At 33.1% G+C, this 57,671-nt stretch carries 50 protein-coding genes, 1 riboswitch and 2 other annotated features (2 of these 53 cut by a window edge); of the genes, 4 read left to right on the plus strand and 46 right to left on the minus strand.

Annotation, left to right across the window (positions count from 1 at the left end; translation table 11 throughout):
- The 20 genes from BS101_RS11385 to BS101_RS11480 all read right to left on the minus strand — a co-directional run.
- Positions 1–125, minus strand: the start of a protein-coding gene (locus tag BS101_RS11385; protein ID WP_073538927.1) for a hypothetical protein. 178 nt of this gene lie to the left of the window's left edge; only the first 125 of its 303 coding nucleotides appear in the window; the start codon lies at positions 123–125; the stop codon falls past the left edge of the window.
- A gap of 199 nt (positions 126–324) precedes the next feature.
- Positions 325–687: a flagellar protein FlaG gene (locus BS101_RS11390; protein WP_073538928.1), complete on the minus strand. Its 363-nt coding sequence runs from the start codon at positions 685–687 to the stop codon at positions 325–327.
- Positions 688–708: 21 nt separating this feature from the next.
- Positions 709–930: a carbon storage regulator CsrA gene (csrA, locus tag BS101_RS11395; RefSeq protein ID WP_073538929.1), complete on the minus strand. Its 222-nt coding sequence runs from the start codon at positions 928–930 to the stop codon at positions 709–711.
- On the minus strand, positions 924–1,361 hold the full coding sequence (fliW, locus tag BS101_RS11400) for a flagellar assembly protein FliW (RefSeq protein ID WP_073538930.1): 438 nt from the start codon (positions 1,359–1,361) through the stop codon (positions 924–926). The genes csrA and fliW overlap by 7 nt, the downstream gene beginning before the upstream one ends.
- A 29-nt stretch (positions 1,362–1,390) precedes the next feature.
- On the minus strand, positions 1,391–2,803 hold the full coding sequence (flgL, locus tag BS101_RS11405) for a flagellar hook-associated protein FlgL (RefSeq protein WP_073538931.1): 1,413 nt from the start codon (positions 2,801–2,803) through the stop codon (positions 1,391–1,393).
- Between the two features lie 146 nt (positions 2,804–2,949).
- Entirely contained in the window at positions 2,950–4,848 is a 1,899-nt protein-coding gene (gene flgK / locus BS101_RS11410) for a flagellar hook-associated protein FlgK (protein ID WP_073538932.1), read from the minus strand.
- Positions 4,849–4,988: 140 nt separating this feature from the next.
- Positions 4,989–5,396: a flagellar protein FlgN gene (locus BS101_RS11415; RefSeq protein ID WP_083585706.1), complete on the minus strand. Its 408-nt coding sequence runs from the start codon at positions 5,394–5,396 to the stop codon at positions 4,989–4,991.
- Positions 5,397–5,423: 27 nt separating this feature from the next.
- Entirely contained in the window at positions 5,424–5,696 is a 273-nt protein-coding gene (gene flgM, locus BS101_RS11420) for a flagellar biosynthesis anti-sigma factor FlgM (protein ID WP_073538933.1), read from the minus strand.
- 224 nt (positions 5,697–5,920) lie between these two features.
- On the minus strand, positions 5,921–7,099 hold the full coding sequence (fliY, locus tag BS101_RS11425) for a flagellar motor switch phosphatase FliY (protein WP_073538934.1): 1,179 nt from the start codon (positions 7,097–7,099) through the stop codon (positions 5,921–5,923).
- Complete coding sequence (fliM, locus tag BS101_RS11430) at positions 7,092–8,087, minus strand: flagellar motor switch protein FliM (RefSeq protein ID WP_073538935.1); 996 nt, start codon at positions 8,085–8,087, stop codon at positions 7,092–7,094. Before fliM ends, fliY begins: the two co-directional genes overlap by 8 nt.
- A gap of 62 nt (positions 8,088–8,149) precedes the next feature.
- The gene (locus tag BS101_RS11435; RefSeq protein WP_073538936.1) at positions 8,150–8,551 is read right to left on the minus strand and encodes a chemotaxis protein CheW; all 402 of its coding nucleotides are present in this window, start codon (positions 8,549–8,551) and stop codon (positions 8,150–8,152) included.
- Between the two features lie 219 nt (positions 8,552–8,770).
- Entirely contained in the window at positions 8,771–9,133 is a 363-nt protein-coding gene (locus tag BS101_RS11440) for a response regulator (protein ID WP_073538937.1), read from the minus strand.
- Between the two features lie 34 nt (positions 9,134–9,167).
- A complete protein-coding gene (locus tag BS101_RS11445; RefSeq protein WP_012102467.1) occupies positions 9,168–9,764 on the minus strand; it encodes a chemotaxis protein CheC in 597 nt (198 codons plus the stop codon).
- 11 nt (positions 9,765–9,775) lie between these two features.
- Entirely contained in the window at positions 9,776–11,854 is a 2,079-nt protein-coding gene (locus BS101_RS11450) for a chemotaxis protein CheA (RefSeq protein WP_073538938.1), read from the minus strand.
- 12 nt (positions 11,855–11,866) lie between these two features.
- Positions 11,867–12,634 (minus strand): CheR family methyltransferase, encoded by a 768-nt coding sequence (locus BS101_RS11455; RefSeq protein WP_073538939.1) that lies wholly within the window; start codon positions 12,632–12,634, stop codon positions 11,867–11,869.
- Between the two features lie 5 nt (positions 12,635–12,639).
- Positions 12,640–13,755: a protein-glutamate methylesterase/protein-glutamine glutaminase gene (locus BS101_RS11460; RefSeq protein ID WP_073538940.1), complete on the minus strand. Its 1,116-nt coding sequence runs from the start codon at positions 13,753–13,755 to the stop codon at positions 12,640–12,642.
- 23 nt (positions 13,756–13,778) lie between these two features.
- Entirely contained in the window at positions 13,779–14,267 is a 489-nt protein-coding gene (locus BS101_RS11465) for a chemotaxis protein CheD (protein WP_073538941.1), read from the minus strand.
- 25 nt (positions 14,268–14,292) lie between these two features.
- Positions 14,293–14,739 (minus strand): chemotaxis protein CheW, encoded by a 447-nt coding sequence (locus BS101_RS11470; protein ID WP_073538942.1) that lies wholly within the window; start codon positions 14,737–14,739, stop codon positions 14,293–14,295.
- A 92-nt stretch (positions 14,740–14,831) separates the two neighbouring features.
- The gene (locus BS101_RS11475; RefSeq protein WP_073538943.1) at positions 14,832–16,784 is read right to left on the minus strand and encodes a flagellar assembly protein A; all 1,953 of its coding nucleotides are present in this window, start codon (positions 16,782–16,784) and stop codon (positions 14,832–14,834) included.
- 11 nt (positions 16,785–16,795) lie between these two features.
- Positions 16,796–17,629 carry an aminotransferase class IV gene (locus tag BS101_RS11480; protein ID WP_073538944.1) on the minus strand — a complete coding sequence of 278 codons (834 nt, stop codon included), beginning with the start codon at positions 17,627–17,629 and terminating at the stop codon, positions 16,796–16,798.
- 207 nt (positions 17,630–17,836) lie between these two features.
- Between BS101_RS11480 and BS101_RS11485 the strand changes: the two genes are divergently transcribed.
- Positions 17,837–18,478 (plus strand): HAD-IB family hydrolase, encoded by a 642-nt coding sequence (locus BS101_RS11485; protein ID WP_073538945.1) that lies wholly within the window; start codon positions 17,837–17,839, stop codon positions 18,476–18,478.
- A 65-nt stretch (positions 18,479–18,543) separates the two neighbouring features.
- Here the strand turns inward: BS101_RS11485 and BS101_RS11490 are convergent, their stop codons facing one another.
- From BS101_RS11490 to BS101_RS11540, 11 genes are all read right to left on the minus strand, one after another.
- A complete protein-coding gene (locus tag BS101_RS11490; protein ID WP_073538946.1) occupies positions 18,544–18,891 on the minus strand; it encodes a DUF1292 domain-containing protein in 348 nt (115 codons plus the stop codon).
- Between the two features lie 330 nt (positions 18,892–19,221).
- Positions 19,222–22,731 carry a pyruvate:ferredoxin (flavodoxin) oxidoreductase gene (gene nifJ, locus BS101_RS11495; protein ID WP_073538947.1) on the minus strand — a complete coding sequence of 1,170 codons (3,510 nt, stop codon included), beginning with the start codon at positions 22,729–22,731 and terminating at the stop codon, positions 19,222–19,224.
- Between the two features lie 275 nt (positions 22,732–23,006).
- Positions 23,007–24,068, minus strand: coding sequence for an undecaprenyldiphospho-muramoylpentapeptide beta-N-acetylglucosaminyltransferase (locus BS101_RS11500; RefSeq protein ID WP_073538948.1), 1,062 nt, complete (start codon positions 24,066–24,068; stop codon positions 23,007–23,009).
- A 378-nt stretch (positions 24,069–24,446) separates the two neighbouring features.
- A complete protein-coding gene (gene recJ, locus BS101_RS11505; protein WP_073538949.1) occupies positions 24,447–26,234 on the minus strand; it encodes a single-stranded-DNA-specific exonuclease RecJ in 1,788 nt (595 codons plus the stop codon).
- Between the two features lie 43 nt (positions 26,235–26,277).
- Positions 26,278–27,513: a M16 family metallopeptidase gene (locus tag BS101_RS11510; RefSeq protein WP_073538950.1), complete on the minus strand. Its 1,236-nt coding sequence runs from the start codon at positions 27,511–27,513 to the stop codon at positions 26,278–26,280.
- Positions 27,514–27,571: 58 nt separating this feature from the next.
- Positions 27,572–28,132 carry a DJ-1 family glyoxalase III gene (locus BS101_RS11515; protein ID WP_073538951.1) on the minus strand — a complete coding sequence of 187 codons (561 nt, stop codon included), beginning with the start codon at positions 28,130–28,132 and terminating at the stop codon, positions 27,572–27,574.
- A gap of 16 nt (positions 28,133–28,148) precedes the next feature.
- On the minus strand, positions 28,149–31,010 hold the full coding sequence (locus BS101_RS11520; protein WP_073538952.1) for a DNA topoisomerase IV subunit A: 2,862 nt from the start codon (positions 31,008–31,010) through the stop codon (positions 28,149–28,151).
- 179 nt (positions 31,011–31,189) lie between these two features.
- Positions 31,190–33,139, minus strand: coding sequence for a DNA gyrase/topoisomerase IV subunit B (locus BS101_RS11525; RefSeq protein ID WP_073538953.1), 1,950 nt, complete (start codon positions 33,137–33,139; stop codon positions 31,190–31,192).
- 111 nt (positions 33,140–33,250) lie between these two features.
- Positions 33,251–34,216, minus strand: coding sequence for a sensor histidine kinase (locus BS101_RS11530; protein ID WP_322976903.1), 966 nt, complete (start codon positions 34,214–34,216; stop codon positions 33,251–33,253).
- Between the two features lie 205 nt (positions 34,217–34,421).
- The gene (locus BS101_RS11535; protein ID WP_073538955.1) at positions 34,422–35,108 is read right to left on the minus strand and encodes a response regulator transcription factor; all 687 of its coding nucleotides are present in this window, start codon (positions 35,106–35,108) and stop codon (positions 34,422–34,424) included.
- A gap of 260 nt (positions 35,109–35,368) precedes the next feature.
- Positions 35,369–35,830, minus strand: a complete 462-nt coding sequence (locus BS101_RS11540) for a DUF4342 domain-containing protein (protein WP_073538956.1) — start codon at positions 35,828–35,830, stop codon at positions 35,369–35,371.
- A gap of 309 nt (positions 35,831–36,139) precedes the next feature.
- Here BS101_RS11540 and cooS point away from each other — a divergent pair, with 309 nt between their 5' ends.
- The 3 genes from cooS to BS101_RS11555 are packed head-to-tail and all read left to right on the plus strand — an operon-like array spanning position 36,140 to position 39,754.
- Positions 36,140–38,020, plus strand: coding sequence for an anaerobic carbon-monoxide dehydrogenase catalytic subunit (gene cooS / locus BS101_RS11545; protein ID WP_073538957.1), 1,881 nt, complete (start codon positions 36,140–36,142; stop codon positions 38,018–38,020).
- A gap of 19 nt (positions 38,021–38,039) precedes the next feature.
- Positions 38,040–38,495 carry a 4Fe-4S dicluster domain-containing protein gene (locus BS101_RS11550; RefSeq protein WP_073538958.1) on the plus strand — a complete coding sequence of 152 codons (456 nt, stop codon included), beginning with the start codon at positions 38,040–38,042 and terminating at the stop codon, positions 38,493–38,495.
- Positions 38,492–39,754 carry an NAD(P)/FAD-dependent oxidoreductase gene (locus BS101_RS11555; protein ID WP_073538959.1) on the plus strand — a complete coding sequence of 421 codons (1,263 nt, stop codon included), beginning with the start codon at positions 38,492–38,494 and terminating at the stop codon, positions 39,752–39,754. The genes BS101_RS11550 and BS101_RS11555 overlap by 4 nt, the downstream gene beginning before the upstream one ends.
- A gap of 63 nt (positions 39,755–39,817) precedes the next feature.
- Here the strand turns inward: BS101_RS11555 and leuB are convergent, their stop codons facing one another.
- The 15 genes from leuB to BS101_RS11635 all read right to left on the minus strand — a co-directional run.
- Positions 39,818–40,882, minus strand: a complete 1,065-nt coding sequence (gene leuB / locus BS101_RS11560) for a 3-isopropylmalate dehydrogenase (RefSeq protein WP_073538960.1) — start codon at positions 40,880–40,882, stop codon at positions 39,818–39,820.
- The gene (leuD, locus tag BS101_RS11565) at positions 40,879–41,373 is read right to left on the minus strand and encodes a 3-isopropylmalate dehydratase small subunit (RefSeq protein ID WP_073538961.1); all 495 of its coding nucleotides are present in this window, start codon (positions 41,371–41,373) and stop codon (positions 40,879–40,881) included. The genes leuB and leuD overlap by 4 nt, the downstream gene beginning before the upstream one ends.
- 1 nt (position 41,374) lies before the next feature.
- Positions 41,375–42,637 carry a 3-isopropylmalate dehydratase large subunit gene (leuC, locus tag BS101_RS11570; RefSeq protein WP_073538962.1) on the minus strand — a complete coding sequence of 421 codons (1,263 nt, stop codon included), beginning with the start codon at positions 42,635–42,637 and terminating at the stop codon, positions 41,375–41,377.
- A gap of 43 nt (positions 42,638–42,680) precedes the next feature.
- The gene (locus tag BS101_RS11575) at positions 42,681–44,225 is read right to left on the minus strand and encodes a 2-isopropylmalate synthase (RefSeq protein ID WP_073538963.1); all 1,545 of its coding nucleotides are present in this window, start codon (positions 44,223–44,225) and stop codon (positions 42,681–42,683) included.
- 46 nt (positions 44,226–44,271) lie between these two features.
- Positions 44,272–44,468: a binding site (T-box leader), on the minus strand.
- Between the two features lie 70 nt (positions 44,469–44,538).
- Positions 44,539–44,735, minus strand: a binding site (T-box leader).
- 64 nt (positions 44,736–44,799) lie between these two features.
- On the minus strand, positions 44,800–46,581 hold the full coding sequence (locus BS101_RS11580) for a methyl-accepting chemotaxis protein (RefSeq protein ID WP_242951246.1): 1,782 nt from the start codon (positions 46,579–46,581) through the stop codon (positions 44,800–44,802).
- A gap of 285 nt (positions 46,582–46,866) precedes the next feature.
- Entirely contained in the window at positions 46,867–47,736 is an 870-nt protein-coding gene (locus tag BS101_RS11585; RefSeq protein ID WP_073538965.1) for a DUF1002 domain-containing protein, read from the minus strand.
- Positions 47,737–47,826: 90 nt separating this feature from the next.
- A complete protein-coding gene (locus BS101_RS11590; RefSeq protein ID WP_073538966.1) occupies positions 47,827–48,441 on the minus strand; it encodes a DUF3793 family protein in 615 nt (204 codons plus the stop codon).
- Positions 48,442–48,613: 172 nt separating this feature from the next.
- Positions 48,614–49,042 carry a flavodoxin gene (locus BS101_RS11595; protein ID WP_073538967.1) on the minus strand — a complete coding sequence of 143 codons (429 nt, stop codon included), beginning with the start codon at positions 49,040–49,042 and terminating at the stop codon, positions 48,614–48,616.
- Positions 49,043–49,213: 171 nt separating this feature from the next.
- Complete coding sequence (gene ribH, locus BS101_RS11600) at positions 49,214–49,678, minus strand: 6,7-dimethyl-8-ribityllumazine synthase (RefSeq protein WP_073538968.1); 465 nt, start codon at positions 49,676–49,678, stop codon at positions 49,214–49,216.
- A 22-nt stretch (positions 49,679–49,700) separates the two neighbouring features.
- On the minus strand, positions 49,701–50,903 hold the full coding sequence (locus tag BS101_RS11605) for a bifunctional 3,4-dihydroxy-2-butanone-4-phosphate synthase/GTP cyclohydrolase II (RefSeq protein ID WP_073538969.1): 1,203 nt from the start codon (positions 50,901–50,903) through the stop codon (positions 49,701–49,703).
- A 76-nt stretch (positions 50,904–50,979) separates the two neighbouring features.
- On the minus strand, positions 50,980–51,633 hold the full coding sequence (locus tag BS101_RS11610) for a riboflavin synthase (RefSeq protein WP_073538970.1): 654 nt from the start codon (positions 51,631–51,633) through the stop codon (positions 50,980–50,982).
- Between the two features lie 21 nt (positions 51,634–51,654).
- A complete protein-coding gene (ribD, locus tag BS101_RS11615; RefSeq protein WP_073538971.1) occupies positions 51,655–52,764 on the minus strand; it encodes a bifunctional diaminohydroxyphosphoribosylaminopyrimidine deaminase/5-amino-6-(5-phosphoribosylamino)uracil reductase RibD in 1,110 nt (369 codons plus the stop codon).
- Positions 52,765–53,039: 275 nt separating this feature from the next.
- A riboswitch (FMN riboswitch) is annotated at positions 53,040–53,156 on the minus strand.
- A gap of 145 nt (positions 53,157–53,301) precedes the next feature.
- Positions 53,302–54,726, minus strand: a complete 1,425-nt coding sequence (locus tag BS101_RS11625; RefSeq protein ID WP_073538973.1) for a transglutaminase domain-containing protein — start codon at positions 54,724–54,726, stop codon at positions 53,302–53,304.
- Between the two features lie 187 nt (positions 54,727–54,913).
- Entirely contained in the window at positions 54,914–56,758 is a 1,845-nt protein-coding gene (locus BS101_RS11630) for an ABC transporter ATP-binding protein (protein ID WP_073538974.1), read from the minus strand.
- 1 nt (position 56,759) lies between these two features.
- Positions 56,760–57,671: the 3' portion of an ABC transporter ATP-binding protein gene (locus tag BS101_RS11635; protein WP_073538975.1), read on the minus strand. Its footprint extends 807 nt past the window's final position; 912 of the gene's 1,719 nt are visible here — the last part of the coding sequence; its start codon lies off the right edge, out of view; its stop codon occupies positions 56,760–56,762.

Here is a 57,671-nt window from a genome sequence, read left to right on the forward strand (position 1 = left end):
TTTCCCCTATCTCTATAATCTTTATTTATAAAAATTCCTCTTTTATTATGAACTTTTCCTGCACTTGTAGTATGTTTAACTCTTTGACGAACTTCCGGGTCTACTTTATTCAATCTAAATTCCATTAAAATCACCCCGTTTTATTCAATTTACAATTCACCATGCACAGTTCACTATTTCAATTCACTATTTTTAATTCACAGTTTACATATAACCTATTATAGATTTTTCATAGAAAAATCATCCTAAAATTGTAATTTGTGAACTGTGCATTGTACATTAAATTGTGATTTGTGAACTATTAACTGTGAATTGAAAAAACTGTTAGACTTTTTTGTCCATAAAAAGTCCTGCCAGTTCACATAGTTTATCTACCATGTCCACTATCTTTTTGGGAGGTATTTCTTTTATAACTTCCTTGGTATTATCGTCTACTACTTTTATCATAATACCATTTAATTTCCCATAAACTTCATATTCTAAATGAGTAGGTGTATCCTCTAATAACTTATTTAACTTGTCTACAGCTTTTTTTGTATCTTTTGAGTCTATATTTTTATCTCCAGTACCAATATTAGCTGTATTATCGTTTACTGAAACTACATCAGTGGAAATTTCTGTACTTCCACCATTATTAGATGTATCAAAAGATACCTGTCTTCCCTGACCTATATCCTTAACTTCCATGCTAAAAACACCTCTTTAAATTTACTTTTTATCTTTTAATTTTTTTAATATACTTATATCTGAAGCAGCTGAATTCTTATTTTCCTCTTCTATTTCCCTGTAAAGTTCTTTTCTAAGTATGGTAACACTTCTAGGTGCAGATATGGAAAGCTTAACAGTACCCTCTTCTATTCTTGTAACTGTTATTTCTATATCTTCTCCTATGAGTACAGATTCTCCCTTTTTTCTGCTTATAACTAACAACTGACCTCCCCCTTAAAAAGTGGGTATTTTATAGGATATTCCACCTTATCCAGTATTAATTGTTCCCCAATATTCTCTTTTATATTTATTACTATGGGAGCTTTTAAATTAATAGTTATATTCTCTAATACAGAATTTAAAGTAACTGTATTTAATATGAAAATATCTTCCATACTTTCTATTTTTAATTCAGCTGCCTTATCTTCATTTAGTTCAAATTCATAGTTCCTTAATACATTAAAAGGGGATGCTGCTATAATTCCAATATTACTATCTTCAATGGAATGAAGTATATAAAATAAATTGTTTTCCTCAGTTGGAACCAATATGAACCTTTTTAGATGTTCAAAACCCGGAATACCTTTTTTAAAAACTATAATATCTTTTTCACTGTACTCTAATATACCATGGCATTTCGTATTTAACTTCATAGTCCTTCTCCTTTTTCAAAAGCTGCCATTTAATTGAGATAATCCATAAGAGTAGACTGCATTATTTTTGCACTGGTCTGAAGGCAGGCTATATATACTGTAATCATGGTGGAATACTCTACGGTTTTCTCCGTTACATCTATATCCTCTATTTTAGAAAGAGTTTCAGTTAAACTTATCTTTGCAGAATCATTTTGATCACTTAAATTTTCCATCCTTTTTTCTTTTGCTCCTATTTCAGAACGAACCTTAAGTACCTGTTTTGAAGCTGCGTCTATATCCACAAGATCTTCATTTGTAAGTTTTTCTTTTGCTTCGGTTGCATCATTTTTCCATACATAATACTTGCCATCTGAACCTAGTATTGCACCTGTTGTATTTTTATCTACAGGATCACCATTTGAATCTGTATCGGATTCTACCTGTCCAGCTAAATGATGTACTATTCTATCCATAAGTGCCCTTATATCATTTCCTTGTCCTTCTCCATACTGCATTACCTCTACTGCTGTGGCATTATAACTTAAAACTACTCCTTGGGATACTTCTATATTTTTATCTGAAGCTATATTGTCAACAGCCACACTCGAAAGTTGTTTGCCGGAACTAGATGCCATATCTGATATATCTGTGGTAATTTTTATGGTGTCACTTTCATCCACAGCTAAAATTTTTATATTTCCATCATTGGTTTTTACTACATTTATTTTATCTTTAAGGGCAGAATTGCTCTGTATCTTATCATTTAAATCCTTTATCACATCATCTATACTTTCATCTGAAGCATTTAAAGCTACAGAGTAATCCGTTCCATTTACATTAAAAGTTATAGATTTTCCAGTCCAGTTATTCACATTAAAATCATCTGATACCACCTGCGGAAGTGCTTCTATTACATTTCCATCCTTGTCTGCATATTTTAAAGAAATACACCCTTCATATTTATCAGTGATTGTATTGCCATCATCATCTGTTATTTCCCGGGTTATACTGTAGCTTTCTGTAGTTACAGGCTTTGAAAGTCCTTGGGTACCTCCAAATATATATTCTCCTCCTAGATTTGTATTGAAAAGCTGTGCCAATTGAGATATCTGTTGATTTACTTCATCATTGATTTTATCTTTGTCATCCTGTCCATAAGCTGCATCTCCTGCTTTTACTAAATTATTCCTTATATTAGTAAGTACTGTTCCTATTTGCCCTAGAGTAGTATCTGTAGCTTCCATCCAGGTCAGTGCTGTTTTTATGTTTGTACCATATTGACTGTTTACAGTTATGGAAGTATTAAGCTGCATTGACTTTTGCACGTTCAAGGGATCATCAGAGGGCTTGGAAAAATTTTTAGTAGATGAGAGCTGCCCTTGTATTTTATTTAAATTATTAAGATTTTTCTTCATATCTGAAAGAAAACTATTCGTAAGGTATTTATTTGTTATTCTCAAAACTTTACCTCCCTTTCTTGTTCAATTCACGATTCACAGTTCTCAATTCACAATTTTCAGTTCATAATTGATAAAGATCACCTAATTATAGATTTTTCTAAGAAAAATCCTCCTAAAACTGTGAACTGTGCTCTGTGAATTGTGAATTATCGTTTAAGTCCATTTATTACCACATCCAAAAGTTCATCTACAGTGGATATCATCTTTGCATTGGCTTGATAACAGTGCTGGAACTGTATGAGATTTGTCATTTCCTCATCCAGTGAAACCCCTGATGTGGATTCTCTGGACTGGGTAAAACTCTCAAGCTGAGTAGCTTCATAATCTACCTGCTTTTTAGCTTCTTCCTCATGCATACCCACTTTATTTACCAGATTATTAAAATAATTATCCAAAGTTGAACCGCCATTCACACTTCCTACAGCATACACGTTATTTAAAGTATCATTTGTAGCAAAAATATCTCCTATGAGCTCTTCTCTTGAGGAACCTTCTGTAACGCTTTGAATATTCATGAGACTGTTTGCCAGCTGCGCTATAGCCAGTGCCCTGTTGCTATCTGTATCGGTGCCCAGAGAATTTCCATTTGAATCATATTTGGTAGCTATTTTTATCTTGGATGGGTCGTTTAATATATCTATATTTACAGTTATGTTGCCTGCATTTATATTGTTTTCATCCTCTTCTGAGTTATTTCCATCAGTATCTCCATTTACAAAGAAATTATTAATTCCTCCCTCCGGGGAGCCGCTGTTATCTGCCACCCAGGTACTGCTCTGACTTACTATGGCATTTACTGAAACAGCCAGGGATTTCGCCAGCCTATTAAGTTCATCTTGATATTCTGCCACATTATTTTGAACAGATACATATCCTTTTAATTCTCCAGAAGGTGGTGTAAAAAGCGCCAGCTGGTTAAAACTTATAGGACTGTCAACCGTAGTACTATTATTATTTAAACTGCCGTCAATTACTTTGGCGTCTTTTCCAGAAGCATCTTTCCCATCTTTCACCTTGTAGGCAGTTCCTTCATTATTGGCCCAGAGCACCCTGCTTGTATCTAACTTGTCTGCTTCCTCTTCAGTCATGCTTACATACATGGTAACTTTATTATCATCTGAAAGTGTATCCCCCTTTTTATAGTAAGATACCTCATAGGTGGCTTTTCCAGTAGTTCCATCAGTATCTGTCTTTTTAGTTATGCTGGTGACGCAGGAAAAAGTGGCCACGTTTATGTTATCTGCATCATTTGCCTGGACTATATTAAGAGGGGATCCTCCCTCTGAAATCAAAGGTGCCGCACCATTGTCATCTGCATCTCCATATATGGAACTGTTGGAGGTGGTTACATCTATTCCTTCATATTTTCTAGGATCAATACTTATGCCAAATTTCTCACTTAGTTGATCCAGCAGCAAATCTCTACTGTCCATAAGATCATTTGGATTATTGCCGGACATCTTTACATCCTTTATTTGCTGATTCAGCTGTGAAATCTGAGTAAGCATACTGTTTATATCCACTACTGCACTTTTTATTTCACTTTTAGCATTGTCTTTTATACTTGTAAGCTGAGAATAAACACTGTTTAAATCATTGGTAAGCTGATATGCCTGTTGAGCTACCGTACTGGTGTTCTGGGGTGAGGATGAAAGATCCTGCCAGGAATTAAAAAATTCACTCATAAGAGAGGATATCCCACTATCTGTGGGCTCATTTAATACATTTTCCACCTGACTTAAATATTTATCCTTAGCAGTATAATGACCATTAACTCCATTTTCCACTCTTATCTGATAATCTAAAAAACTATCCCTTATTCTATCTATGGATGCTACTGTTACTCCCGTTCCCAGCTGACCTGCAATAGTTGCCGCATTCATGGAAGGCATGGTATAGGGAGTGGTAGTAACGAGTGTAGCTCTCTGCCTTGAATACCCTTCTGTCTCTGCATTTGCTATGTTATGTGAAGTAACATTTATTGAAGTCTGCTGGGCAAAGAGCCCGCTTTTTGAGGTGTTGAATATTGAAAACAACCCCGGCATTTAATCATCTCCTTTTTTTCAATTCACTATTTCAATTCACAATTGTCAATTCACAGTTTAGGAAGATTTTTCTACGAAAAATCTATAATTTAATTTTTATAAATTGTGAACTGTGAATCGTGCATCGTGAATTGTATTAATCATCTGCTCCTTCCAATGGAATTGTAGGTCTTTGCCTCCACATTTGGATTAAGAGCTCTTAACATCTGATGGGTAAAAATCATACCGTGCTTTATAAGTGCTTCATTGGTATCCTTTTGAAATTGCATTTTTTGAAGTACTTCTACTATGTCTTCATAAATCTTTTTCAAATTCTCATCCTTTGCTTCTTCTATTATTTCTCTCATGGGTCTGTTTTTAGTAAGTTTTCTTCTCTTCATTTCAAGAAGAGCTACGTTTTTGCTTCTCTCCTCCAGTATTTTTACTATTTTATCTAAATTAAAGGCTTCTCTTCTTACAAGATATCTGTTTTGTTCTCTTAAGGCTTCCAAGAGCTTTTTTAAAACTGTATATTCCTCTTCCATTATATGCTTTAATTCTAAAAGCAAACTGTTTCACCTCCCCTGTGGGGCATATTACAATTTTCCCTTCATAGCTTCTATAATTTTAGCCGCAACTAATTTCTTATCTACATTATAAGTGCCATTTTCCACAGCTTTTTTGATATTTTCTACTTTTTCCTTAGAATTTATGGTTTCATCCCCCTTGACATAAGAACTTAAACTTTTTCCAAGGGATGAAATTTCAATGGAATCCTTTTGTCCTGAAACCCTGGTTGTTTCATATTCCTTTTTACTTTTTTCATAGATATTCAATATTTTATTTAAACTGATTCCATTAACCTTCATATAAAATACACTCCTTAAACTTAACAGCTTTACATGTTCTTCTGTAATAATTACTAATATTATCGGGTATATAAATTTAATATTTATACTTTTATAAGAAGATAAATAGGTTAATTTTATGCCAAAATCCCTTTATCTTCCCACTTTAATGAAGCCATAAATTTAATAATATAAAAGATTAAAAGCAGAGAATTACCTCTGCTTAAATTAAGATCTGATGTCCTCTATTTAAGAGAACTAATTCTATCTTCACTACTTATAATGCTCTTTATTCTCACCCCGAAATTTTCATCTATTACAATTACTTCTCCATAAGCTACTTTTTTTCCATTTACCAATATTTCCACCGGTTCTTCTGTTAGTTTGTCCAACTCTACCAGAGAACCTGTACCAAGATTTAAAATATCTTTGATACTCTTTTTAGTCCTCCCAAGAACAACAGATATTTCAAGTGGTACATCCAGTATCAAATCTATATTTCTTGGTATATTACCTCTTGAAGGAGCAGAATCTAAAGACTGAAATACTGCCTTTTGCACCTCCACAGGCTGTTTGTTTATATTGGTTTCTATAGGTTTTTCATATATATTATTTGAAGCCTCCACCTGTGGCTGAGGACTTTGGGAAGGTAAGCTGGTATTTTCAGTTTTAACAGGTGCTTCCGGTTTAGAATCTTCTACCTTATCTTCTACTTTTTCTTCTTCCTCTTTTCCCATCATTATGGCAATTATTTTTTTAGCCGTATTCACCGGGAATAACTGCATTATATGGCTGTCCACCAATTCCCCAATCTTAAGAGAAAAGGATACTTTTATAATAGTTTCATCTTCCGATATCTCCTGGGACAAAGGTTCTGTACCATCATCCCATATATTGGATACAGGAGGAGAAATATTTATTTCTCTCATGAACATGGTTGCCATGGAAGTGGCTGCAGACCCTATCATCTGATTCATGGCCTCAGATACCGCACTGGTTTCTATCTCACCTAGTTCTTTCACTTCCCCTTCAATTTTCCCCTCTCCACCCATCATAAGATTTGCTATTACATAGGCATCTGTAACCTTCATAACCAGAAGATTTTCCCCGATTATCCCTGCTGTATATTTAACTTCCAGTGCCACATTTGGAATTTCAAATTCATCCTTTAATTTTCTCAGTGTGGTCAAAGTCACCACCGGAGTAGTTATATTTACCTGTTGGTTTATTATTGTAGAAAGTGCTGTGGATGCAGAACCCATGGATATATTGCCTATTTCCCCAAGTAAATCTTTCTCTACATCTGACAATTCTGACCCATCTTCACTTTCTATTGCTACTTCCGATGGAGAAGTATTTTCATCTTCTTGTCCCCCATTTAAAAGTGCATCTATTTCTTCTTGTGAAAGGAAGCCATTACTCATAATTTTCCACATCCTTATCTATAATATCCAATATTTCAACCCCCATATTTTTTCCTATTATGCCAGGTTTTCCATAGTAGTATATCTTATCCTCCAGCATAAGTTTCACAGGATCTGTAGTTTTCTCCTTCAATGTCAGTACATCTCCTATATTCAAATTCAAGAATTCATTTACCGTTACTTCTACAGTTCCAAGAACCGCCGTAAGGTGAATTCCTACTATGTTTAATCTCTCTCTAAGTTTTTCCCGGGATTCAGCTAACACTTCTTCATCTCCATCTTGAAACCAGTATTGAACCACTAGTTTATCAAGTACCTTTTCTATACTTAAATAAGGAATACATATATTTATGAAGGTAGTACTTTTACCAAGTTCCACTGAAAAACTTATAAGAGCAATGGGATCATTAGGTGCAAGGGTCTGATTCAGTGCAGGATTTGTCTCTATTCCCTCTACTTCCGTTTCCACTTCCATTACATCTTCCCAGGCCAATTTCAAGTTTGATATGAGTCCTTCATTTACCACTTTTATAATATTCTTATCTATATCTGTAAATTCCCTGGCCTTATATTTTCCTGTTCCACTTCCACCTAAAAGTAAATCTATAATCTCAAACACAAACTGAGGATTTATCTCAAACAATACAGTTCCACTTAAAGGCGGCATTTTAAATATGGTCAAAATAGTAGGGTTTGGCACAGAATGAATAAACTCTTCATAGGTTATTTGCTGCACGGATTCTACTTTTACTTTTACATTGCTTCTAACCTGTGCAGTTAAATAATTGGAAATTATTCTGGCATAGTTGTCATGAATAAGCTCCAGAGTTCTTATATGATCTTTGGAAAATTTCTGGGGACTCCTAAAATCATAAGGTTTTACCTTCTGCTGTTCCTCCTCCTGAGGTACCTCATCCGGGGTAAGTTCCCCTGTGGAAAGAGCCGCAAGAAGGGCGTCTATCTCATTCTGCGATAATACATCTGCCATTTTCTTCCCCCATTTCTTGAGAAAATTTCAAGTATATGAAACTAATAAATGCAAAGGTCAATTTAATCCGAAAGAAGCTTATCTATATCAATCAAGGTAATTATTCTGTCTTTTAAATTTATTATTCCCTTTATATAGGCCTGCTTTTTCTCATCATTTTCCTTTTCTACAATGCTATCTTCTAAATCTAAAACTTCATCTACTTGATCTACACTTATTCCTACCAGTTCATCTTCCATTTCAAGTATTATTACATTTCCTTCGCTCTTGTCATTTTTAGGAATATCCATTAAAAAATTTATATCTAAAAGGGATATCACATTTCCCCTTAAATTTATAAGACCTTTTATATAAGTTGGTGCCTTAGGAACTCTAGTTATTTCCATAGCATCATTTATACTTTGAACTTTGGCTGTTTCTACAGCAAATTGCTCATTGTTTAATCCGAATATGACAACCTGCATATTTACCCCTCCCTTTATAGAGATATACAAGACTATGTATATAAATAACATTTATACATAAAATAGCAGGTTTGACTCTTTTTAACTAAGTTATACAAATATTTATCTGCACTGCATTAAAGTTTAATAAAAATTTTATCCACTTTAATGTTTTCGTTATAAACCATGCTATCTTTATATAAATTCAAAAATTTAAATTTTAAAATTTCACTTTAATTTTTAAGATGCTACAACTTTATTTATAGCTTCCAGTACTCTGTCTGGCTGGAACGGTTTTACTATAAAATCTCTAGCCCCTGCTTTTATGGCATCCATAACCATAGTCTGTTGTCCCATGGCAGAACACATTATTATCTTTGCACTGGCATCAAAAGCTCTTATTTGTTTTACAGCTTCAATGCCATCCATATCAGGCATGGTTATATCCATGGTAACCACATCCGGTTTTTCCTTTTTATATAACTCCACAGCTTTTATACCATTATTTGCCTCCCCTACTACCTCAAAACCATTTTTTTCAAGTATATCCTTTATCATCATTCTCATAAATGCAGCATCATCCACAATTAATATTTTAGCCATTTTTTTCCCTCCAAACTATTTACTACTAATATCATCATATTCCTAAAGCATTAAAAATTTTCTCAAGTGAACCAGGCATAGGGACATAATAAAAATGTCCGCTTATCTTAGAATTATTTTGTATAAACAATGTTTCTATATCCAGCACATATTCATCAAACTGTCCAGACTCTATAAATGTAGTGGAAAGTATTGCTCCCAGCATATCACATGTAACCGCAGGCACTGAAGGTATCATGTACAGTCCCGTAAGTTTGGATATTGCATTCATATAAGAACTGGATGTTATATTACCTACCTCACAAAGCACTGAGTTTCCCATATCATTTAAATATTCTTCTTTATAACCCATTAACATGGAGATAAGCTCAAGGGCAGTTTCTTTTTCAAATATGAATAATATATTTCCTGGTGCATCTCCTAAAATTCTTACTATCACTCCTACAACTATTTCATCTCCTTCAATACTGGTAAAGATGTCGTCAAAGGGTACTATATTTACATCTGGCACTGTAATATCCACCTTTTTATTTATAAGCTGGGATAAGGCTGTAGCTGCATTTCCCGTGCCTATATTTACAACTTCTCTTAGTGCATCAAGCTGCATGGATGTAAGGCTTTTGTAGTCCATATATATCCTCCTTATACCAGAGCAGCAACATCCAATATCAATGTTACAAGGCCATCTCCAAGTATTGTTGCTCCCATGTATTCCTTCAGATTTTGCAATGTTTTTCCAAGAGGTTTTATAACAATTTCCCTTTGTCCAAGTAGTGAGTCTACCATAAGTCCCACAGTTTTTTCCCCTACTTTAACTATTACTATATAATTTTTATTGTTTTTAGATTTTTCAACCCTTAGTTTATCATATAACCTTACAAGAGATATTACATTTCCATTATATATTATGACCTCTTTATTGTTGGTCATTTTTATCAAGTCCTCTTTATAGTCTATAACTCTATCTACATAACTTAGGGATATTGCCATAGTCTCATTTCCTACTCCTACCAATAACACCTGTATTATCTGAAGTGTAAGAGGAAGTCTTATTACAAAGGCAGAACCTTCATTCTTTTCACTTACCACATCTACAGTTCCCCCCAGGGCGGATATCTTTGTCTTAACTACATCCATACCTACTCCCCTGCCTGAAATATCCGTTACTTCAGTATTGGTGCTGAATCCCTGCAAAAATATAAGGTTTTTCACATCATTGTCTGACATGCCCTCGGTGTTTATACCCATATTTTCAGCCTTTTGTCTTACCTTGTCCACAGGTATTCCACTTCCATCATCTACAACCTTTATTACTGCATTGGTACCCTCCTGATAGGCAATAAGACTTATTTTTCCAACAGGATCTTTGCCTTTTGATATTCTCTCCTCTTTTGATTCTATGCCATGATCTGCCGCATTTCTAATGAGATGAATCAAAGGTTCTCCTATTTCATCTATTACAGTTCTGTCAAGTTCCGTATCCGCTCCTTCAATTACAAGTTCCATTTCTTTGTCAAGTTCCACAGATAAATCTCTTATCATCCTTGGAAATCTGTTAAATACCGTATCAAGAGGCAGCATTCTAATTTTCATAACCAGATCTTGAAGATCTGAAGTGGTTCTGGCCACTTGCTCTAAAGTTTCATTTAATTCATTCAATTTATAATTACTGCTTATCTGTTCAAGTCTTGTTCTATTTATAACAAGCTCTGATACCATATTCATAAATTTATCCAGTCTCTCTAAATCCACTCTCACAGATTGATGCGCCTTTTTATGTGGTTCTTTTTTTGCCGCCTTTTTATTTCCTTTGTCTTTATCAGGTACAAGAGCAGGCTTTGGCTTTATATCTTCTACTTTGGATGAAGCCCCCCTTTGAATTATGGACTTTATTTGCTCACTTTGTGTATCTTTAGTCTGCATTTTTTTTATTTTTTCTGCTTCTATATCTATTTTTTCTATGGATACCTCTTCCACTTCAGATATATTCATCAAGTTTTCATACACTTTATTTTCATCACTTGTGGTAACAAAGGTAAGGTCTACTTCAAAATCAAAGTTTTCATTTTCCAGGTCTTCTGTATTTGGAACAGATTTAATTATCTCCCCCATTTCCTCCAGACTCTTGAATATGAGAAATACTCTGGCAGATTTCAGCAGGGTATTTTCACTAATGGTTACCCTTATCTGATAAGAATTAAATCCTTTATCTCGCGCCTGCTTAACTACGTTTATATCATATTCATTTAATTCTACCTGTATGTTTTTAGTACTCTTTGCACTGTCATTTTGTTTTTCTTCCTGTATATCTTCCTTTAATTCCTTCTCTTTATCATTATTTTGTAAATTAGCTATATTCTCCAATTCTTCTATAATACCCTTTATAGGAACTTCTTCTTCCACACCATCTTCTATATTTTTTATCATCTGCTCAAGGGTATCCAGACATTTAAATAAAACTGTCACCACATCTTGAGTAACCTTTAGTTTGCCATCTCTAAACCTGGACAATACATCTTCCATTTTATGGGTTAACTCTCCTACTTCATTAAATCCCATGGTAGCTGCCATTCCCTTTAATGTATGTGCAACTCTAAAAATTTCATTTACTTTGTCTATGTTGTGAGGCTCTTGTTCAAGTTGAAGTAGTGACTCATTTAAAATCTGCAGATTGTCCATTGCTTCTTCTAGGAACATAGACATATACTGTGATGTATCCATTTCTTTCCCTCCCTATAGCTTTCTATATATAAAGGTAGAAGCTTTCTCAAAGCCATAATCCTTAAAATTATATATACTTTCAGTAGCTCCAACAAACAATAACCCGCCTTTTTTCAAGGATTGGCTAAATTTTTTATATATGTTGTTTTTTATATCTTGATTAAAATATATTACCACATTCCTGCATACTATTAAATCAAAATTGCTTTCATAACTCTCTAATATTAAGTCGTGCTTTTTAAAATTAACTAAACTCTTTATTTCAGAATTTATAATATATTTATCATCCCGCAGAGTAAAATATTTGCTTAAATACTCCTTACTTACATTTTTCACTTCAGATATTGTGTATTCTCCTTTTTTAGCCCTCTCAATTATGGTATTATCTATATCTGTAGCCAGTATTTTATGCCTTGCCCCTCTAGATAATTCGTTCAAATATATAGCTATGGAATAAGGTTCTGCCCCGATTGAGCAAGCTGCACTCCATATCTTTAAAGAGCTGTTTTTAGAAAGCAATTCTTGTTTTAGCATAACTTTAAGTTCTTCAAATATATCTGGATTTCTAAAAAATTCAGATACATTTATTGTAATGAAATCTAAAAATTTTTGTCTTTGAGAACCATCTTTCTTTAGAAGCATTACATATTCATCTATACTGCTTACTCCTACCCTGGACATCAAACTATTTATCCTTCTATGCAGTTGATTTGATTTATAGGCTGACAGGTTTATATTAAATTCTTTTAAAACCCACTGCTCAAAATAAGCCATATCCATAAAGTCTACCTCCTACCAGATGTTATTATTTTCAACACTTCTTTTGCTATATCATTTAACGGTAAAACCAAATCTACTTTTCCCGTTTCATATGCAACCTTTGGCATACCATAAATGGTACAGGTAGACTCGTCTTGTGATATAGTGATACCTCCATTTTTTTTAATTTCCACAGTTCCTTCTGCACCATCTTTACCCATTCCCGTTAAAACTACACTAACTATATTTTCCTTATACACCTTTGAGGCAGATACAAATAGCTTATCCACCGCAGGTCTCACTCCCCATATTGCAGGTTCTTTATTTAGGTGTATTTTTTTATCATTCCATACCTCCATATGATACCCGCCTGGAGCTATGTATACAACATTTATTTCAGCAGTCATTCCTTCTTGTGCTTCTACTACTTTTACATGAGAACTTAAATTCAGTCTCTCTGCAAAAGCTTTGGTAAAGCCTACAGGCATATGCTGTACCACAAATACAGGTACTCCTATATCCTTTGGCAGTTCTGTTATAACTGAAGTAAGTGCCTTAGGTCCTCCTGTAGACGCCCCCATTACTACAGCATCTATTCTTCCCGGTCGAAATTTACTCTCTCTTACCTTTTTAGTATTTTCAGCTGCAATATGCACTGCGGCAATTTCTTTATAACTTTTATCTTCAGCTGCACTTATGGTTTTAATAGGGCTATTTTTATTGGATGTACCAAAATAAGCCACTTTAATTTTTTGTATCAATTCAACTTTTACTTTATCTATATCAAGGGATATGGTTCCAGAGGGTTTAGGTAAAAAATCAAAGGCTCCTGCTGCTAAACATTCCATAGTGAGCTTTGTACCTTCTTTTGAAATACTACTTAAAATTATTACAGGTATGTCTATATTTTTCTTTTTAAGTTCTCCAAGTGCAGTTATACCATCCATCTTTGGCATTTCTACATCCATGGTTATTACATCTGGCATAGTTTTATAAAAACTAGAAGAAAATTTATCCATAAGATCCTGTCCATTTCTGGCGGTGCCTATTACTTCTATGGAACTGTCCTCTTTTATCATGTCTGAGATAATTTTTCTCATAAGTGCTGAATCATCTACTACTAAAACTTTAATCTTTTTCAAACTATTATCACTCCATTAAATTTTTAAATTTCTTTTATTCCCATTCCTACAGTACGTATTTTTACCCCACCCTGGGAGGTATCAAATATCATAGTCCTTCCTTTATTACCTCCCAGATCCTCGGATAATATAGGAACAGAACATTTTTCCAATATTTTCTTCACAGCAGCACTATTTCTATTGCCTATATCCATAATCATGCTCTTATCTGAAAAATTAAACATAGATGCTCCACCTGCTATTTTGGCTTTTAAATTTCTCTTATTTACTCCTAATTTTTCTAAATCTTTTATTAAAAGAGGGACAGCTAAATCCGCAAATTTTACAGGGTTTTTTATGTTACTGAATTGTGTGCTGTCCGGCAGCATTATATGTGCTAGTCCACCTATACCTTTTATTTTATCATACAAAGCTATACCAACACAGGAACCAAGCCCTATAGTTATAAGTCTATGAGGGGAGCCGGCAGTATTCATATCTGCTATTCCTACCTTTATCTCTTTTATCTCCATAAATATTGCACCTTTCGATTTTAAATTATATAAGTTCCTTCTCTTGCTCTGTTAATATTTTAGAAAGATTTAAAAATATTATTATTTTATCATTTATTTTAATAAGTCCCTTAATATATCTTTTGGATATTCCAGCTACTATATCCGGTGGGGCTTCAATGCTGCTTACATTTACATCCCTTACTTCAGATACCACATCAACTATTATGCCTATCTTATTTCCATCTTGTTTTGTAACTATAATCTTAGACTCGTCCCTTTTCTCTTCTCCACTAAATCCAAATTTTCTGGTAAGGCATATTACAGGAAGTATATTTCCCTCATAATTTATAACTCCATCTACAAAATCAGGGGAATCCGGTAATTTTGTGGTTTCTTCATATCCCAGAATCCTCTCTATTTCCATGATATCTGTAGCATAATATTCTTCATTTATGCTAAATATTAATACTTTTATTTCTTCCTGGCTCATTTAAATATCCTCCTTAAATAATATTTAAAACTAGCATTTAATTCAATTTGTTACACAATTATAGCATAATTTGATGTATTTATAATAGGTTTTTAGAGAAGAAATTTGTCTACTACAATATTGCCCTCATTAAAATAAGCATGCAAATTTTTACTTGGAGAATCCAGCATAAGTTTTTTCTTTCCCACTTTGATTATAGTATTGTGATATGCAATATCCGCCCATATATGTCCTTCATCTTCTACATGAAGTACTGTAGACACTCCTGCCATACTACCTACAATTTTACATTTAATTTCTTTTTTCGCTTTTAATATTCCCCCTCTTGCTACACTTCTTTCCTGCAAAAATTCAATAGACTCATTTGCAGTAATTTCAGATATATACTCTCCTTTTCCCGTAATTACTACGCTGCCGGAACTTTCTATATGAGAATCCTGACAATAGGCTATAGTTAAATTTACAGGAAGAGCAAGGCATTCATTTAAATGTTCAATTTCAGCTTCAATTTTTTCTTTTAGATAATTTAACTCTGAGTAGTTTTTTATATTTATAGGCCCCATACCCATGAGACTTGTCCTTATAATTTTTACTATTTCCTTTCCCAAACTTTGTTCACATTCTTCAGGGTCCATATTCAAATCTGCAATTATATTTATTCCAAGCTTTAAAAGTCCTTTAAATTTATTTTCCAATAATACTTTTATTATCTCCCCATCTTTTTTATTCTTGCCAAGCAGATCATACATTTTTATTTCTTTTACGGCTTCAATCATCTCTTCCAGGTTAACATTAAATTCTGCAAGATGATCTATGGTTTTGATTTTATTTACACAATCTCCCCCACCATATATTTCCGAGCCTACAATACTTCCATTTATTAAGATATCCCCCACGGCTTTAATCTTAGCTCTTTCCACTTCTTTATATATACTAAGGTTTCCTCCACATTCAACTTCCATTCCTTCTCTTACGTTACCCTGTACTATTACATCTCCTGTAAACTTTATATTCCCCGTACTTAAATCCACATCTTTACTGATTTCATGAACCTGATGTACATAAAAAGTACCACTTTTTATAAAAGGCTTTCCCTCTATAACTGCTTCAACTTTATCCTCATCTTTAATCATACACCCTTGTCCTGCAGTAAGTTTTTTATGTTTAGCTTTTTTAAATTTTAAAGTTTTCCCATTTACATCAAATCCATTTTCTCCTTCAATTCCTTTGTGCCTTTCAGCAATAATATCACCTTTTTTTACAGTACTTACAATGCCTATACTTTTAAAATCTACATTACCTCCCACATCCTCTTTGAAGTCTACAGAATCTTGAAAGTTGATATTTATAACATCATCTTCCCCATCTACGGGTTTTTTACCTTTTGCTATTAATACTCTTTTTCCACTTTGTAGAACATCCTTAAAATTTTCTTCAATTACACCATAAACAATTTTATTACTTACAAGTTCATTTTTTATGTCATTTTCATTGTATTTAGGAGGTTCCACAGTTTCAACTATATGAACTTCCAAATTCAATTTATTGCTTTCTTTTGTATCTTTAAGCACATAAACACTTTTAGATGTGTAATTAACCTTTGCATAGGCTTCCATAGCATCTTGTGAAATATCTATTTTCAATTCCCTTTTGGGAACATTTTCTTCTAAAATCACTTCTATATTACTGCTGCTTAGAACTTCACATTCTCCTTTTATTTCAACTCCATCTACAAAAATGGACATATGTTCTCCCTTTACTATTACAGCCGGCTTTTCCCCATCTATGGGGTCTTTTACAATTATCTTACCTTCTACAACTTTTACAATACCTTGATCCTCATTTAATTTATTCTCTTCTTCCTCTCTAGAAATTCCTTCTCCTTTCTCCTCATCATAGGTCACCTCTATTACTACTTTTTTCCTAAAAAAAGATTTTTTGTTTTCAAGTACTTTATACTCCAATTTATCCTCTGGTATATTTAATTCATATCTTGCAAGCTGCAGACAATTTTCCAGTGAAGTGTCTTGAAATACTTTTTTCATATTTTCCCTCCTTAAATTTCAGAATATGTAAAGCTTTTTATATCCTTTTCCATCTCATGGTCATATGCATTCATTATACTCATAAGCACCTTGTTTTCAGGGGAATGGAAGTCTATATTTTCCACCCTTTTTATAGGCAGTACCTTAGGAGAAGTGCCTGATATAAAAAGAGCATCTAACTTTTCTATTTGTTTATAATTTATTTTTTCCTCCATGACTTCAAACCCCATATCTTTGCAAATTTTTATTATAACATCTCTTGTGACCCCTGGAAGTACATCTCCCACCGGAGCAGTTATTACCTTTTCACCTTTTATCATAAATATATTGGACTTACTTCCTTCTGTAATATTTCCCTTATTATCTACAAGTATTGCTTCAAACACATTATTTTCTTTAATTTTTTCATTCACTTTTTCCCTGAATGCAGCATTTATTACTTTAGCATTGGGATCTTCTCTTTCCCCATGAAAAAAGATAGTATCTACCCCTGTTTTATAATATTTTAGAGGTGGATAAAAATATTTTGAAAAGTATGCCATAAATACATTTTCACGAGAAAAATTAAAAATAATTTTTATATTTCCGATATAAGCCTTATTCACTTCCACCAGCTTTTTTATTCTATTTTTAATCTCATCTCCTGTAAGCCAGATCCTTAAACCAGTTATTTTACAAGAATTTTCCATACGTCTTAAATGAGGTTCTAAAAATAGAGGTTTGCCATCTATTATCCTTATAACTTCATAGATAGATTTTCCATTATATGATGTATCTTCTAGAGATTCTTCTTTATTTTTTATTTCATCATTATACAAAAAAAAATTATTTGAATATTGTTCCATTTTAATCCCTTCTTTTAAATAAATTTAATTAAATATTAACATTGTTTATAATTTATTTTATCATTATCTGAAAAAATTTCCTTATACTTTTCTATTTATTTTATCGATATTATTTATTTAAAATACACTCTATGCAAAAATATAAATTATATTTTTAAATTTTTTTAAATTTATGATATCATATTATAGTATGAAGGAGTGATTTACTTGGAAAAACTGGCTATATTTGATGTGGATTTTACTTTGACTAAAAGGGAGACTTTAATGGAATTTTACATATTTATGGTGAAAAAATATCCTAAGCTTATAATATATGCACCTTTTAGTATTTTTTCTGCTATTTTATATCTCATAAAACTATTTCCTGCGTCGAAGGCCAAGGAAAATTTCATTGCATTTATAAATGGAATAAGCGAAAATGATATGAAACTTCTAGTAAAAGAATTTTATGAAAAAAGATTAAGTAAAATAATTTATGAAGATGCCCTGAGTACTATAAAAAAACTAAAAAAGGAAGGGTGTAAAATATACCTTATATCTGCCTCTGCAGAGTTTTATTTAAATGAATTATACAGAATAAAAGAAGTAGATAAAATAATAGGCACCAGATTTACTATACTGAATGGGAATCACAGTAAAAAAATTTCAGGAGAAAACTGTAAAGGGGAAGAAAAAGTAAAAAGACTTATGAGCTCTTTAAAAGAAGATAATATAGAGGTGGATTTTAAAAACTCCTATATGTTTTCAGATTCACTATCTGACTTACCTCTTTTTAATATGGTTGGAAATCCCTATCTTATAAATTATAGAAAAGAACACCCCGATATAAAAATACTAAAATGGAGATAATAAAAGGCTGCAAACAACAAAATTGTCTGCAGTCTTTGATTTTAGATTAGTTATTTAAAAACGCCTTAATCCTCTGACTCTTCTATCAACTCTGCATAGTGGGCAGATGCTTCTTCAAATTCCTTATCCTCTGGTATAATAAGTTCTTCTCCATCGTCTCCCATCTCTGCTTTAAATAAATATACAGAATTATTTTCAGGATTTTGAACTAAAACATACTGATTATCTTTATATTCAAATTCATCAATTATTTCACAAGAAACTAAATTTCCATTTTCATCTTCTAAATCCACCACGAGATTTTCATGTTCTCCACAATCGCAGCCACAGTCACAATCATGTTCATGTGTATGCTCTCCACAATTTTCTTCTTTGGAATCGCAGCCGCAGCTATTTAAATTTTCATTATCCATAAAGTCTACCTGATTTACTTTTTAGCACAATTATGTTAAAAATTAGAATATTTTTTGCGCACAGTCTATCAGGAATCTTCACCTCCTTTTACTATTATGTTCTAATTTTAACCTTAATTGCACTATAATAAAAGTATTTTTAAAAAAATATTTTTTTAGTTAAAAATTAAAAGTGAAGAGTGAAGAGTTATGGAGAATTTTTCTCCACTTTGTTACAAAAAATTTTAGATTTTCTGAGGCTAAAACTTCAGAAAATCATCCTTAACTATTAACTCTTAATTCTTAACTTAAATAAAAGATACCAGGCCTTACCTGGTATCTTTTTATTTATTATATTTCATTTGCCAGTTTTTCATAACCTGCAATTCTGTCAAAGGCATCTTTTTTAGTCTTTTCAAATAATTGTTCTGCTGTTTCTGGGAATTGTTTAGCAAGGGAAGAATATCTAACTTCACCCATTAGGAATTCCTTAAAGTCTGCAGTTGGTTTTTTAGAATCCAAACTAAAGGATTTTTTACCCTGTTCCTTCAATTCTGGATTATATCTGTATAGTGCCCAATATCCAGACTCAACAGCTTTCTTAGATTCATTCTGACTCTTACCCATTCCATCTCTTAATCCATGGTTTATACATGGTGCATAAGCTACTATAAGTGATGGCCCCTTGTAAGCTTCTGCTTCCTGGATAGCTTTTAATGTTTGATTTTTATCTGCTCCCATGGCAATTTGTGCTACATAAACATAACCATAAGTCATAGCCATCATTCCAAGATCTTTCTTTTTAGTCTTCTTGCCGCTGGCAGCAAATTTAGCCACTGCAGCTGTAGGAGTTGCTTTTGAAGATTGTCCACCTGTATTTGAATAAACTTCTGTATCAAGTACAAGTACATTTACATCTTCTCCAGATGCCAGAACGTGATCCAATCCACCATAGCCTATATCATAAGCCCATCCGTCTCCGCCGAACATCCAGTGGGATCTCTTAATTAGAAAATCCTTATTTTCATATATTTCATTTAATAAAGCATCTTCTTTTTTCTGATTTTCCAGCAATTCTACCATTTTATCTGCTCTCTCTCTGGTACCTTTTCCATTATCCATGTTTTCCAGCCAATCTTCAAAGGCAGCCTTAAGTTCTGCACTTAAATTACCTTTTAATGCCTCTTTCATGTTTAATGCAATCTTATCTCTTACCTGTTTAACTGCAAGGAACATTCCAAGTCCATATTCAGCATTGTCTTCAAATAGAGAGTTGGCCCAAGATGGTCCATGTCCTCTGTGATTTGTTGTATATGGAGTAGCCGGAGCTGATGCACCCCAAATGGAAGAACATCCTGTAGCATTTGCTACCATCATTGTATCACCAAACAATTGAGTTACAAGCTTAACATATGGAGTTTCTCCACATCCTGCACAAGCTCCTGAGAACTCAAGAAGAGGTTTTTCAAATTGACTTCCTTTTACGCTAAATTTATTAAGAGGATTCTCCTTGTAAGACACAGACATAGCATAATCCCAGGCATCTGTTTTATTTAACTGTGTATCTATAGGTTTCATAACAAGAGCCTTTTCCTTTGCAGGACATATATCCGCACAGTTTCCACATCCTGTACAGTCAAGAGGTGAAACAGCTATGGTGAAGTTTAATCCCTTTGCTCCAGAAGCGGCCTTGGATTCAAAACCAGCTGGTGCTTTAGCTAATTCCTCTGCATTTGTAAGAACAGGCCTTATAGCTGCATGAGGACATACAAAGGAACATTGATTACATTGTATACATTTATCTGACTGCCATTCTGGAACACTTATAGCTATTCCTCTCTTTTCATAAGCTGCTGTACCCTGTGGGAATGTACCATCTTCCATTCCAACAAAAGTACTTACAGGAAGTTTATCTCCATCTTGTCTATTCATCGGATAAACTATCTTTGATATGAATTCCGGTACTTCAAGCGCAGCTGCAGCTTCCCCTTCTTTTGCATCTTTCCATGAAGCTGGAATATTAACCTTAACAAGCGCGTTAACTCCCTTGTCTATGGCTGCATTGTTCATGTCTACAATTTTTTGTCCCTTTTTACTATAGGAACCTTCCACAGCATCTTTTAAGTATTTTACAGCATCTTCTACAGGTATTATGTTTGCAAGCTTAAAGAAGGCAGCCTGACATATCATGTTTATTCTTCCGCCAAGGCCAATTTCCTCCGCTATTTTAACTGCATCTAATATATAGAATTCAATGTCATTTTCTGCTATATACTTTTTCATGGAAGCTGGTAATTCACTTTCCAGTTCTTTTTCCGTCCAGGTAGTATTAAGCAGAAATTTTCCACCCTTTTTAAGTCCTTCAAGTACATTATATTTATGAACATAGGATTTATTATGAACTGCAATAAAATCAGCTTTATCTATAAGATATGGTGATTTTATTTGAGATTTACCAAATCTTAAATGTGAAACTGTTATGCCTCCAGACTTTTTAGAGTCATAGGCAAAGTATCCCTGAGCATACATATTTGTATGGTCTCCTATGATCTTTATAGCACTTTTGTTTGCCCCAACAGTACCGTCAGAACCAAGTCCCCAGAACTTACAAGCTGTGGTTCCCTCTGGTGTGGTATTTATATCTTCTGCTATATCTAAAGATGTATTTGTAACATCATCAATTATGCTTATTGTAAATCTGTCCTTTGGACTGTCTGATTTTAAGTTTTCAAATACTGAAAGAATATGTGATGGAAGTGTATCTTTTGATCCAAGACCATATCTTCCTCCAACTATTACTGGCTGTCCTTCTTTTCCATAGAATGAGTTTTTAACATCTAAATATAGAGGTTCTCCTGTTGAACCTGGTTCTTTTGTTCTGTCTAAAACTGCAATCTTTTTAGCAGTCTTTGGCATCTTGTTAAGGAAATATTCTATTGAAAATGGCCTATATAGGTGAACTGTAATTAATCCAACTTTTTCTCCCTTTGCCACTAAATAATCTATTACTTCTTCTATAGTTTCGCAAACAGAGCCCATAGCCACTATAACTCTTTCTGCATCCTTTGCTCCATAATAATTAAATGTATGGTATTCTCTTCCAGTAAGTTTGCTTATTTCTTTCATGTAATCTTCAACTATTTCAGGGAGTGCTTCATAGTACTTATTGGAAACTTCTCTTCCCTGGAAGTATATATCAGGATTTTGAGCTGTACCACGAGTTACTGGATGATCAGGATTTAAAGCTCTTCTTCTAAAATCATTTACAGCTTTATAGTCCACTAATTTTGCCAAGTCTTCATATTCAAGTACTTCAATCTTTTGAATTTCATGTGAAGTTCTAAATCCATCAAAAAAGTTTACAAATGGAACTCTTCCCTTTATTGCAGATAAATGTGCCACTGCAGCAAGATCCATAACTTGCTGTACTGAACTCTCAGCAAGTAGTGCAAATCCAGTCTGTCTTGTAGCCATAACATCCTGATGATCTCCAAATATGTTAAGAGAGCTTGCAGCTATGGCTCTTGCAGTCACTTGAAATACACCTGGCAATAACTCTCCGGCAATTTTATACATGTTAGGTACCATAAGCAGTAATCCCTGGGATGCAGTGTAGGTAGTAGTAAGTGCTCCTCCCTGCAGAGATCCGTGTACAGCTCCCGCAGCTCCTGCTTCTGATTGCATTTCCATAACTTTTACCTGTTGTCCAAAAACATTCTTTTTGCCCTGGGCAACCCATTCATCAACATGTTCTGCCATAGGTGACGATGGAGTTATTGGATAAATAGCCGCTACATCAGTAAAAGCATAAGATATATAAGCTGCTGCGGTATTTCCATCCATAGTTTTCATTTTACTCATAAAAATTCCTCTCCTTTTTAATATTTGATATACAATTGAATTTTTTATAAATTGAGATTGCAGTATAAAACAACTGCATTTTTATAAACTGAATTAAAATGATATTAAATAACAAATATGTGTATAAAGATAAATTTTATTTATTTTATATTTTATCAACCTAACATAAAATAATGTAGCATAAAGATATCATATATGAGGTATATTAATTTATAATATACCATTTATAGTGATATGTACATACTATTTATTTTATTTATGCTAAATATTTTAAATTATTTATATTTTTCTATTAAATTTATAATTTTATTTGTTGCATCTTGTGCGGAACTTGCCTTCATTTTATTTATATAAGTATGCTTTGACATGTCTAATTTTTTTAACTTGTCTAAAAGCAGCTTTGGGGTCATATCCTCTTCCTTAAGTACCATACTGTATCCACTTTTTTCAAAAGATGCAGCATTTAAAATCTGATCTCCTCTGCTGGATTTTCTAGACAGGGGAATAAGTAAATTGGGTTTTTTAAGGGCTAGAAGTTCAAATATAACATTTGCCCCGGCTCTTGATATTACTATATCTGCTGCATTCATTATATGAGGCATTTCTTCACTTACATATTCAAATTGTACATAGCCATTCCTCTCTGTAAGCTTTTCTTCCAAATTTCCTTTTCCACATATATGAATTATATTATAAATTTTTAAAAGTTCATTTAAACAATTTCTTATCGTATTATTTATAAATTTTGATCCCAAACTTCCTCCTATTATGAGCAGTACAGGTTTGTCATTTTCAAAGCCGCACATTCTTCTGCCTATTATTCTGCTTCCATCTAAGAGTTCCTGCCTTATGGGTGTCCCTGTAAGCACAGCATTATCACCTTTTATAGACTTTAAAGATTCAGGAAAAGTAACACAGACTTTGGTGCAATAAGGCGTGGAAAGTCTATTTGCAAGTCCTGGAGTTATATCGGACTCATGTGCAATAACAGGAATACCATTTATGTATGCAGCAAAAACTACAGGTACCGATACAAATCCTCCTTTTGAAAACACAACATTTGGTTTTTCCTTTCTCATTATGAATATGGCTTGAAATACTCCTTTAATTACCTTAAAAGGATCCGTAAAATTTTTTATATCAAAATATCTTCTAAGTTTTCCACTGGAGATTACATGATATTTTATTTTTTCATTTTCTATTATTTCTTTTTCAATGCCACTTTCTGTACCTATATATTGTATTTCATAGCCTAATTCTTTTAACTTTGGAAATAGTGCCAGATTTGGTGTAACATGACCGGCAGAACCTCCTCCAGTTAATATTATCTTTTTCAAAACGTGATTCCCCCTTAATACAATGCACAGTTCACTATTTACAATGCACAATTTACTATTCATAGTTCACAATTTATGATTTGCAGTACCTAACGCTGTTTTTAAACAGTCAGGATGTGCAATAGTTTTCTAGGTTATACTTCTAAAATTTAAGGGAAATCTTACAACTTGCAAGTTTAATTTTATAATTCTCGTACATACAGAAAATTCTGTGATTTTTTTAATGTATAATAATCTTAACAGAATTCCATTATAAAGAATTTTAAAATTATTACTTTAAAGTGTCAAGTGTTACTGTACACTTTAAATTGTCTCATGTCAACTGCATACCATGTAATTCTATGTTAAATTAAAAATTTATTTAAGTCTACCTTTTTTTTATTTATTTTTTGACGTAAGTCTAAAATCTTTTATCACAAGTTGAAGATTTTTAACACCATTAAATTCATTAATACTGGGTAAAAATATAAAATCCATTTTTAAACTGGTAAAATTATTATTAAAAATTTTACTTGCACCACTACTTCCATAGACTTCAAGTATTAATTTTTTAAATTTTTCTCCCCCATCAAAGGCTATTGCATCAATTTTTTTTAAACTATTTTTCAATCTGCAAAATAATTTTAATACATTTTTATCCTTTCCCATAAAATAAATTTTAAATACATCTATATTTTTTTCTCCAAATAAAGGAGTGGAATTACCTTTTCCAAAAGGTTCCAGTCTTTTTATATCTTCCAGCATGTGAAAAGATATGTTCTCAAGAGGAAGTTTTTTATCTATCCTAATTTTGGGTATCAAATCCTCTTCTGTAAGATTACAATTCTTATTTAAATTTTCTCTTAATCTATTTATATTTTCTTCTGTTATGGACAATCCCGCTGCCAAGGGATGTCCACCGAACTTTTCCATTAATTCTTTGCATTTTACAAGTTCTTCAAACATGTTATAGCCCTCAATTGATCTTCCTGAACCTTTTGACATAATTCTTCCCGATGTTATTACTATAGAAGGTACATTATATCTCTCTTTAAGTCTCCCTGCCACTATGCCTGCTATACTTTCATGAGTTTCTTTCTCATATACTACAAGTACCTTATCTCTTTTTAAATTTGAATTTTCCACTTTATCTATTATATTATTTAAACTTTTAACCGTCATATCCTGTCTCTGTATATTTAACTCATGAAGTTTTTTTGCAAGTTTACCGGCCTTTTCTGCATCTTTACACAGCAAAAGTTCCAGGGCCAAAACTGCACTTTTAAGTCTCCCTGTGGCATTTATACAAGGTCCTATAATAAAACCTATATGGTAGGAAGTGATATTTTTACCCTTTAGAGAGGTCTCCTCTATAAGTGCTTTTAACCCCAGATTCTCAGTATTATTTATCATATCAAGGCCCTTTTTAACTATAATTCTGTTTTCATCTATTAGATCGACTATATCACATATAGTTCCTATAGCAGCATATTGGATAAATTTATAACACTGTTCTTTTTTAAAATTAAATTTTTTATAAAGTACTTGAATGAATTTAAAAGCCACCCCTGCACCACAGAGATGTTTAAAGGGATATGAACAATCCTCCTGTTTAGGGTCTATAACTGCATCTGCCTCGGGTATTAAATATGTCTTTTCCCCATTTTCCTGTTCCTCAAAAAATATATGGTGGTGATCTGTAATCACCACGGCAATGCCAAGTTCTTTAGCTCTTTTAACCTGAGCCAGTGCAGAAATGCCATTGTCACAGGTTATTATAACTTCACATCCTTCTTCTTTTAACTTTTCTATACTTTTTATATTTATACCGTACCCCTCTTCTATTCTATCTGGTATATGATATTTAACTTTTGCCCCGCATTTTAAAAGACCACAGTATAATATATATGTGCTCATTACTCCATCCACGTCATAATCACCATATATGGCTATATTTTTATTATCCATTATGGCCTTATATATTATATCCGTACCTTTTTCCATGTCCTTCATAGACAAGGGGTCTTGTAAATTGTCTATAGAGGGATCTAAAAAGTCTTTTATTTCTTTCTCTTCCACAATGCCTCTATTTGCGAGAATAGTTGCCATAATTTCACTTATTCCCGCCTTTTTTGAAATATATTTTACATCTTTATTACACCTTTTAAGCATCCATTTTCTCTTCAAATATTACATCCCCCCTTCAGCTGCAAAAAATACTATTTTAAATCTAACCCCTCAGAATCTGTATGGAAGGCCCATTCATAAACTTACCGGCAACTTCATTTATATGCCAAGGTTTAATTTTGAATGCCTCTTCCCCTTTATCAAGAGAATAGTTCTCATCCATAAGTTCTTTTATGACATTTTCCTTGCAAAACTCAATGGATTTTTCTCTTTTAATTTCATCTTTTAATTTTATACTTTTAATCTTATACTTTATTTCCAGGTTTTCAAAATACAAAGTGGAATACTTAAACTTCTCTATAACACTATTTACTGTAGATATAGCCCTATCTATATTTTCCACAGAAGTTCCCATTTTTATAGAAAAAAGTTTTATTCCCCTTTCATTTTTCATACTGCTCCCCACCTCATAGGCAAGACCCTGGCAAGTTCTTATTTCATTGAAAAGCAAGCTCCCCACTCCCTGACCAAAAATGGTATTAACTACAGGAAGAACCCTGGCTTCTTTAAAGTTCAAGTGATGAATATCAAATATATATTGTATTTTTACTCCTTTTATGCCCGGTACATTTTCTATAAATATACCTTTTTTATTTTTTTCATACAGTACCTCTGAATTTTTATTATATTCTATAAAACTTTTTTCACAACTTTTTTTCCAATGTCCAAAATAGCCTTTTATAAGATTATAAATATAATTAAATTCCAGGGAAGAACAAATACATATAACACAGTTTTCAGGCACATAAAATTTATGATAAAATCTTTTTATTTCATCTAAAGTGATGTTTTTAATACTATGTTCATTTCCTATTATGGTTTCCTTTATGCGCCTTAATTTAAATGAATTTTTAAAAAGCAAGTCTTCACAGTGCTGGTAAGAATTATCCTTCCATTCTTTTAGTTCCTGAAATATTATATTCATTTCTTCTTTAAAACCAGCCTTTGGAAAAGAAGCGTTTAAAATCATGTCGCTGTATAATTCAATTCCTTTATGTAGATCTTCAGAAAAGCAAGTTCCATAATAAATGGTATAGGGATAGTTTGTCATAGCATTTTCAAATCCAAATATCCTGTCAAGCTGAATGTTTATATCATCCTCATTTCTCTTTTTAGTGCCCTTTGATATAACATGCTCCAGTGCATGAGCAGTACCTTTTGAAAAATCCTCCCCTTCTTCTAAAGCTCCTGCATTAAATCCTATACAAACAGAAGATACTTTCCCTGGTCTATACTCATATAATAATTTAAGTCCATTGTCAAATATGTATTTCTCCACTATTTCACCTGCCTCAAAAGTTAAGAGTTATGAGTTAATTTATCTTCACCATTCATTCTTAATTCCCAACTAAATTCAATAGCATATCTTTCCTTAAATTTTCTACACTTTCCGTGCCTGAGAGGTTTTCTAAAATTTTAAGGGCAAAATAAGGTGCTGTAGCAGGACCTCTGCTCGTTATTAAATTTCCCTCTTGAACTACTATTTCTTCACTGTAATTATAAGCTTGAAGTTCATCTTCAAATCCAGGATAAGAAGTTACTTTTCTATTATAAATTATTCCCGCCTTCTTTAAAACTATAGGTGCTGCACATATTGCAGCTATTATTTTATTCTCCCTGTCAAATTTTTTTACCATCTCTATAACTTTTTCATTATCCCTTAAATTTACCGCTCCTGGCATACCCCCTGGAAGTATAATGGCCTCATATTCATCTTCATTTATATTTTGAATTAGAGTCTCTGCTTTAACTACTACCCCATGTGCTCCTTTTACATCTTCTTTAGAACTTATAGAACAAATTCTACAATCTATCTCTCCTCTTCTTAAAACATCTACACAAGTTAAAGCTTCTATTTCCTCAAAACCCTCAGCAAGTAAAATTATAGCTTTTTTCATTATAACCCACTCCTTATTATTTTATATATTTAACTTCTGCAATTCTATCTTCCATAACCACAAGCATAATATTTGAACCCCTGCCCCCTCTATTTTGAAGGGCAATATCCTTTGATCTTATCTGTTTTTTATCTCCTTTTACAGAAGTTAAATTTAATTTGCAATTTGCTTTTTCTTCCATAACCATAGAGTATATTACACTATCTTCTTCCTTTAAATTTATAGCTGTCACTCCAGAGGCTGACTTTCCCATAGAATTTATAGAATCTCCCTGAAATTTTATAGCCATACCTTTTTCAGTTATTAAAAGTATTTCATTTTTTTCTTTTCCATACTCCACATTTACAAGAAAATCTTCATTATTTTTAAATTTATGTGCTGTATTCCATCCATTTACATCTTTGAACTCATTCAGTTCTGTCCTTTTTATCATACCATATTTAGTAAAAAAATAAATATGTCCGTAATCAAAATTTTCTACAGAAATCATTTTTAATATATCTTGAGCACTTATTCCCATTAGTTCTCCAATATTTATGCCGCTGCTTTCAATTTGTTCAAACATAAAAGAGGGCATAGAAAAAACTCTCCCGCAAACTGTAAATACCAATATATTGCTTAAAGAATTTGTAAATACATTTTTGAAGGTTCTGCCGCTGTTTGAAATTTTAATTATCCCTGATTTATTTACATTTATATAAAAAGTTTCATACCCCGATTCTTCTGAAAGGTCCATTTTTACTATCTTATCCCCTTTAACCAGAGAACAAAGTTCATTGGCAACTATATTTCTATCCTCTAGGGCAAGTTCCTGTACTTTTACAGTAAATTTAAGTCCAATTTTTGTTTCTACTTTAATAAAATCTAAGGATTCATTTCTATTCACCAGCTTTACATCTATAAGTTCTTCTTCTTTTTTTAGCCTTAGTGCCATAAGTTTGGTATACTTTGTAACAAATGCATTTGTTTCAGTTCTCTTTATACCTGCCATATTAGTGAAAAATATAAAATCCCGTGGTGAATTAAAATCCTCTATACTATAAACTGCCACAATATTTTCTTCTGAAAGATTAATACCTTTTATTATATTTTCCAGTTTTTCTCCCTTTTCTCTCCACTTAAACTCTGGAATATCCATTCCCTTTATTTTATACATATTCCCTTTGTCAGTAAAAAACATAATTGTATCTTTTGTACTGGAATCTATAACATATTTATTAAAATCTCCCTCTCTATATTCTATATCCTTAACTTCCCTGCTAGAACGATTGTAACTTTTCAAAGAAATTCTCTTTATAAATGCTTCCTTAGACATGGTAATAACTATATCTTCATCTACTAAAATTTCTTCCACATCTATTTTTGCCTCTTCTTCCTCTTCAATAATGACAGTTCTTCTTTCCTCTCCATATTTTTCTGCAATCTCTGTCAATTCCTTTTTTATAACTTTTAAAATTTCCTTTTCACTATCCAATATTTTTGTAAGTTTTTTTATAATTTTTAAAAGTTCTCTGTGCTCCTTTTCAAAGGATACTATTTCAAGTCCTGTGAGTCTGTACAGCATAAGTTCTAGAATAGCCTCTGACTGCTCCTTGGTAAATTTAAATTTTTCCATAAGATTTGAAGCCGCATCTTTTTTTGATTTAGAACTTCTGATAGTCTTTATAATCTCATCCATAAGCCCAATGGCTTTTATAAATCCTTCTACAATATGAAATCTGACTTTTGCTCCCTCTAATTCTTTTTCAGTTCTTTTTTTTATAATTTGTTTTTGGTATTTTATATAGTGCTCCAGTATAGACTTTAATCCCAGTGTAACAGGCTTTCCATCTGCCAGGGCCACCATATTAAAAAATATATTGCACTGCAGATCCGTCTTTTTAAATAAGTATTTTAAAACTTTTTGAGCTAAATTTTTATCCGTAGATTTTTTAAATTCTATTACCGCTCTTATGCCGTTTCTATCAGACTCATCTCTTATATCGGATATAGGTTCTAAGGCCTTTATGTGCCTTTTATCTGCCGTCATCTCCGAAATAGTCTGAAGTAACCTGGCCTTACTTCTCCTATATGGAAACTCTGTTATTACTATTCCAAGTCTTCCATTATCAAGCTCTTCTATGGAAGTTTTAGCCCTTAAAGTAGCTTTTCCCTCTCCTGTAGTATAGGCACAAATTAAAGACTCTTTACCTATAATTATTCCTCCCGTAGGCAGGTCAGGTCCTTTAATATACTCCATAAGTTTTTCCGTGCTTATATCCTCACAATCAATATAAGCACAGGCAGCCTCTATTACTTCCTTTAAATTATGGGGCGGAATATTAGTTGCAAGTCCCACGGCTATACCAAAAGCTCCATTTACAAGCAAATTAGGATACCTTGCCGGAAGTACTTCCGGTTCTTTTTCAGAGCCTGAATAGTTATCTACCATATTTACTACATCTTTTTCTATATCTCTTACCATTTCCATGGCAATAGGTGTGAGTCTTGCTTCCGTATAACGCATGGCTGCAGCACTATCTCCGTCCTGACTGCCCCAATTTCCGTGGCCGTCTATAATAGGCATTTTGGTTGTAAAATCCTGGGCCAGTATTACCATGGCATCATAGACAGAGGTATCTCCATGGGGATGGTATTTTCCAAGTATATCTCCTACTATCCTTGCAGATTTATAATAGGGTCTGTCTGGAAATGCCTTTAACATATACGCTCCATAGATTATTCTCCTGTGCACAGGTTTTAATCCATCTCGCACATCAGGAAGTGCTCTGTCCTTTGCCACCTCTACCGCATAGGGCATGTAATTATCCGGCATGGCTTCTTCTATGGGAATTTTTATTATATTATTATCTTCTGGAATCAATGTATTTTTTGCCAAGAAAATCCTCCTCTTTTCAATTCACAATTCACAGTTCACGATTCACAATTGTGGAAGTTTTTCAGGTCATACTGAAAAACTGATTAAATTTATTTTGCCTGAAGGCAAAACTTCATTGATTGTGAACTGTGCAGTGTGCATCGTGCATTATCAATCCTGCATTGTGAATTTTGAACTGTCTAAAATTCTGCATGTTTGTACATATATTTTTTTCTAGGTGCCACCACGTCTCCCATAAGTAAAGACACCATTTTTTCTGCCTTTATCACATCATCTATAGTTATCTGCTGCAGTGTTCTACTTTCAGGGTTTAAAGTAGTATCCCAGAGCTGATCCGGATTCATCTCTCCAAGACCTTTATATCTCTGTATCAAAGCTTTAGAACCTATTTCTCTTTTTGCCTGCAGGAGCTGATTATCACTGTAGGCATACTTTACTACCTCCTTGCCTCTTACCTGTTTATACACCTTATAAAGGGGAGGCAGTGCTATATAAAGATGTCCATTTAAAATAAGTTCTCTCATATATCTATATATGTAAGTCATCCAAAGGGCTCTTATATGATACCCATCTACATCTGCATCACTTAATATTATTATTTTGTCATATTTAAGGTCTTTTTCATTATAATTTTTCAGTATCCCCGTACCTATGGCAGTATTAAATATTTTTAACTCCTCACTGCCTAGAACATTTTCAAGTTTTTGTTTTTCTGTATTCATTATCTTGCCCTTAGAAGGCATTATAGTCTGAAATCTTCTGTCTCTGGCCTGTTTTGCAGATCCACCTGCAGAATCTCCTTCCACCACTATAAACTCACATTTTGAAGAATCTTTTAAAGTACATACTGCAATCTTACCTGCAAGAGGTGCCGCCCCTTTACCTATTTTCTTCTTTTCCGCATCATTTATCTTTTTTATTTTTTCTCTCCTTGCGGCAGCATAAAGGGCATTATTTATTATAATGGAAGCAGTATTTTTGTTATCCTCTATCCATTCTGAAAGTTTAGTATAGGAAAGATCATTCATTATAGTATATGCTTCACTATTTCCAAGCTTTGTCTTAGTCTGACCTTCAAACACGGGATTGTTTATGCTCACCTTAACTATAGCTGTCATTCCCTCTCTTAAGTCTTCTCCTTCAAATTCTCTGTCTTTTTCCTTTATCAAGTTTAACTTTTTAGCCCATTCCTTAAAGGCTCTGGTCATACCTGTTTTAAATCCACTTTCATGAGTCCCTGACTCTGTAGTTGGAATATTATTTACATAACTTGCTATGTGATATGTAGTAGAATCTGTAAACTGTATACACACCTCCCCTTTCATTTTTATGCCTTCAACACTTCTCTCTCCTTGAAATAGTATAGGCTCTTTGTGAAGAGGTGTTTTGCTTTCATTTAGATATTCTATAAAATCTAAAAGTCCTCTATCTGAATGATATTCTTTTTCAACTTTATTTTTTTCTTCCCAATGTATAAGTTTCAAAGTTATACCTTTATTCTGAAAAGCTAGTTCTTTCAGTCTTTCTTCTATTATGTCCAATTTAAAATCTATTGTAGAAAACACCTTATTATCTGGCATAAATGTTACTTTAGTTCCCGTATCATCAGCATTTCCTATTATTTTAAGGCCTGTTACAGGAGTTCCCGGCATAATTTTTTTAAGTGTACTATCATAGGCATATTCAAATTTCTGTTTATATATATGTCCATTTTGTTTTACTTCAACTTCCATCCAGCTGGAGAGAGCATTTACTACCGCTCCTCCAACTCCATGGAGTCCTCCAGAAGTCTTATATATATCATTATTAAATTTACCTCCTGTGTGAAGGGACGTAAACACCATTTCAACTCCATTTTTTTTGGTTACAGGATGGGTTCCCGTAGGTATCCCCCTGCCATTATCTATTACAGACACACTTCCATCTTCATTTAATATGACACATACCTTATCTCCAAATCCATTGGAAATTTCATCTATGGAATTATCTAGTATTTCCCATATACAATGATGGAGACCTTTACTGCCGGTAGATCCTATATACATACCTGGCCTGACACGTACTGGTTCAAGTTTTTCTAATGAAGTTAATGAACTAACATCATAAACGCTGCTTATTTTATCTCCCACAAAATTCCTCCTTCAAATACTAAGCTGTTCTAAGAAAAAATACCCTCTATTTGTTAAAGAAGGTATGCAACTTTAAAATTATTATATAAATAATACTCAGAACATGCAAATTTATTTTACAGGAAAGCTGATTTTTATAACTGTTCCTATATCAAGTTCACTCCATACATCTATTGTACCCTGATGCATATCAAGTATCCATTTTGCAATAGAAAGTCCAAGTCCTGTACCCCCGCTGGATTTTGTTCTTGACTTATCTGCTCTATAAAACCTTTCGAATATATGGGGAATATGCTCTTTGGAAATGCCTATACCTGTATCTGCTACGGTTATAACAGCAGTATTTGTATGCTGTATAAGATGGGAATCCAGTTTGACGGTTCCCCCTTTTTTAGTGTATTTGATGCTATTATCCATAAATATTCTTAGTGCCTCTTTAATAAGCTTCCTATCTGCGTATACACTAAATTTTTCATTATAATCACTTTCTATGTGGTGATCTTTATGGACTAATTTTGTCTCTCTTATCAATTCATCAATAAGTTCACTAAGTATAAAATCTTCCTTTTGAACTTTTTGAGCGTTTTTATCTCCCCTTGCAAGAAATAAGAGCTTTTCCACTAGCTCCTTCATGTTTTCCGATTCACTTTTAATTGCATTAATGGATTCTTCTAGAACTTCCCTGTCATCCTTTCCCCACCTGTACAGAAGATTTGCATATCCTTGAATTACAGAAATGGGGGTTCTGAGTTCATGAGATGCATCAGATACAAATTGATTCTGTTGTTCTACAGAACTTTCAATTCTATCCAGCATTTCATTAAATGTCTTTGCAAGATCCTTTAATTCATTTTTTGAACCCTTTACATTGAGACGTTTATCCAGGGCATTTATAGATATTTCCCTTACAGTATCTGTCATACTTTTCAATGGAGATAAAAATTTTTTACTGGCTTTTGAAACTACAATGGTAATAATAAATAATCCTATAACATTGGATATAAATATGATACCTCCTAAAATTGACATATAATCAGCATTTATTCCCTTATCTATATAGTATTTGAAGCTGGCCATTATACAGACTCCTATTAGTGAGAAAACCATGATGAAACTGAATACATAAGTTATTGTAATTTTAAAAGTTAAGGAAAATCTAAATTTTTCTAAAATATTCCAAGCAATATCTTCTATAAGATCATATAAAAATTTAAAACTCACCTTTGAAAATGAAAATAGTATTTTTATGATTTTAAACAGTATTTTATACAGAGGTTTTCTATTATTCATACCTAAATTGATACCCCACTCCACGAATGGTATATATATACTTTTTGTTGAATTTATCATCAATTTTACTTCTCAAATAACGAATGTATACATCTACTATATTTGTATCTCCTAAATAATCATATCCCCAGACCTTTTCTAGAATATTTTCCCTGGAAAGTGCAATATCTTTATTTACCATTAAATACTTTAAAAGATCAAATTCCTTTTTTGTTAAATCTATTCCTGAGTTTTCATATGTAACAATATGTCTGCCAATATCCATTTGCAGACTACCTGCGTTAATAATATTATTAATTTTTACATTATTATTGCTTTTATGTTTAAACACCACCCTAATTCTTGCAAGAAGTTCCTCTATAGCAAAGGGTTTTGTCATATAATCCTCTGCACCTATATCAAGTCCCATAACCTTATCTGTAATATTATCCTTTGCAGTAAGCATAATAACGGGAATTTCCGAGGTTTGCCTGAGTCTTCTAAGTACTTCCATTCCATTAATGGAGGGAAGCATAACATCAAGTATTATAAGGTCATAGCTTCCTTTTAAGGCTTTTTCTAATCCCACTCTCCCATCTCCAGTCTGATCAACCATATACCCTTCATGTTCAAGTTCCAGCTGAACAAATCTGGCTATTTTTATTTCATCTTCAACAATAAGAATTCTTTCACCGGCCATTATATACACCCCTTTTCAGTTCACAATTCACAATCTATTGTACTTAGTGTATGCTAAATTTATTATACTATCAAGTGATTCTTAGGTTCAGGTGGAGTTTGCTCATGAGAAATACTTTTCTCCACCTGAATCTTAGAAGAACTTATCCAGGCGCGTAGCAGTGCTTATCCCCACTTTGAAGAAGCTGGGGTGTTAGCTAATTACAGCGTTCGGATAAAATTTAAAGCCTGCTCTATGAAAAATCACAAGCAGGCCCCGGTTTAGGCATTATTAAATTCTTTTGTTATTTTATCTTTGACATCTGTGACTACATTTGTAACCTTGTCTATTTTACTGTTGATATTTAAATCTTCTCCATTTTCTCTATGAAATCTTATTTTACAACCTGTAACTAGGGCAATTATAAGAGATACTGCCGCCACTGGCATTGCCACTATGGCAAATATTGCTGCTAAAGTAGATGGTATATTCAATATGGTCTTTTTATCCTTTGATATTACAAATTTTATTTTATTGGCCCTAGTAATCAATCTTTTTACTTTTCCCATAAAATCTGAATTGCCAGTACATTCCTTTTCCGGTTTAATCTTATCTTGTTCTTCAAGATAGGAAAGTGCTTCAACTATATCTCCATTACATTTTTCCAGTGCTTCTTTTGCTTCTTTATATCCTACATTAGCTCTTTTCCTCAATAGGTCAATCTGTTCAATACTAATTGACATTTTAAATTCCTCCAATTCATTTTTACTATCATATTAAATTTTTCTTATCTGCAAATACTTTTTATAGTTATATGATAAGGATTAATGATTAAAATAAAATTAGTAAAAGATTAAAATCTCATTAGAAAATTAACGCAAAAATATATTATATTAATAAAGACTATTCTTAAGAATTCTTTTTTTCTTCATATTTATTATTGACAAAAAATTTAAAAAGCTTTATATTAAATTTATGGATAAGTGATATTTATAAATCATATATATCGAATAATAAGCATTATTATAAGAATATAACTAGGAGGTTTTATTATGTCAAATAACAAAATTTGTGAATCAGCAGATAAAATATTAGAAAATTTTATAAGTTCTCTAGATAATGTACAAACTTCACACCACAGAGTGGACAGTCAGAAAATCAAATGTGGTTTTGGACAACTGGGAGTATGCTGTAAACTGTGTGCCAATGGTCCCTGTAGAATAACACCTACATCTCCAAAAGGAATATGTGGTGCTAATGCAGATACCATAGTTGCCAGAAATTTTCTACGGGCTGTGGCCGCAGGAAGTGGCTGTTATATTCATATAGTAGAAAATACAGCTAGGAATGTAAAATCCCTTGGAGAAACCGGTGGAGAGATAAAAGGAATAAATGCCTTAAATAATCTAGCAGAAAAACTCGGTATAACAGAACCAGATAGCCACAAAAAGGCTGTCTTAGTAGCGGATGAAGTATTGAAAGATTTATATAAACCAAAATTCGAAAAAATGGAAGTTATAAATAAAATAGCCTATGCACCTAGACTGAAGAATTGGGAAGAATTAAATATAATGCCTGGAGGTGCAAAATCAGAGGTTTTTGATGGTGTGGTAGAAACTTCCACAAATCTAAATAGTGATCCTGTCAACATGCTTTTAACCTGTTTAAAGCTTGGAATATCCACTGGAATTTATGGCCTTACCCTTACCAATTTATTGAACGACATCATTTTAGGTGAACCTGAAATAAGACCTGCAAAGGTTGGTTTTAAAGTAGTAGACCCAGATTATATAAACTTGATGATAACAGGTCATCAGCACTCCATGATTGCCCATCTTCAAGATAAACTTATAGAACCTGAAGTTATCAAAAAAGCTCAGTCAATTGGTGCCAAAGGCTTTAGATTAGTAGGCTGTACTTGTGTGGGACAGGATTTACAATTGAGAGGCAAACACTATACTGAAGTTTTTTCAGGTCATGCTGGAAATAATTTTACAAGTGAAGCTCTAATAGCTACAGGAGGTATAGATGCCATAGTATCAGAATTTAACTGCACTCTTCCCGGCATTGAGCCAATAACCGATAAGTTCCTAGTTAAAATGATATGCCTTGATGATGTAAGTAAAAAATCCAATGCAGAATATATAGAATACTCCTACAAAGATAGAGAAAAAATAAGCAGTCATATTATAGATGAAGCACTTGAAAGCTATACGGAAAGAAGAGCTAAAATCAAAATTAATATTCCTAAAAATCACGGTTTTGATGATGTAATAACTGGTGTAAGTGAAACTTCTCTTAGAGAATTTTTAGGAGGCAGTTGGAAACCTCTTGTAGATCTCATAGCCTCCGGAAAAATAAAAGGTGTAGCGGGAATAGTAGGCTGCTCAAATCTAACTGCTAAAGGCCATGATGTATTTACAGTAGAACTTGCAAAAGAACTTATAAAGAGAAATATAATTATTCTCTCTGCAGGGTGCTCCAGCGGCGGTCTTGAAAATGTAGGACTTATGTCACCTGGTGCTGCAGAACTTGCAGGAAACAGTTTAAAAGAAGTATGTAAAAGCCTTGGTATACCTCCTGTATTAAATTTTGGTCCTTGTCTTGCCATTGGAAGACTTGAAATTGTGGCAAAAGAATTGGCAGAGTACTTGAATATAGATATTCCTCAGCTTCCACTAGTTCTTTCAGCACCTCAGTGGCTTGAAGAACAAGCTCTGGCAGACGGAAGTTTCGGACTTGCACTTGGGCTCCCTCTTCATCTTGCCATATCCCCATTCATAGGAGGAAGCAAAGTTGTTACAAAAGTTCTCTGTGAGGATATGGTAAATCTTACAGGTGGAAAACTTATAGTGGAGGACGATATAGTAAAAGCTGCAGATAAATTAGAAGAAACCATACTTGAAAGAAGAAAAAGTTTAGGTCTTAATTAAAATTTAAAGGGTGGTTTTTATGAAAAGGATAATGATAAATAAAGATTTATGTACCGGATGCTTAAACTGCACTTTGGCCTGTATGGCACAGCACAACAAAAATGGTAAATCCTTTTTTGATATGGATCTTGAGGACATTTCTCTTGAAAGCAGAAATCATATATCCAAAGATGAATATGGAAATAAACTTCCTATATTTTGCCGCCACTGTGATGATGCTGAATGTGTTATAACCTGTATGAGTGGAGCTATGACAAAAGATGCTGAAACTGGTATGGTTTCCTATGATGAAGACAAATGTGCCAGCTGTTTCATGTGTGTCATGTCCTGTCCATATGGAGTCTTGAAACCAGATACTAAAACAAAGAGTAAAGTGGTGAAATGCGATTTGTGCGGTGATAGAGATACTCCAAGATGTGTTGAAAATTGTCCTACGGGAGCAATTTATATGGAAAAGGAGGAAGGGCTTTTATGAAGAATTTAATAAAAAAACTGTACCCCAACAAATATTTGATAATAGGAGCCAGTGCCGCTGGAATAAATGCCGCCAAAACCTTGAGAAGACTAGACAGTAATTCCCGCATAACAATTATTTCAAAAGACAAAAGTGTTTATTCAAGGTGCATGCTCCACAGAGTACTTGATGGGAGTAGAAATTTAAACACTATAAGCTTTATAGAAGATAATTTCTTCAAAAAGTACAACATAAATTGGATAAAAGGTGTTGAAGTTGACCATATAGACAGTTTAAGTAAAAAAGTACACTTGAAAGATACAAGGAACTTTAAATATGACAAGCTTCTTATAGCTTCTGGAGCCTCTTCTTTTGTTCCTCCTGTCAAAAATTTAAGAGAGGGAAAAGGCGTATACTGTCTTCGAAATTTTGAAGACGTAATTTCTATAAAAGAAAGAGCCAAAGAGTCCAAAAATGCAGTAATACTTGGTGCAGGATTAGTTGGAATAGACGCCCTTTTAGGTATTATGGAAAAAGGTATTAAAATATCTCTGGTGGAAATGGGAGATAAAATTCTTCCCCTTCAGCTTGACAAGAAGGCATCCTCTATATACGAAAAACTTTTAAAAGAAAAAGATGTGGATATCTTTACCTTGACCAAATTGGAAGAAGTGATTCTAGATAAAAATGGTTATGTTCAAAAAGCAGTGTTGTCAAATTCATCTTCTATAGATTGTGACATGATAATTGCAGCTGCTGGTGTACGTCCTAATATAGACTTTATAAAAAATACAGATATAAAAGCTGAAAAGGGAATTTTAATAGATAAGCACTGCAAAACTACGGCAGATCACATATATGCAGCAGGAGACGTAACCTTCACTGCACCAATATGGCCCATAGCAGTAAAACAAGGTATAATTGCCGCTTACAACATGGCATCTATAAAAAAAGAACTGGATGATAATTTTGGCATGAAAAATTCTATGAATTTACTTGGAGTTCCCTGTGTATCCCTTGGGAAAGTCAATGCTGCCGATGATACCTATACCATAAACACTCTGGAATGGGAGGGTGTTTATAAAAAAATAATTCACAAAAACGGTATAATTACAGGTGCACTGTTAGTAGGTGATATATCCTACTCGGGAGTACTTGGACATCTTATAAAGAATAAGATAGATATAAGTCATATTCACAAAAATATTTTTGATATAGATTATTCTGATTTTTATAATGTGAATGAAAATGGTGAATACAGCTATAAATTGAGCGTATAAATAATAGGAACTGTATAAAAAGGTTTATTTTTATACAGTTCCTTCATTCATTAATAACATAAACTACAAATTTTTAACTACTAAATCTCCCATTTCCTCTGTTCCTACAATTTTTGAACCTTCTGTGGCAATATCCAAAGTTCTATACCCTTCTTTTAAAACTTTTGATATGGAATTTTCTATATTATGTGAAATCTCATCCATATTAAAACTATATTTAAACATCATAGATATGCTCATAAGAGTACCAATAGGATTAGCTTTATTCTGCGCTGCAATATCCGGTGCAGAGCCGTGTATAGGTTCATATAGTCCAAAAGAATCCTCCCGTACACTGGCAGAAGGCAGCATTCCGAGGGAACCCGTCAGCATTGAGGCTTCATCACTTAAAATATCTCCAAACATATTTTCTGTTAAAATTACATCAAACTGCCCCGGATTTTTAATAAGCTGCATGGCAGCATTATCTACATACATGTAATTAAGCTCCACATCATCATACTCTTTTGCAATTTCACCTACAACTTCCCTCCACAGTTTAGAGCTTTCAAGTACATTGGCTTTATCTATCAAGGTAAGTTTCTTATTTCTCTTTCTAGCAATTTCAAAAGATCTTCTGGCAATTCTATCTATTTCAAAGGTGGAATAACTTATAGTATCCCAGGCTTTTTGTCCCCCTTCTACATTTATCCTGTCTTTTTCTCCAAAATATGCTCCTCCGGTTAACTCTCTCACTATCATTATATCAAGTCCTTCTCCAAGCACTTCAGGTTTTAAATTTGAAGCGGATTTAAGCTCTGGAAATAATATGGCAGGTCTTAAATTGGCAAATACCCCAAGGACTTTTCTTATGCCCAGAAGTCCTGCTTCAGGTCTTAAATTTCCGGGCAGTTTATCCCATTTAGGTCCTCCTACTGCCCCCAAAAGCACTGCATCACTGCTCTTGCAGATCTTTATAGTCTCCTCTGGAAGAGGTGTTCCTTTTTCATCTATGGCACTTCCTCCTAGCAGTACCTCTTCATATTCAAAATCAAATTTATATTTATGTGCTGCAGCCTTTAAAACTTTTTTTCCCTGTGCAATTATTTCCTTCCCAACTCCATCTCCTGGTATAATAGCTATTTTCACTTGTTTTCCACCTCTTTTTTTATATAACCTATAAGTCCCTGGGATTCTATTATCTTCTGCATAAATTCTGGAAAAGGAGCTGCTTTATAAGTCTTATTTTTGGTCATATTGGTAATTACTCCTGAATTTACATCAATAGATATTTCATCCTTTTCTTCTATATCCCTTGCAGCTTCTCTGCATTCCATTATGGGAAGCCCAATATTTATAGAATTTCTAAAAAATATTCTGGCAAAGGTTTCTGCTATTACACAGCTAATTCCCGATGCCTTAATAGCTATAGGGGCATGTTCTCTTGAGGAACCACATCCAAAATTTTTACCTGCTATAATTATATCTCCTTTATTTATCTTCTTTAAAAAATCTTTATCTAAATCCTCCATACAGTGAGAAGCAAGTTCCTTTTCATCACTGGTGTTTAAATATCTGGCTGGAATTATAACATCTGTGTCAACATTGTCTCCATATTTAATAGTTTTTCCCTTTACCATTTTATACTACCTCCTCTGGTGATGAAATCTTTCCCGTTACAGCAGAAGCCGCTGCTACCGCTGGACTTGCTAAATAGACTTCACTTTCTACATGTCCCATTCTTCCTATAAAATTTCTGTTTGTGGTGGCTACAGCCCTTTCTCCTTTTGCAAGTATACCCATATGTCCTCCAAGACAGGGACCGCAGGTAGGCGTGCTTACCACTGCTCCCGATTCTATAAATATTTCCAAAAGTCCCTCTTTCATAGCTTGAAGGTATATGCTCTGAGTTGCAGGAAATATAATGGTTCTTACATTGGAATTTACTTTTCTGCCTTTCAGCACTTTAGCTGCCGCCCTTAAGTCTCCTATTCTGCCATTGGTACAGGAGCCTATGACTGCCTGATCTATCTTTACCTCTCCCACCTCATCAATGGTTCTGGTATTTTCAGGTATATGAGGGAATGCCACTGTAGGACGAATCTTTGACAAATCTATTTCTATTGTTTTAACATATTCTGCATCCTCGTCTGCTTCATATACAGTATAACTTCTATTTGAATGTTCTTTTACATACTCTATAGTCTTTTCATCTACCGGGAAAATTCCATTTTTAGCTCCTGCTTCAATAGCCATGTTAGATATGGTAAATCGATCATCCATAGATAATTCTCCTACCCCTTCTCCTGTAAATTCCATGGAGTTATAAAGCGCTCCATCCACTCCTATCATTCCAATAATATGGAGAATAATATCTTTTCCACTTACCCAGGGGCTTAATTTGCCCTTTAGTACAAATTTTATAGCTTCAGGTACTTTAAACCAGGCTTCTCCTGTGGCCATTCCTGCAGCCATATCTGTGCTTCCAACACCTGTGGAAAAAGCTCCCAGTGCACCATAGGTGCAGGTATGGGAGTCTGCACCTATTATTACATCTCCGCACACTGCCAATCCTTTTTCTGGAATAAGAGCGTGTTCAATTCCCATTTGACCTATTTCAAAATAATTTTTAATATCTTTGTCCTTTGCAAATTCTCTTACACATTTGCACTGCTCTGCTGATTTTATATCCTTATTAGGAGTAAAATGATCTGGAACAATTGCAACCTTTTCCTTGTGAAAAACTTTATTGCTTCCAATTTTATTAAATTCATTTATAGCTACCGGGGTAGTTATATCATTTCCAAGTACTAAATCCAATTTTACTTTTATTAATTCTCCCGCTTTTACACTATCCAGCCCTGCATGGGAAGCTAGTATTTTTTGCGTCATGGTCATTGCCACATAAATCACTCCTATCAAAATTTTATATTAATTTAAATATCTACTAATTAGCTGAAATTTTTTGTAAATCCTTTGAATAAGTTTCATAATACAATTTATTTACAGCATTTATAAAAGCTATACCGCTGGCCTCTACAATATCTGTACTTATACCTTTTGCTGAAAATATTTTCCCTTCCTTTTCAATTCTCACAGTTACTTCTCCCATTGCATCTTTTCCACTTCCTACAGCTTTTATAAAGTAGTCATTTAAAGTAACATCTATGCCAGTGGCTTTTTCAATGGCTTTAAATGTAGCATCCACAGGTCCATCTCCACAGGAAGCTTCACTTAATTTTTTTCCGTTACATTCAATCTCCACAGTAGAAGTAGACACTACAGTGTTTCCTGTAAAAACTTGATAGTACTTTAACTTAAATACTTCTGGAACATGAAATATTTCATTTTTCACAAGGCTTTCTATATCCTCGTCGGATATATGCTTTTTCTTATCTGCCAGCTCTTTAAATTTTTTAAAAATTTCATCTGTTTTCTCTGTGCTTAAATCTTTATATCCCATTTCATGTAAATGCTCTACAAAAGCATGTCTCCCAGAATGTTTGCCTAACACTATAAAATTTTTCTTAAGTCCTACGGATTCCGGTGTCATAATTTCATAGGTTTCTCTGCAGTTTAATACCCCATGTTGGTGTATACCGGATTCATGAGCAAAAGCATTAGCTCCTACTATTGCCTTGTTTCCTTGAACCTGCATACCTGTCACATGGCTTACTATACTGCTGGTTTTAGTTATCTCCTCTGTTACAATATCCGTATGACAATTGAAACTATCCGCTCTTGTACTGATTGCCATTACAATTTCTTCAAGGGCTGCATTTCCTGCCCTTTCTCCCAGTCCATTTATGGCACATTCAATTTGCTCTGCACCACTTTCAATGGCTGCCAGAGAATTTGCCACAGCCAGACCCAAATCATTATGACAGTGTACACTTATAATTGCATCTTCAATATTTTTTACATTTTCTTTAATTCCTTTAATGAATGCACCATACTCTACGGGAGTGGTATATCCTACCGTATCTGGTATATTTACCACATCTGCACCTGCTTCTATAACAGCCTCTAAAACTTTATATAGAAATTCCGGTCTTGTTCTTGTAGCATCTTCTGGTGAAAATTCTATGCTGGGACACAGTCCCTTAGCATATCTTACCATATCTGCCGCCCTTTTTAAAACTTCTTCTGGTTTCATTTTCAACTTATGCTCCATGTGAATATCCGATGTGGCAAGAAAAATATGAATTCTCGGTTTTAAGGAACCTTTAAGAGCTTCCCAAGCACAGTCTATATCTTCCTTTGAAGCTCTCGCAAGTCCCACTATGACGGGACCCTGTATATTTTCGGCAATAGCCTTAACTGCCTCAAAATCTCCATGGGAAGCCTTAGGAAATCCAGCTTCTATAACATCTACAGACAATTTTTGAAGTTGTTTTGCAATGGTAATTTTATCATTTATATTAAGGCTCACCTTAGGTGTTTGTTCTCCATCCCTTAACGTAGTATCAAATATATATATTTTCTTTGTCATAAAAATTCCTCCTTTTTATAATTCAAAATATAAAAAACAGACTTCTCTATGGGGCGAGAAGTCTGTCGCGGTGCCACCCAAATTTTTTCTTAATTAAATAACGGCGTAAACCGATAGAGCCTACTAAAATTTCAGCTTATAACTCCAGGGTGAGTTCAACCTGTATGATTTATGGGTTTTCACCTATTCCCACTCTCTTTTAAATCCATTGACATGTCTACTATTCCCTATCATAGTTTTTACAATGCATAATGCACAGTTCACAATGCACAATTTATAGATTTTTTCTTTTTAAATATAAAAAACAGACCTCTCATGGGGCGAGAAGTCTGTCGCGGTACCACCCAAATTTTTTCTTAATTAAATAACGACAATACTGCCGGCACAGCCTACTAAAATTTCAGCCTACAACTCCAGAGCGAGTTCAATGTGTACTATCTATGGGTTCTCACCTTTCCCCAATCTCTTTAAAATATAAACACACCTACTGTTCTCCATCTCAGTTTTTATAATCATCTATATACCTGTCAGTATATTATAAATTAGATTTGCTGTCAATAGATAAATAACTTTTCTATAATAAAAACTTATTTACTTTTTCTTTTAATTCGCCGGAAACCTGTTCCAAATCCGCTGTAAGCTTTTTTACATCTTCCATTCTCTCTCTTACTTCAAGGGTAGAGGCTGTTATTTCCTCTGAAGATGCTGCTATTTCCTGTGTAACTGAAAGTATGGAGTCCATAGAAGAACTAACTACATCCTTATTTTCATAAACTTCCTCTATCTGAGCCACATTTTTTTCAATTACCTTTGGCATATTCTCCATAAAATCAATTACCTTGCCTAATGTCTGCTTTGTTTCATTTATAGTATCAACCTGAGATTCTATCACTTTACTTGAAGTTTCCACGCTGCCTGCAGAAACATTAACTGTATCTATAAGTTCCTTTATAAGTACATTAATTTGTTTTACAGATTCAAAAGTTTCATCTGATAGTTCTTTAATCTGTTCCGCCACCACGGCAAAGCCTCTTCCTGCTTCCCCTGCTCTGGCAGATTCTATAGATGCATTTAAAGAAAGTAAATTTATCTCATTTGAAATTCCTTCTATAGTTTCTACTATGCTTACTATATCATTGGATTTATTCAATAATTTTTTTATATTACTGTTGGTTTCCTTGGAAGCTTCTATATTCTCCTTATTTTTATTTTCAAGTTCATTAAGTATATTTATAATATTTGAATTTAACTTACTGGCCTTAAATACATCTTCTTTCATAGTAATACTGTTTTCTTTCACCATATTTATATTTTCTGACAAAATACTCATGCTTTCAATACTATTTTGCATGTCTTTTGCAGAATCACTTACAGCTGAAGATACTTGTTCCATTGCGTCTTTTATGCTGCTTGAATTTTCAGAAGTAACCTCAGTAAAGGAACCTATGTTAACTACTTTTTCATCTATTACAGATGATGTATTCTTTATCTTTACAAGAACATTTTTTATCTCATCTATCATTTCATTAAATATTTGTGCTATAATTCCTATTTCATCTTTATTCTTTATATTTACTTTTACAGACATATTACCTTTAGACGCCATTTTCATAGAATTTATTATTTCACCTAAAGGTCTTACCTTGTTTTTCATAAGAATGCCTATAAATAGTACAGAAACCAATATTATAATTACAGATATTGTAACTATGATTATTAAAATTTTATATAGAGGTTTATAAAAATCTTCATCATAGCATCCTACATTTATGTACCAATCCCAGGGTTCAAAATAAGCTACAGCATTTATTTTAGGTCTTTCTCGGGTTTCTCCTGGATTTTTCCAGTTGAAATGTACTATTCCTCCACTTTTAGGATTCTTAGCTTCATCCATTATAAGCTGTACCAAACTGTTTCCATCTGAATCCTTAGCACTTGATATATCCTCTCCTTCTTTGTAAGGGTGCATCATCTCAACTCCCTTACTATTGATGGCATACATATAGGCTTCTATATTTAATTCTAAATTTGAATTAAGTCCCCTTGTTTTTCCATCAGACTGTTTTGGATTTAACATTTTACCTTTAAATGCTTCTTGAGCTTCAGCCCGTGTAAGTTTTCTTTTTTGGACCTGTTCTTCAAGTAGCTCCATCGTTACAATACCCATTTGAATTCTATTTTTTATAGCAGTTTCTCCTAATTCTGTAAGTTCATTTTTGGTATTATAAAAACATACAGATCCTATTATAATTATAGAGGTTACAATTATACCTAAAAACCATAAATAAGAACTAAAAAAGCTCCGACTTAACTTGTCGTTTTTTAGTTCACGCCTTTTAGATCTTTTTTCTTTCATAAGCAACTACCCCTCCCCCAATACAAATACACATTAATTACAAATTGATTTACTACATTACTTTATTATACCGTATATTTGTGTATAATCACAATATAATGCTATAAACCCCTCCATATATTCCTATATAAGGGGTTTATAATAAAAATTTCCTTGCATTTTTCAACCATTTCATTTTAAAATTTTCAAGTTCCTATTTGTCACATATTTCAATAAGAGGTATTACATTTATTACAGGTTCTTCATAGGGATGAACTTATTTTATTGTACTTACAGCATCAAATTCTAAAATAAACCGCTGAAAAAATTTTTAATGGCTTCTATAATTTTAGCAAAAAATCCTTTAGCTTCTTCAGAAGATATACTTCCTTTCAATTGGCTTGCCACACTGTTTAATTGATCTTTCAAATCAGAAAAATTTAAGTTCAAACCATTTATTTTACTCATTAGAGATACTATTTTATCCACATCTTCAGAGGATAAGTTAAAATTATAATTGTTAACCACATTTTGCACTATGTTTTTTATTTCCCCTTCTGTTTTAGGATTTTCTTTAACTACCTCGGTTTTTATTTCATTTATTAAACCCGCAGCCTCATCCTTCCCTATTTTATCTCCCAAATTTCCTGTGGTTACCAATTCATCATTTGCAACCTTTTTGGTCTCTTCATCAATTTTATTGCCTGCAGTACTGTTTTCAAAGCCTTTTAAAATACCTGTAAGAGCTGCAGTTCCAGATACATTGAAAGGAGCTGACGCTTTAACATTGGCATTTTTTATCCCTGCGGTTATAAGGGCATTTTTTATCATACTGCTGCTGACCCAATATATATTATTGGTGGATACTTGAAGACCTCCACTGGAAGTTGGTTCTACATAAGCACAAGATATAGATTTAGTTCCTATCTGTTCACTGCTTGCCACATCTCCTAGATACTTTTTTTCCTCATCTATATTTACTTCTATCACATTAACTTCCTGTTTGTTAACCTTAAAATATTCCAGCATATCATTTTTTTGCTGCTCTGTAAGATTTCCTCCCAAAGTAACCACTTTATATGCATCTGCCTGTACTTTATTTACACCCCCTATTAATACCACCGATAAAACCATAAATAATATCAATAATTTACTTGTAAATATTCTACACTTCATATTTAAAATCTCCTTTTCAATATACTAATAAATATAATATACTACATTTATCAATATAAAAAGTACCAAATTGTAAAAACATAGAGTACTTTAAGAAGATAATATTTTTACTACCTTTGTAATGCCTATGTCATTTTGAATCAATTTCAAAAAATTATGTTTTGATCTATTATAATTTTCAAAGATCTCAAGGGCTTTTTCTCTGTCATTATAAACCTTCCAGTAGCCACAGCATACACATTCCTTTTCACTGCAATTTATAAAATCTTCTACATCTTTAACTGGTATACCTAAAAAGATTCCCATCTCATGCGGACAAAAATTATATTCATATCTATTTTTAAGAAGGTTTAGCTTGTCAATTAAAGGCATAGAATTTAAATATCCAAATTTACTTAAAAACTCAGCATTATCCTTATAACACAATACTTCAGAGAGCATCTTTTCATTATAAAATAAAAGTACTATGGCATTTTCCTTTCTATTAATTTCAAATACTTTTAAATTTATATTTTCTAAATATTCACTTCCATATTTGCACCACAGATCATACATATTTTTATTCTTATTGGATATAGTAATTATAGAAGATGGTTTGTATCCCGCAATAGTAGGAGATAAAGCATAGGTTATAAGGCTCATCATATATTCTTTTTCATCTGCATTGTACATAAACTTAATAAATTCCTGATTTAAACTTTTCACATTCTACCAACTCCCTTTAATATAACACTAGGATTCCAAGACAAAAATATTTGATAAAAAATATATTTAAACTTAGAATCCTACAGGTATTATCATATATCCAATTTTTAAATTTAATCTTATAAAAATTTCGCTATTTACCTATGTTAACATGAAAATATACCCTACAATATTAATAGGCAGCTGCTTCCCGTCCAAAATTTCTGCATTCTTCTTCTGAACTTCCCTCCGGGGCTTCTTGTACAACTAATCCTTCATTTAATAGATTAGCTCCATAGCCTTCCATCCTCTCTACCCAGCTTCTCATCCATTCTCCATCGCCCCATCCATAAGAGCCAAATAAACCTAATTTTTTGCCGGATACAGAAGAAGCAATAGAGTCCACAAAAGGCTCCATTTCACTTTCCTCAATAACCTCTGCACCCATGGCAGGAGAACCTAATAACACCATATCTGCACCTTTTACATCATCAACACTAGCCTCTGAAACATGTAAAAGTTTAACTTCTGCGCCTTTTTCCTTAGCACCTTCTTCTATTAATTTAGCCATGGCCTCTGTATTACCTGTTCCTGTCCAATAAATAATATTTACTTTACTCATTTTTATCATCTCCTCAAGCTCCTGAAATAGTCGATAATGAAAATCATTATCATACATATAATGATATATCTGTTTATTACAATTGTCAATAGTTACATAAAATATTTCATATAACAAAAACAGGTCATTAAAAGTATACATCCTTCTAATGACCTGTTTAAAATATATTCTCTATTCTAACTCCTTGATTAAATTAGCCATTTCTATAGCAGCCATAGCCCCATCATATCCTTTGTTTCCACTTTTAGTTCCTGCCCTTTCTATAGCCTGTTCTATATTGTCTGTAGTGAGTACGCTAAATATAACCGGAATATCACTTTCCAGTGAAACATGAGCTACACCCTTTGAAACTTCACTGGATACATAATCAAAATGAGGGGTAGATCCTCTGATTACAGCTCCTAAACATATTACTGCATCATATTTTCTAGAAAAAGCCATTTTCTTTGAAATCATAGGTATTTCAAATGCTCCCGGTACCCAACTTATATCTATATTATCCTCTTCTGCTCCATGTCTTTTTAAACAGTCTAAGGCTCCAGACAATAATTTAGATACTATAAATTCATTAAATCTTCCCACAACTATTCCAAATTTTAGCCCCTCTGCATTTAACTTTCCTTCATAAACTTTCATCTTTTCAGTCTCCTTTGATATATTAATAATTTAAAATATGTCCCATTTTTTCCTGTTTTGTTTTAAGGTAAAAAGTATCATAGGCAGATGCCTTCATTTGGATTGGTACTCTTTCTGTGATATTTATACCGTAGTTGGATAACTGTTCTATTTTATCCGGGTTATTTGTCATAAGTCGTATATCTTCCACACCTAAATCTTTTAAAATTTGTGCAGCAGCATAATAATCTCTTAAATCCTCCTCAAAACCCAGTGCAATATTTGCTTCAACGGTATCTAAGCCTTTATCTTGCAGTGCATAAGCCTTCAATTTATTAATTATACCTATGCCCCGTCCCTCTTGATTCATGTATAAAAGAATGCCCTGTCCTTCTTCTTCAATTTGGGTCATAGCTCTTGCATACTGCTGCCCACAATCACATCTAACAGAGCCGAAAGTATCTCCTGTAAGACATTCAGAATGTACTCTGCACAAAACTGAATTCCCTTTTGAAATATCCCCTTTCACAAGTGCCATGTGATTTTCTCCATTTATTTTATTTATATATCCATAGGCTACAAATTCTCCATATTTGGTTGGCAGTTTTGTATGCACTACCTGTTCTATAAGTTTCTCTCTTTGTTTTCTATACTCCTGCAGAGCCTTAATTGTAATAAACTTCAATTGATATTTTTCCGCAAATTCCATTAGTTCGGAAGTTCTCATCATGGTACCATCATCTCTCATGATCTCACAACAAAGTCCACACTCTTTCAGATTTGCCAGTTTCATAAGATCAACAGTAGCTTCTGTATGTCCATTGCGCTCCAGAACTCCATATTCCTTTGCACGCAGTGGAAACATATGTCCAGGTCTTCTAAAATCCTCTGGCTTTGCACCTTCTTCTACAGATTTCAATGCAGTTATGGAACGTTCTGCAGCCGAAATGCCAGTAGTTGTACTTACGTGGTCGATTGATACCGTAAAAGCTGTTTCATGGTTATCTGTATTATTTGAAACCATCTGTGGAAGGTTTAATTTAGAAATCATTTTACTACTCATAGGCATACAGATAAGTCCTTTTGCATGTGCTGCCATAAAATTAACATTTTCCTGGGTTGCAAATTCTGCTGCACAGATTAAATCTCCTTCATTTTCCCTATCTTCATCATCAGTCACCAGAATCATTTTACCCTGTTTAAGATCTTCTAAAGCTTCTTCAATACTATTAAATTTATTGCTCATAATTTTCAACTCCTCTTTTAAAAATACTATTAATTAGTCATGTTACTTTAGTTACAACACAAATCCAAATTTTTGTTTACCAAAACCCATTTTCCTTTAACAATTCTTCTGTTATGCTGGAATTTTTTACAGGTTCTGTTTCTTTTCTTAAAATAAGATTTTCAATGTATTTTCCTATTAAATCACATTCTACATTTATTTCATCTCCTGCACTTTTATACTGCAGAATAGTCTGTGCTTTGGTATGTGGGATTAGGGATACACTAATACAGTCTTCATGCACTTCTGCTATGGTAAGACTCACTCCATCTAAAGCCACAGAACCTTTTGAAACCATATATTTCAATAATCCCAAAGGAGGCTTTATAACAAGCCAGGTGGCTATATCCTCTTTTTTTATGTCCTTTACCCTGCCGATTCCATCTATATGTCCTGTTACTATATGCCCTCCCAGTCTTTCTCCTACCTTCACTGCCCTTTCTAAATTCACATCACTGTTTCTTCTTAAAAGTTTTAAATTACTTTTTCTTAGTGTTTCAGCCATTACATCTACTGTAAAAGAATTTCCTGTAAAACTTGTTACCGTAAGGCAGGCTCCATTTACAGCTATACTGTCTCCTAATTTAACTTCCTCTAAAACTTTCTCTGAAGAGATAGTTATTCTAGAAGAATTTTCTCCATTTTTTATTTCCAGTATTTGTCCAATTTCCTCTACTAAACCTGTAAACAATATTCCCCTCCCCTTTTTTAATTACTTTTCTACATATCCTTGAACCATCATATCTTCTCCTGATTTTGAATAGCTAATATTTTTTAATTTAACGGCTTTATTTAAATCTTCAATACCTTTTCCTTCTACAGAAGTTTTAGCTTCTAATCCACCTATTATTTTAGGGGCTATAAAATAAACAACTTTATCTACAATTCCTGAACTTAAAGCAGAAAAATTAAGTGAGCCCCCTCCCTCTATAAGCAAACTATCTATACCGATATTTCCTAACTTTTCTATTAAAATCTTTAGATTCACATGACCAGATTCATCTTTAGGACAGATAATTACATCCACTCCCATTTTCTCAATTTCATACTTTTTATCTTTATCATGTCCCTCTGTGCAAGCTATTATGATTTTCCTATATTTAAGTGTATCAAAAATCCTACAATCCATAGGTATCCTTAATTTAGAATCTAAGATTACAGCTATAGGACTTTTACATTTTCTCTCCAGCCTTGTAGTTAAAAGTGGATTATCTGAAAGTATGGTACCTATGCCCACTGCAATTGCCATAACCCTATTTCTTATGTGATGTACAAAATTTCTGGATTCTTCACAGGTTATCCACTTTGACTGTCCTGTAACTGTTGCTATTTTACCATCTAAAGTTACTGCAGATTTCAATATTACAAAAGGGTGTTTTTCAGTAATATACTTTATAAATATTTCATTTATATTTAAGGCTTCTTTTTCTAAAACACCTGTAACCACTTCTATTCCCTTACTCCTTAAAAAATCTATGCCTCTACCTGACACTAGTGGATTAGGATCCTTTAATGCAACCACTACTTTTTTTATTCCTGCTTTTACTATGGCTTCTACACAGGGTGGAGTTTTTCCGTAATGAGAACAAGGCTCTAAAGTCACGTATATCTGCCCGCCTGCAGCTTTATCACCTGCTTCTTTTAATGCATATACCTCTGCATGGGGTCCTCCATAAAATTTATGATAACCTCTTCCTACTATATTGCCTTCTTTTACTACAAGGGCTCCCACCTGTGGATTTGGATTCACAAAACCTTCTCCCTTTGATGCCAGCTCTAAAGCAATTTTCATATAATGTTCATCTTTATTGTCATAATTCATAAAATTGAATCCTCCACTTCAAAAGAATATTATTACTTTTTATATAAATTTTACAAGTAAAAGGGCAAAACACCCGCGGCTTTTATGTACAAGCTACCAATAGTAATATCCCAACTTCTCAAATATGGAAATAAACTGCCTGCCCTCAGATAAGTTACAGCTATAAGTACTACCTTCAGATTTTTCCCATTCAAAAATCCCCCCGAAAATACCTTCAGGGGGATAATAAACATACTAAGAACAACCTAGCACATAAAATACATACTACAAAAAACTTCCACTTTCTCCATCCAGACTTTACTGTCGGTACTGGAATCCAACCAGTTCCTGCTGATAATCAGCTCGCGGACTATACCGCCGATCGGGAATTTCACCCTGCCCCGAAAGCATATTATTAAGTTTTAACTATGGTTTTAATATATACTTCTTTTTTTCACTTGTCAATAGAAACTTTTAAAAAAATTGTAATCTTTAATACAATTTTATTGACTTAAATTATAAATACTACAAAAATTTACATTGATAACTGACAATAACTTAAGATTTTACTATGACAACATACTTTGCTCCTGAAATTTCATCTGAGTAAGTAGTTATAGTAACTTCCTCTGAAATATTGTACTTTTTGCATATTTCATTTAAAGTCTGGGTTATATTATACTCACTTGAATTATAATTCAATATTTTTACACTTACAGAATTTTCCCCTTGTGATAATGCCTCTTCTACTGCACTATAAAAATCATTATAGTTATCAACAACTTTTATATCATTGCCGTAAACATCCTTCTCCACCACATTAAGGTTGTCAAAACTGTATTCTGTACTGGTACATTCAGGATACTCATCTGTATTCCACCTATGATTTTTGGCAATCTGATCATCGGTTATGTTAAAATAGGAGTGAGAAAGCCTATTTGAGCCATCACTTATAACGGGATCATCCCAGGTAGAATCCAATTGATAATACTCCCCCTGTATTTTCACTATATTCCATGCATGTCCAATCCATTCAGTACCATTATTTGCATCCCCTATCACCATCCTGCACTCTACCCCTGCCGCCACAAGAAGTCTATCCACAGCATCTGCATAACCCTGACATACTCCAACTCCATTTATCAAAACCCCATAAGCTGTATAAGAGTCTTCCGGCATATTACCTTTATATGCTCTTTCATCATATTTGGTATTATTAACTACATAGTCGTGAAGTACCAGTTCCTTTTGGTAATCTTCCATATCAGAAGTAATTAAAGTGTCTATAAGTTCACTAACCTTTTGCTGCACGATTTTCTCTTTTTCTATTAAACTTTCCTTTGTATCTGTATACTTAAAATTTATAGTAACTTTTGCAGGACTTGTATATTCAACATTGCTTGCTGCTCCTGAATATCTTGTCCTTAAATCAGAATAGTCAATTAATATCTTGTTTATAACATCTAGATTATATTTATCTTTGTCATAATTACTTATATTTAAAATTAAAGTATCTTCATAATTATACAATGCATCTTTTAATGCATTATAGTATTGTGAATAATTTTCTATATCAATTGAGTTATTTAAATTACTTTTCTGTACTGTAAAATTATATTTTACCCCTTCATTTAATTCTTTACCTTCAACAGATTTTAATCCACTATCTATTACCAAAACATATTGTTTTCCCTCTGCATATGAACTTATAGGAGAAACCTGTATTGTATCTGAAGAGGTATTTATAATATTAACTTCTAAAGGCGTACTACTCCCCTGTTCATATACTTTTATAAAATTTTTTGCAGAATCTAAATCAATATCTTTATTAAAAGTAATAGTCCAGATCTTCTTATCGCTTACAGTAGAGATGCTATTATTGTTCCAAATTTTATATTCTTCTGCAGCATAACATATTTCACCAGAGGATAACAATATAACTAACATACCTATTATCATAAACTTGTATATTTTTTTAAACACTTTATCACCTCCATATAATATTTTGGCACACTAAAAACTTTTAAAATACTCCGGTTAAAATAACTATATTATAGTTGTATTACAAATCAATTAACATTTTTCAACATTTTTATTAACACATTTTGTACTTTAAGACTTTAATGTAATTTGTCTCTTTCTGGATTGTTATTGATTTTAACATACCTTATTAACTATTAATCAACTGGTTACAGTACATATTGTAATATATGCCCTTTTTCCCTATTAAATCACTATGATTTCCCACTTCTACTATTGTTCCTCCATCTATTACCATTATAATATCTGAATCTCTAATAGTACTCAATCTATGGGCAATTATAAAACTGGTTCTTTTCCGTATAAGATTACGCATGGCTCTTTGTATTTTAAGTTCCGTTCTTGTATCCACATTACTTGTAGCTTCATCTAAAACAAGTATGGAAGGATCTGAAAGTATAGCTCTTGCTATAGCTATTAGCTGCCTCTCTCCCTGACTTAAATTACTTCCCCCTTCCTGTAACATAGTATCATACTTATGAGGAAATTTCTCAATAAACTGATTTGCACCTGCTGCCTGTGCTGCCTCTTTAACCTGAGAAAAATCTGCATCCAATCTACCATATTTAATATTTTCAAGTATTGTACCTGTAAAAAGATAGGTATCTTGAAGAACTATGCCAAAACACTTTCTAAGACTATCTCTTGTATAATTTCTTATATCTATTTCATCGATTAAAATTCTCCCACTGGATACATCATAAAACCTGACAAGCAAATTTACAATAGTTGTCTTCCCTGCTCCTGTAGGTCCAACAAGGGCAACACTTGTGCCCTGATTAATATTAAAATTTATATCGTTTAATATTAGAAAATCTTTTCTATAACTAAAATTTACATTTTCAAAAGTAACCTGTCCGCTTGTATTTTCAAGAGTTACAGCTTCAGCAGTGTCTTTTATCTCCTCTTTTTCATCCAATATATCAAATACTCTCTCGGCACCGGCAACAGCAGACTGAAGTGTATTAAATATGCTGGCTATATCATTTAATGGTCTTGCAAATTGTCTGGAATAACTTAGAAAACTGGCTATAATTCCTATGGTTATAATATTTTTTACAGCCAGAATCCCCCCTACACCAGCTACAGCAGCAAAACCTATATTGTTTATTACATTCATAATAGGCATTAAGAATCCGGACCAAATTTGAGCTTTCAATCCTACCTGACTTAAACTGTAATTTATTTTTTTAAATTCTTCTATAGCCTTCTGCTCATGGTTGAAAGCTTTTACTACATGGATGCCGGATATATTCTCCTCTATATGTCCATTGAGTTTTCCAAGCTGTACCTGCTGTTCTTTAAATAATACACTGGTATTTTTTGCGATACCCTTAGTAAGAAAAAACACCATAGGCACTGTAATAAGAGTTACAAAAGTCAAAATAGGACTTAAAATAAGCATCATAATAAAAGATCCTAACACTGTCACTACTGCTGACATAAGTTGAGTAGTGGATTGAGATATGGTAGAACTTACATTTTCTATATCATTAGTCAATCTGCTCATTATTTCTCCATGAGTATTCATATCAAAAAAAGAAATTGGTAATTTTTGAAGTTTGTCAAATAAGCTTCTTCTAAGATTCATCACTATTTTCTGAGCAGTACCAGCCATGAGCCACCCCTGAAAAAAAGTCAAAATGGCATCTAATACATATGTAAATAAAAGCAATATAACCATTACAGATAGTATATCAAAATTCACTTTTCCCCTTAATTCTGACATAGCATCAATAGACTTTCCTATAAGATAGGGTCCAAGAAGCCCTATGATAGAATCTATTATTACAAATATAAATATTATAACTAAAAGTTTTCTTTCACTTCCAAAATACTTCCAAAGTCTAAATAATGTTTTCTTAAAATTTTTTGGTTTTTCCACAGGACCAATACTTCCTCTTCCTCTTACTCCTCTTCTCGGTCCCAGAGGCATTTTTATATCACTCTTATTATATTTGTCCCTCTCACCCATATTAAATTACCTCCTTTCCAACCTGAGACAAGAAAATATCTTTATAAACTTCACAATTTTTCATAAGCTGGCCATGGTTTCCCATACCCACCAACTTTCCTTCATCCAGCACGATTATCTTATCTGCAGATATTACAGATGATATTTTCTGGGCAATTATTATACAAGTCAAATTATTTGAATATTTTTTAAGCTTTTCTCTTATCTTAACTTCGGTTGATGCATCTACAGCACTTGTACAATCATCCAGTATGAGTATTTCAGGTTTTTTAATCAAGGCTCGAGCTATGGAAACCCGCTGTTTTTGACCTCCTGAAAAATTCACTCCTCCCTGTCCAAGTTTTGTATTGTATTGTTCCGGAAATCCAGAGATAAACTCATCCGCTTCTGCAATTTCAGCTGCCTTCTTAACCTCTTCCAGCGAGGCATTCTCTTTACCCCATCTTATATTTTCCAGAACACTTCCTGTAAACAGCATTGTCTTCTGGGGTACAAGGGCTATTTTTTCTCTTAAAATTCTTTTATTTATATCCCGTACATCTACTCCATCAACTTTTACCCTACCAGAGACAGCATCATAAAATCCTGGAATAAGATTTACAAGACTGCTTTTGCCTGAACCTGTAGCTCCAATAATGCCTAAGGTTTCCCCTTGCATGCAGGTAAAACTAATATTATGGATAACTTCATGGCCGTTTGCATAAGAAAAACTCACATCTTCAAAATCTACCCTTCCAATTTCTCTTAAATTTGAAACACCTTCATTAAAATTAATACTGCTTTTTTCCTCAATTATTTCAAAAATACGTATTGCAGAAGCTTTAGATCTTACAAACATATTAAAAACTGCAGATATCATCATAATTGAAAATAATATTTGGGTCATATAATTTGTAAATGCAATTATTTGTCC

It is taken from the genome of Clostridium kluyveri (assembly GCF_001902295.1).
GTDB classification, from domain to species: domain Bacteria; phylum Bacillota; class Clostridia; order Clostridiales; family Clostridiaceae; genus Clostridium_B; species Clostridium_B kluyveri_B.

Excerpts from the sequence above, each read along its gene's own strand:
- nifJ (WP_073538947.1), bottom strand. The coding sequence starts at position 22,731 with ATGAGTAAAATGAAAACTATGGATGGAAATACCGCAGCAGCTTATATA.
- BS101_RS11550 (WP_073538958.1), top strand. The coding sequence starts at position 38,040 with ATGAAAAGGATAATGATAAATAAAGATTTATGTACCGGATGCTTAAAC.
- BS101_RS11455 (WP_073538939.1), bottom strand. The coding sequence starts at position 12,634 with ATGGATATGGCTTATTTTGAGCAGTGGGTTTTAAAAGAATTTAATATA.
- BS101_RS11440 (WP_073538937.1), bottom strand. The coding sequence starts at position 9,133 with ATGGCTAAAATATTAATTGTGGATGATGCTGCATTTATGAGAATGATG.
- BS101_RS11630 (WP_073538974.1), bottom strand. The coding sequence starts at position 56,758 with ATGGGTGAGAGGGACAAATATAATAAGAGTGATATAAAAATGCCTCTG.
- flgK (WP_073538932.1), bottom strand. The coding sequence starts at position 4,848 with ATGCCGGGGTTGTTTTCAATATTCAACACCTCAAAAAGCGGGCTCTTT.
- cooS (WP_073538957.1), top strand. The coding sequence starts at position 36,140 with ATGTCAAATAACAAAATTTGTGAATCAGCAGATAAAATATTAGAAAAT.
- fliM (WP_073538935.1), bottom strand. The coding sequence starts at position 8,087 with ATGGCAGATGTATTATCGCAGAATGAGATAGACGCCCTTCTTGCGGCT.
- leuD (WP_073538961.1), bottom strand. The coding sequence starts at position 41,373 with ATGGTAAAGGGAAAAACTATTAAATATGGAGACAATGTTGACACAGAT.
- BS101_RS11435 (WP_073538936.1), bottom strand. The coding sequence starts at position 8,551 with ATGCAGGTTGTCATATTCGGATTAAACAATGAGCAATTTGCTGTAGAA.
- BS101_RS11585 (WP_073538965.1), bottom strand. The coding sequence starts at position 47,736 with ATGAAGTGTAGAATATTTACAAGTAAATTATTGATATTATTTATGGTT.
- ribD (WP_073538971.1), bottom strand. The coding sequence starts at position 52,764 with ATGAATTATGACAATAAAGATGAACATTATATGAAAATTGCTTTAGAG.
- BS101_RS11465 (WP_073538941.1), bottom strand. The coding sequence starts at position 14,267 with ATGGAGATAAAAGAGATAAAGGTAGGAATAGCAGATATGAATACTGCC.
- BS101_RS11595 (WP_073538967.1), bottom strand. The coding sequence starts at position 49,042 with ATGAGTAAAGTAAATATTATTTATTGGACAGGAACAGGTAATACAGAG.
- BS101_RS11575 (WP_073538963.1), bottom strand. The coding sequence starts at position 44,225 with ATGACAAAGAAAATATATATATTTGATACTACGTTAAGGGATGGAGAA.
- BS101_RS11475 (WP_073538943.1), bottom strand. The coding sequence starts at position 16,784 with ATGAAAAAAGTATTTCAAGACACTTCACTGGAAAATTGTCTGCAGCTT.
- BS101_RS11480 (WP_073538944.1), bottom strand. The coding sequence starts at position 17,629 with ATGGAACAATATTCAAATAATTTTTTTTTGTATAATGATGAAATAAAA.
- BS101_RS11450 (WP_073538938.1), bottom strand. The coding sequence starts at position 11,854 with ATGGATACATCACAGTATATGTCTATGTTCCTAGAAGAAGCAATGGAC.
- BS101_RS11540 (WP_073538956.1), bottom strand. The coding sequence starts at position 35,830 with ATGTCAATTAGTATTGAACAGATTGACCTATTGAGGAAAAGAGCTAAT.
- BS101_RS11445 (WP_012102467.1), bottom strand. The coding sequence starts at position 9,764 with ATGGACTACAAAAGCCTTACATCCATGCAGCTTGATGCACTAAGAGAA.
- BS101_RS11535 (WP_073538955.1), bottom strand. The coding sequence starts at position 35,108 with ATGGCCGGTGAAAGAATTCTTATTGTTGAAGATGAAATAAAAATAGCC.
- ribH (WP_073538968.1), bottom strand. The coding sequence starts at position 49,678 with ATGAAAGTTTATGAAGGAAAGTTAAATGCAGAGGGGCTAAAATTTGGA.
- flgM (WP_073538933.1), bottom strand. The coding sequence starts at position 5,696 with ATGAAGGTTAATGGAATCAGTTTAAATAAAATATTGAATATCTATGAA.
- fliY (WP_073538934.1), bottom strand. The coding sequence starts at position 7,099 with ATGAGTAATGGCTTCCTTTCACAAGAAGAAATAGATGCACTTTTAAAT.
- BS101_RS11470 (WP_073538942.1), bottom strand. The coding sequence starts at position 14,739 with ATGAGCCAGGAAGAAATAAAAGTATTAATATTTAGCATAAATGAAGAA.
- BS101_RS11555 (WP_073538959.1), top strand. The coding sequence starts at position 38,492 with ATGAAGAATTTAATAAAAAAACTGTACCCCAACAAATATTTGATAATA.
- BS101_RS11490 (WP_073538946.1), bottom strand. The coding sequence starts at position 18,891 with ATGGATAATGAAAATTTAAATAGCTGCGGCTGCGATTCCAAAGAAGAA.
- BS101_RS11515 (WP_073538951.1), bottom strand. The coding sequence starts at position 28,132 with ATGAAAAAAGCTATAATTTTACTTGCTGAGGGTTTTGAGGAAATAGAA.
- BS101_RS11390 (WP_073538928.1), bottom strand. The coding sequence starts at position 687 with ATGGAAGTTAAGGATATAGGTCAGGGAAGACAGGTATCTTTTGATACA.
- BS101_RS11605 (WP_073538969.1), bottom strand. The coding sequence starts at position 50,903 with ATGAGCAATAAATTTAATAGTATTGAAGAAGCTTTAGAAGATCTTAAA.
- fliW (WP_073538930.1), bottom strand. The coding sequence starts at position 1,361 with ATGAAGTTAAATACGAAATGCCATGGTATATTAGAGTACAGTGAAAAA.
- BS101_RS11580 (WP_242951246.1), bottom strand. The coding sequence starts at position 46,581 with ATGAAAGAAAAAAGATCTAAAAGGCGTGAACTAAAAAACGACAAGTTA.
- BS101_RS11530 (WP_322976903.1), bottom strand. The coding sequence starts at position 34,216 with ATGGCCAGCTTCAAATACTATATAGATAAGGGAATAAATGCTGATTAT.